The following is a 56,517-nucleotide window of genomic DNA, read 5'->3' as shown; positions in this document are numbered from 1 at the left end:
AGGTTCAGCAGCGAGGAGAAGTGGGTGGTCGCCGAGTAGCTCGCGGTCTCCCGGATCCGGGTGCCGCCGAGGCGGAAGGAGAACCGGAAGCCCAGCTTGCGGTGCATGAAGTACAGCGACGCCAGCGTGGCCACGACGTAGCCGGTCCCGGAGGCCGCCACGATGCCCATGGCACCCATGCCGACCACGGATGCCGGGACCACCAGCTTGGACAGACTCTGGATGAAGCCGTCGACCAGCGTGTTGTACTCGGCCCGGCGCGCGGCCATGAAGACCGAGTCGGTGACCAGGTTGATCGTGGCGAAGACACAGATGACGATCAGGACGACGGCGTAGAGGGGCTTGTCGCGGATGAAGGACAGATCCGGGGAGATCACCTTCACGAGCAGGACATAGCCCGTGCCGAGCACGAAGCTGGCACCCGCCACCAGCGCCAGCATCACCGACACCTGACGGTGCCGGGCCGCGCCGTCGGCCTGGTACCGGATCATCGTGGCCCCGAACCCGAACGTGCTCAGGAACGAGATGAGCGAGATCGCCGACAGCAGCGTGGTGGCCAGGCCGATCTGGGTCGAGCTGTAGAGGTGGGCGACGAGCGCCCAGAATACGAAGCCGATGCCGGCGGTGAGGCCGGCGGAGACCATGAGGAACAGCGAGTTCCGGAGCATCTTCGAGCCGGCGGCGCCTCCCGACTCCTCGGTGCTTCCTGACTCCCCGGCATCGTCTGGATCGGAGCTGTCGGCGGCGGTGTTGTCCAGGACCGTGCTGTCGAGGACGGTGCTTCTGAGGTGGGTGCTGTCGAGGTCGGCATTGGCGAGGCGGGTGCTGTCTAGGCCGGTATTGGCGAGGCGGGTGCTGGCGAGGTCGGAGACAGCGGTCGTGGAAGCGCCGACCTTCGCGACGTCGACATCTGGTTCAGCAGCCCCCCGGCGGCGACGCCCCTTAGCCACGCTGCGTCTTCCGGAGCCGGAGACCGAACAAGCAGCCGGACAACACCACGAAGCACAGCACAGCCGTCGTGCCCTCCGACGGGTGCTCGAAGAAGTGGGTCAGCCGGTATCCGGTGGTCCACGGGTGGGACAGGTTGTTGAGGCACAGGTAGACCCACACCAGGAACGCGTAGCCGCCGATCGCGGCCATGGCGGCCTCGGCCGCGTCCGGACGGCCGGTGCGGCGTGCCCAGAACGTGCCGGTCCGGGCACGCAGCGCGTACGCGCAGGCGAACGACAGCGCCAGGCTCAGTGCCCCGAAGGTGTCACGCCGCAGCGGCAGCACGGCGGCGATATGCACCGCCAGCGCGTACGGCCGCAGCACCGCGACCAGGGCCACGTAGGCCCAGCCCAGCAGCCCGGCGACCATCAGCGTCTCGGCGGCGGGCCGGTACATCGTCCTCATACGTCATCCCCGGTCGGCGGAACTTCCCCCCGGGCGGCTCGCCGAACGGTAGGTCTCGATCAGCATGGATGCGTGGTCCGGCCACGCGAAACGCTCCACAGCGTACTCCCGGGCGTACTTGCCCATCTGCCCGCGCAGCTCGGAGTCGGCGGCTATCTCTTGCAGCCGGACACGGAGCATCTCCGTGTCCCGGTCCACCAACGATACGCGATCACGATCCAGGTCGTAGGCCGCGTACCCGCTGTCGTCCGTGGTCAGCACGGCGATCCCGGAGCTCATCGCCTCCTGGACGGTGAGCGGGAACCCCTCGGAGGTCGACGGCAGGGCGAAGATGTCGCAGGCTCGGTAGGCGGCGGCCACCTCGGCGGGAGCCAGGGAGCCGAGGTAGATCGCTGAGTCCGGCGCCCCGGACAGCGCCTCGGCCGGCCCGCCCGCGAACACCAGCCGGTAACCCGGGTCCTCCGCCGCGAGCAGCAGATCGAAACCCTTCTTGGGGACGAACCGGCCGACGAACAGCACCAGTACGCCCTCCGGCGGCAGACCCAGCCGCTCGCGTTCGGCGGCCTGCTCGGCGGCATCGCGGGACGGCCGGAACAGCGCGGTGTCGACGCCGTTCGGCAGGTGGCGCACCCCTTCCGGTCGAGCGCCGAGCCCGCGGGCGAAGGCCGCGACGTCGGAGTTCATGGTGAACACGGTCTGTGCGCCGCGCATGAGCAGCCGCCCCGCCGTGGCGTAGACGGCCTTCTGGACCAGGCTCACGGCGGCCGAGTCGTGGTGCACCAGCGCTACGTGCTGCGTGGCCACCACCGGGGTGCGGGTCGCCTTCGCCGCGGTCAGCGCGGCCCATGACGTCAGATAGAAGGCATCGTGGATGTGCACGACGTCGGCCCACCGGGCCCAGCGCACCGCCCGGCGCAGCAGCTTCGGCCCCAGGATCGGGAAAGGCACGCCGGCTTTGCGCTCCAGCCCGTTCCAGGCCCGGACCCGCACCACCCGGATCCCGTCCTCGTCGGTGACGCTGCTGCGCTCCCCGCTGGTCAGCACGGTCACCTGAACCCCGGCGGCGGTCAGGTGCCGGGCCTCAGCGTGCACCACGTTCTCGATACCGCCCAGATGCGGCGGGTAATAGTGGCAGACGAGCAGGACTTTGAGTGGCCCGCGGGCGTCGTCGCTCATCGGTGGGACGGCGCTCATCGGTAAATCTCCACTCCGGGGCTGACGTAGATCTTGTCCTTCAAGTCCTCGAGCAGACCGGTCGGATACACGTACGGAACCGCCGTGCCCCGGTAGTCGATGGACGCCCGGTCCTGGTCCACCTCCGCGTGCCCGAGCATGACGTAGCTGCCCGGCTGGAGCATGAGCGGATCGACCGTGCCGTCGGTGGGGCCGACGTAGATGCTCTGGATCCGCTCGAAGACGTCCTGACTGGTCTGGAGCAACATGGTCTGCTGCGCGTCGGGCGGGATGCGGTCGTACACGCTCTGGAGCCAGGTGGCCGCGTCCATCTCCTCTTGGGTCGGGAAGTACGCGTCGTAGTACGCACCGGAGTCGGAGAGCGCGAGCTGCGGCTGGTAGCCGCCGGTGAGGCGCGGCACCACGCCGGTGAGGTCGACGACCATCACCGCGATCACCGCCGCCAGCAGCGGCGTCCGGTAGCGGCCGCACCAACGCAGGACCCAGAGCAGGCCGGCGGCCATGAACGCGCCGAAGAAGAAGATCCCTTGCTGGAGCGCGCGCAGGACGCTGTAGTCGACCGTGAGCTGCGGCACGAGCGTGAGCAGGACCAGGACGGCTATCGAGCCGATGGCGAGCGCGGCCTGGTCCCGGGTCGGGGTCACCTCGGCCCGCAGCCGCCGATAGCGCAGGCCCAGCAGGACGACGGCCGTGCCGAGCAGCAGCAGGAGCTGGATCGCGGCGGCTATGCCGAAGCGGATCAGGCCGTTCAGACTCGCCACCGGCAGCCCGAGGCTCTGCAGACCGTTGCCGACGGAAGTCAGCGGCAGGTCCGGGATGGAGGTGATCGGGGTCGGGTACCTGTCGATCACCGACTGCGGGTACAGCAGACCCGAGTCGCGGTCGTCGGTGGTCTCGGCACGGGTCTCGGCCAGGTAGGCGTCCATGCGCTGGGTGTCGGTGATGGTGGAGCCGCCGACCAGGCTGTTGGAGGTGTCGGCGGAGCCGACATCCGAGGTGTCGCCGATGATCTCGCGCCACGAGGCGGTCAGGGTACTGGTCAGCTGCCCGCTGGTGTGGGTGACGGGTCCGGCGTAGCCCACGGCCAGGACGGCGGTGAGGGCCACGACCCAGAAGGTGATGAACGCCGGGGCGCCCGCCTTCGGCGAGGCGCCGCCCCGGGCCCGGAGGGCGGCTATGCGCTCCCGGAATCCGCCCCTGCCCCGGCCGTCGGCGAGGACACCGGGTGCGAGTGTGCTGCCTGCAGCGGCCTGGCTCCCGCCGGCCGTGTTCTCGTCGGCCTTGCTCTCAGGGTCCTCGACGTAATCCCAGTCGCCGTAGTCCCAGACGTCGCCGGCCTGGTCCTCGGCGGCCGGGTTCTGTGTGGCTTGGCTCTGGGCGGCTTGGACGCCGGCGGCGGCCGGTTGGCCCATCCGGCTCCGGCGGCGCTCGCCGAACCGGTCCAGCCACCGCCAGGCAGTGGTGACCACCATGGCGGATCCCAGGACCATCACCAGTACATACGCCGTCGCATAGTGCGCGAGCACGATCCCGGCAAGCAGAGGGACCAGCAGGTAGCGCCGCTGCCGGGCGTCCTCCTGCTGCTCGGACATCACCACGACCACCGCGCCCAGGATGACGAACGCGATCTCCTGGCGTGCCATGTACGCCATGTCCGTGAAGAACGTCGGGAAGGTCAGGAACAGCGCCGAGGACAACAGCGCCACCTGTCGCGACGCCAGGTTCTCGACCGAACGGAACAAGGCGACCGGAGCCGCCGCGAACATCAGCGGGAAGACGATCTTCCAGACCCCGGCCGCCGAGATCGCGGTGAGCTTGGTGAACGCCAGCGGCAGCAGGGTGATGCTCAGGCAGGCGTTGTACGAGGTCTTGTAGTCGCCGATCACCCAGTGCCCGCCGCCGAGGTTGAGCCGGTAGACCTCGTACTCCACCTGGATGTCGTGCCCGGTGATCAGCCACCCGCGCAGCGACGTCAGCAGCAGGAGGGCGGCGGCGCCGAGGAACACCCCCAGCTCCAGCACCTCGACCGCGTACCGCTCATGCCGGATCAGCATCAGGACCAGCAGCCCGGCGATCGCCGTGTACGCGACCATGCTGGCCTGCGGGCCGAGCCCGTTGTTCAGCCGCGTCGCGCCGGCGACAGCCAGGACCAGGCACAGCACGCCGTAGCCGGCGACGGCCCTCAGCCCGGCCAGTTCCCGGACCCGGATCCAGTTCACCGGCGGGCACTTCGGGGACAGCGCCCCGATCAGCAGGTTGACGAGCGCGAACCCGGCCGCCAGCGGCACTTCCGACAGCGGTCGGCTGTAGCCGAACAGCGGGCCGCCGAAGTTCACGAGCAGCAGCACGGCGAAGTCGGTGACCACGGCGAAGCCGAAAGCGACCAGCACCGCGGCGTCGAGCCTGGACACGGCGCGCCGCGCCATGCCCGTCCACAGCACGGTCGGCGCGCCGAGGATCAGCCACAGGCCGGCCAGTGTGGCCAGCGGGCCGGGAAGGTAGTAGGCGCCGAAGCAGGCGGTCACACCGGCGAGGACGACGCTCGCCAGGATCGCGGTCCTGCCGTTCGAAGTCTCGGTGTTCAGAATCCCACCTGCTCGTAGACGTCCTCTATCGCGGCCACGACCTGGTCCCAGCGGCTGTCGGCGACCCGCGCGGCGCCGGCCGCGGCCGCGGCGGCCAATGCCGAGCGGTCCCGGGCAAGGGTGTCGATCGCGGCGGCCAGGGCCTGCGGATCCGGCTCGGCGAGCACGCCGGCACCCTCGACCGTCTCGATGTTGCCGGGCACCGCGGTGGCCAGCACCGGCAGCCCGGCGGCCATGGCCTCCAGCACCACCAGCGCCATGCCCTCCCGGTCGGAGGGCAGGACGAACAGCTCGGCGTCGGCGTACTCCTTGAGCAGGTCGTCGCCGTGCTTGCGGCCGACGAACTCCACCCGGTCGCCCAGTCCGAGCCGAGCCGCCTGGGTCAGCAGGTCTTGGCGCAGATCGCCGTCGCCGACGAGCCGCAGCCGCACCGGCTCGTCGACCTGGGCCATCGCGTCGAGCAGCCGGGCGACGTTCTTCTGGATGTCGAGCCGGCCGACGAACAGCAGCCGCAGCGGGTCGGACTCCGAACCGGCTGCCGGCTCCGCGCGCGGGGGGCGTGGCGGCAGGAAGAACTCTTCGGCCACGCCGTTGGGGACCACGTAGACCTTCGTCCGGTCCACACCGTAGCGCTCGGCCAGGAAATCGCGCTGGGACTCGGTGAGCACGATGACGCCGGCCGCCCCCCGGACGACTCGGCCGAACAGGTGCGTCTTGTAATAGGGCAGCAGTCGGCCCAGCGGGCCTGAGGCGTCGACTTCCATGTGGAAGTGCAGGATGTACTTCAGGCCGCGCATGCGGGCGCTGAGCCAGACCTGTTCCGGCACGACCGCGGTCGCGCAGTGCAGGTGGATCACCGTGCCGGGCCGGATCCGCAGCAGTGAGCCGAACATGCCGGGGGCCAGCGATGTGTGTGCGACGGTCAGCGACCGGTGCCGCAGGACCTTGACGCCGCCCGCTTCGACCGCGCGGCGCGGCGCGCCGCCGGCCCTGTTGTCGGTGGTGACCACGCTGACGTCGTGGCGGGCCGCGAGCCGCGTGGCCAGGATCTGGACCACCCGCTCCAGGCCGCCGAGCAGCGGCGGGTAGTTCGGGGTGACTTGAACGATGCGCCGTCGTTTGCCTCGCGCGGAGACGTCGGAGGGTATGTGCTCGGGGGAGCTGTGTTCGGTCATGCCACCGCGATCTTGTAATGGAGGGTTTCGGTGCTGCCGGCGAGGGAGACCCAGACTGTGACGGCCGCGGGATTGACGGGCATGCTGACGACAGTGCTCAACGCCTGGCCGTCCCACTTGAGGTCGGCGGTCCGGCTGTCGTCGATCCGGCCCTGGGCATCGACCGTCCAGACCCGGACGTTGTAGGCGTCCGTGGTGGTCTGCACGGCGTGCACGCTCACCGGCACGGTCAACACGGTGCCGTCCACCTGCGGCGGCGTGGTGAAGTACAGGGCCGTGTACGGCTGCGGCAATCTGGTGAACGAGTCCCGCAGCTGGGCGCGGACCGGCGGCAGCGCCAGCAGAACGCAGACGGCTGCCAGGCCGGCTGCGCAGATCGTGAGTGCTCGGCGGTGCCGGTCCAGGAGTGTGCGGACGGACATCGGTGATGCCGGTCCGGCACCGGAGCCGGTATCAGCGTCCGCAGCGGTGTCGGGACCAGAGCCCGGGTCGGCCGCCTGGCCGGCCGGCCGCAGCACGGCCGACCGGCTCAATTGCATCGTGTCGGCCATCGGGTCCGGATGATCCGTCTTGCGGCCCTGCCGAGCGGAGAGTTCCCATGCCGATCGGCTCAACACCATCGTCACCGCGCTGGGGTCGTCCTCCCAAGGCGGACCAGCCGGATCGGCCGGACCGCCTTGTCCGGCCGATCCGGCTGGTCCGGAAGCCGGATCCGGATCGCCGTCCCGCGCATCGCGGGGTTGTCCGGAGTCCGGGTCGGTTCCCGAAGACGCCGCGGGAACGGCGTCCAGGTGTCGGCCGGACTCGGCCGGGGACTTCTGGGACCGTGCCGCGAACAGCCCGGCGAACACGTCGCTCAGGCTGCTGTGCCGCTGCCGGTCTGGCATCCCGGTGTTGCTCCTTCTGCCTCTGACACGCTCGCCGAACGCATGGCCGGGAGCCGGACACCCTTGGCCCGGGTGTGGACGGCGGCGTCCTGGTCCTGGTGGGAGCCGTCGGACGCCGGACCGTCGTGCCGGATCCGATGGCCGATGAGGTGGGCCATGTTCCGGACGCCGTCGCGGACCGAGTTGAGCTTCACATCGCCGCCGCGTACCCGGTACTCGATGTGAGTCTCGGTCACCTTATAGCCCGCGAGCACCGCCGCGTTCTTGATCTCCTGGGAGAAGGCCATGCCCGGGGAACGGACGTCGATCCCGGCCCAGACATGCCGGTGGAAGATCCACATACCGGACTGCGAGTCGCGGATGCCGTGCCGGAAGATGAGCCGGCTGACGAAGCTCAGAGCGTGGTTGGCCCAGAAGTGGGACTGCTTCATCGCGCCGCGGTTGGCCGAGTGCAGGCGGTCGGTGGTCATGAAGTCCGCGCCGGAGCTCTCCAGCTCGGCCAGCAGCTCCGGCAGGTGGTCGAACGGGTAGGTGCGGTCGGCGTCGCCGGAGGCGATCACCTCGCCCGAGGCGGCGGCGAAGCCGGCCTTGTAGGCGTTGCCGTAGCCCTTCTCGGGCTGGAACACGACCCGGGCGCCGGCCGCCCGCGCCAGCTCCCCGGTGCCATCGCTGCAGTTGTTGTCCACCACGACGATCTCGGTCGACCAACCCAAATCAGACAACTGCGAAACCGGTATGGAGGCTATTACGTCTTCTATGTTCTCGGCCTCGTTATAAGCCGGTATCACGACCGACAGCGATCGCATTCGAGTTTCCCCCCAAGGGATGGTCTGGCGGCGGTGCCTTCAGCCCTGAGGCGCCGCCAATGGCTGGTGGCAGAAGGTATACGGCGAACTACACGTGGTGCGGGTACTCAGGGGGCACCAGATGAACAAGTGCTTCGTGCCGGATCGCGGGCGGTCGAACTTGTCTGGGGCACCGTGCCGTCGGTGGCGTGCGGCGTCGAAATCATAGGGCATGCCGCCCTGAAATCCGACGATGGAGCCGATACGTGTAGAGCATTTTAAGAATATGTTTGGATGTGTGCGCTTGCCCGACGTAGATCCTCGGCAGGGCCTGCGGTCCCAGGGACTGCCGGGAGATGATCGCGCAGGCGTGTTCGTAGCCGGCCTCGGCGACGGCCGAGCGGGCCGCGGCGTCCATGGACCCGTAGGCGTAGCAGTAGCCGCCCACCGGTTTCCCGAGAAGATCGGAGAGTCTCTCGCGGCTGTCCGCGATCTCCGCTCGCAGTACCTCGGGCCTCGCGCCTTCCAACGCCACGTGCATAGTGCCGTGCGACCCGACTTCGAACCCGGCGTCCGCCCAACGCCGGATCCCCGCCTCGTCCACCAGCGGCCACGGGGTGCCCTCGTCCCACTCGTTCGCCCCGCCGATCCGGCCGGCCAGGACATAGGACGTCGCGGAGAAACCGAAGCGCTGCAACACGGGCAGTGCGTTCTCGATGACGTCGGTGTATCCGTCGTCGAAGGTGAGGCCGACCAGGCCGCGTGCCGACCCGGCGGCCCGGGCGGCGAGGAGTTCGGCCACGGAGACGCCGCGCAGCCCGCGGCGCTTCAGCGTCGCCATCTGCTCCTCGAACCGCTCCGGGGTGACGACCAGGTTGTTCGGGTCGTGCTGATGGGTGCCCACGGAGTGGTACATCATGATCAACGGCAGGTGCGGCTGACGCCGGCCTGCCGCCTTCGAGGTGGGGGAGGGGGCTTCGGTCATTGAGTTTCCGACACCTATGCAAGTCGAGATGGCCGGGCTGCCAGTGTGCAGCATATGCCTAGGACATGCCACCTGATCCGATGGGTCCGGGTCTGGCAGGGGCCGGGCCGGTCGGCGGACCTGCGGGGCGGACCCAAGATCGTCATCGCCGGGACCGGGCTCGGAGGCGCCGTGATCGAGAGCGCTGATTTCCGCCAACGGGTTAACAATTGTCTTATCGCCACGGGCAATTGGACATGGTGACCAATGTCGCCGTCGTTTACAACGGCGGAGTATACGGCGCGCCAGGGGCACAGGGCTTTGATGCCGCCACGATTTTGCCGAAGGTTCAAAGTCTCCTTAGGTGCTGCCACCACGAAGTGGAAACTCCCTAATTATGCCGCCCTATTACGCGGGATGCGTCCCTCAAATCTCAGGACACTGAAATGGTCCGCAGGCCGGCGAACACCACGTTCAACCCGAACGCGAATCCGCGGTCGGCGTCGGCCCGCTGCTGGTCGGCCTTGTGCGCCTGTTCCTCGATCGTGTAGCCGTTGAGATAGCTGGTCAGCACGTCCGCGGCGTCCGTGGCGGTGGCCGCGTCCATTCCCGCCCCCGCCAGCAGTGCGCGCAGCCGCTCGATGTAGGCCAGCGCGTTCGGGCCGGGGGCGTCCATCTCGACGATGATCCGGGCGCCGTCCTGGTGCGCGAGCATCGCGTCTCGCAGGGCGTGGATCATCGCGGCGGCCTGCTCGGGCCAGTCGCCGTCCGGGACCGGTTTCGCCGAGGCCTCGGCGACGATCTGCTCGGCGACCGCGTCGAGCAGGGCCTGCCGGCTCGGATAGTGCCAGTACAGCGCGCCCACCCGGACGTCGAGCCGGGTGGCGAGCTTGCGGGTGGAGAAGGCGTCGAGGCCGGCCTCGTCCAGGAGCGTGATCGCGGCGTCCAACACCACCGCCGGGGTTAACCGCATGGGCCGATCATGCCACGGACCCGCTCCTGCCGCGGACTTGCGAATTGAACACTGCTCAAGTAACTTGAGCAGTGTTCAAGTGGTCTCCTCGGGAGGTGTGTGATGCGAGTTTCCGTGATCGGAGCGGGCCTGGGCGGCGTGTGCCTGGCGCAGGGTCTGCGTGGTGCCGGCATCGGCGTCGACGTGTACGAGCGGGACGCGGCGATCACCGCCCGCTTTCAGGGCTACCGGCTGGTGCTGAACCCGACCGGATTCGAAGCGCTGCACGGCTGCCTGCCAGAGCGCTGGCATCCGCTGCTGGACGCGATCGTCGACGACACGACCGTCGAGCGGCTGATCCTGGACCCGCGGCTGAACAAGATCGGCGAGCTCGGCCCGCCCCGCTCCGGCCTGGTCGTCGACCGGCACGTGCTCCGCCACCTGCTGCTGACCGGACTCGACGTGCACACCGGCGCCGGGCTCACCGGCTACGACGTGCTGAACGACGGCGCGAACGGCGAAGCCCCCAGGGTCCAGGCGCACTTCGCGCAGGGCGAGTCCGCCACCGCCGACCTGCTCGTCGGCGCGGACGGCGTCAACTCCGCCGTCCGCACAGTCCTGACGCCGCGGACGCTCCCGACCGACACCGGCGTCCGCTTCGTCATCGGCCGCACCCCGCTGACCGAGCAGTTCCAGGGCCTGTCCCGGGCCTGGGGCGCGAAGATCGCCGGCGACGGCGTCAGCCTGCTGCTCGGCGCGATGCACTTCCGCATCCCGCCGAAGCAGGCGGCCGCAGAACTGGCGCCCGAGGTGACCCTGCCCGACACCGGCGACTACGTCCGCTGGGCCATGATCCTGCCGGCGAACGGCTCCCTCGGCGAGCAGACCCCGCAGGAGGCCGTCCTGTCCCGGATCGAGGGCTGGCACCCGGACCTGCGGGCCCTCATCGAGCAGGCCGACCCCGACAACAGCACCCTGCTGTCCATCCGCGTCGTCGAACCGCGCGACCGCTGGGCCCCCGGCCCGGTCACCCTCCTGGGCGACGCCATCCACGCCACCTCCCCGACCGGAGGCAACGGCGCGAACACCGCCCTGCGCGACGCCGACGTCCTGCGCCGCAGCCTGATCCAGACCGACGGCGGCGGCCGCGGGCTGCTCGACGCGGTCGGCGACTACGAGCGGCAGATGCTGGAGTACGGCGCCGAGGCTGTGCGGCAGAGTCTTGAGGCGCTGCCGGCGTATGTCGGGAAGCCGTAGGCGGTAGTCAGTAGTTCAGTAGTCAGCCGAGCGTCGCACTGTTCACCCGCTCACCGTCAGCACCGCCTTCCCCCGGAACGCCCGAGCGGCCATCCGCTCGAATACCTCGGGGGTCCGCGTCCAGTCCAGCACCAGGCCGATGTGCGGGGTCAGGCGGCCGTCGGCGACCAGGCGGGCCAGGATTGTCAGGTCCTCGCCCTTGGTCTGCTCGGGGTGCGGGCTGATGAAGCCGACGATGTGCGCGTTCCAGCCCTGTGCGTAGAAGTCGGCGAGGCTGATCTCGGTGGTGCGTCGGCCCGGGTTGCCGTACCAGGCGACGTGGCCGCCGGGGGCGACGAGCCGGACCGCGGCGGCCAGGACGTCGCCGCCGACCCCTTCCAGCACCAGGTGGAACGGGCCGAGGGTGGCCTCGGCGTCGTCAAGGGACGTCACCACCCGGTGCGCGCCGAGGGCCTGGGCGTCCTGGATCCGCTCCGGGCTGCTGACCAGTGCCGTCACCGTCGCGCCGGCCGCCACCGCCAGCTGGACCGCGAACTGGCCGACGCCGCCGGTGGCGCCGGTGACCAGGACCTGGCGGCCCAGCACCGCGCCGCCGACGCGCAGGGCCCGCAGTGCGGTGAGGCCGGCGATGGGCAGGGCGGCGGCCTGTTCGAAGGACACCGCGTCGTCGAGTGCGGCCAGGCAGTGGGTCGGGACCGGGACCCGCTGGGCCCAGCCCTCGGCGTCCAGGTAGCAGGCCACGCGGGTGCCCTCGGCCGGGCCGCTGCCGTCGGCGGCCGCGCGGAGCACGACGCCGGCGGCGTCCTGTCCGGGGCGCCAGCCGTCGGGGCGGCGCGAGATCAGGGTGGCCTCGTCGTTGTTCACCGCGTAGGCGCGGACCTCCACCAGGGCCTCGTGCGGCTTCGGCGCGGGCTCGGGCAGGTCCTCGTTCAGGCGCAGCCCGGCGCGGCCCGCCGGGTCGGTGATGAATCCCCTCATGCGGCCTGATTCGATCACACTCCGGCGGCGGCCGACGGGCCCGCCGTCAGCCGGGGACCCGGCATTCGAAGGCGTGCAGGTACGGATTGACGGCCCGCACCTCGTCGACCCGCAGCCCGGCCTCGGTCAGCCGGGCGAACATGCTCGCCCGCGTGTGCTTCGCCCCGCCGACGTTCAGCAGCAGCAACAGGTCCATGGCGGTGGTGAACCGCATCGACGGGCTGTCGTCGACCAGGTTCTCGACCGCCACGACCCGCGCGCCCGGCCGGGCCGCCGCGACCACGTTGCGCAGCGTTCTGCGGGTGCTGTCGTCGTCCCACTCCAGCAGGTTCTTGATGATGTACAGGTCGGCCTGGACCGGAACCTCGATCCGGCAGTCGCCCGGCACCAGCCGGGCCCGGGACGCCAGCGCGCCGCCCTCGCGCAGCCGGGCATCGGCCCGCTCGATCACCTGCGGCAGGTCCAGGAGCGTCCCCTGGACTTCGGGATGCTTCCCCAACAGGTCGGCCAGGACGTGCCCCTGGCCGCCGCCGATGTCGGCGATGCTCTCGACCCCGTCCAGGACCAGGAATCCCGCGAGGTCGGCCGCCGACTGCCTGCTGGACCGGGTCATGGCCTTGTCGAACACCTTGGCCGACTCGCCCGCGTCCTCATGCAGGTAGGTGAAGAACTCCTTGCCGAACAGGTCGGGGAAGACGCTTTGCCCGCTCCGCACGGCCTCGTCCAGCCGGGGCCAGGCCTGCCACGTCCACGGCTCCGTGCACCACAGGGCGATGTAATGCAGGCTGTTCGGCGTGTCCTTGCGGAGCTGCAGGGACATGTCGGTGTGGGTGTACCGGCCGCCGTCGGCCTCGGCGAAGACGCCGTAGCTGGACAGGGCCCGCAGCAGCCGCTTCAGCGGCCCGGGCTCGACGCGGACGGCCGAGGCCAGCTCCGCGACGGTCATCGGCTCCTCGCCCAGCGCGTCGGCGACCTCCAGGGAGGCCGCCGCCCGGATCGCCGCGGCGCAGGCGGCGCCGAAGACCAGTTCTCGAAGACGCATGGCGGACTGCGGGGTGGACGGTTGTGTGGTGGTCATCGGCGGTCACCTTCGCATTGCAGACGGATCCGGTGCAGTGGCGACTCCATTCGAGCCGGTGATCTCCGATTCCGCGCCTCTGACTACCCTCTCCGGGTGGTGCGCCGCGTCAGCCGCCGCCCATTTCCGAGGAACAGACGGTGATCGGCTCCAGGTCGGCGGCGACGGCGACCCGGCCGGAGTACCCGCGCTGCGCCAGGTGCCAGCGTTCCAGCGGGTTGTCGGCGGGCACCAGGTGCGTGAGCACGAGGTTGCGGGCCCGCGCGGGTTCGGCGACCTCGGCGCCGACCTGCTCGATCGTGGTGTGGGAGCCCAGCAGGTGCGCGCGCAGCGGAGCGGCCTGCGCCGGCGGGAGCGTGCCGACGACGCGGTCGACGAATTCCGGGTCGATCACCTCGTGCACCAGATAGTCGGTGTCGCGGGCGAGGTCGATCAGGTTCTCGCTGACCGTGGTGTCGCCGGAGACGACGACGGAGCCGTCCGGGGTGTCGAAGCGGTAGGCGAGGGCGGGCGCGGTCGGGTGGTGGTCGACGAGCGTGGCGGTGACCGTCACGTCGCCGTTGCGCCACACCGGGATCGGCGTGCTCAGCCGGGGTGGGATCCCGCCGGGATCGGGCGTCCAGATCCCGGCGAGGCCGACGTCGTGGATCTGGAACAGGCCGCCGGGATCCGGCGCCGAGCCGTCCCGGGCCCTGTCGTTCAGGTCCGCCGCGAAAGACTGCCGCAGGTATGTCGTCATCCCCGTCGTGCCCGGTGTGGGATCGGCGGGATCGATGACGGGCGGCGCGGTCCGCCCTGGCGGGAACACACGGGGGAGGCTCTGGCGGGGGCCCGGCCCCCAGACCTGGATCGGGGGAGCGGTGCGGCCGATCGAGTTCGAGCCCGCGGTCCAGTAGAGGCCGGGCCAGTCGGCGACGTGGTCGCTGTGCAGATGCGTGAAGAAGATCCCGCAGACGGCGCCGAGGGTGTTGCCCGCCGGGGTCAGAGCAGGGTTGATTCCGCTTTGCACGAGCCGGTGGTAGGCACCCAGTCCCAGGTCGACCAGGTACACCTGGTCCTGGTACACGATCGCGGTGGACGTTCCGGCACGGGCCGGGTTCATGATGGTCGGGCCGCCGGCGGTGCCCAGGGGGATGATCCGGGTCCTGCCGTGTGGCCGCGGCTTGCCGGATGCCGAGGCTGTGCCGGTTGTGAGGACCGATGCCGCGGTGGTGCTGCCGAGGATCTGCAAGAACCGGCGGCGGTTTGTGCCGGCGGCTTCCGGGCCGGTCGTTTCTGTACCGGTCGTTTCCGCGCCGGTCGTGACGTCACACACCGCGGCGCGCTCCGGTGACCTTCGAGGACGGCAGGCGTCCGGCTTTGGAGGTTCCGGTGAGCGTGTCGCCGACGATCCGCACGGAGAAGGCCAGGTTCAGCCGCAAGGGCTTGGTGATGGCCTGCTTCCACCTGAGCTGGTCGCCGTCGAGGACGACGTCCTCGAGCGGAACCTCCTCGCCGGCTCCGCGGGCGACGCCCGTCAGAATCCCGTTCTCCTCCCGGAATTCCGCCATGGCCTTGATCTTGCCGACGGGGGTCGAGATGGACAGGTCCCAGGTGCCTTCTGCATACATCGCTTGCTCTCCTTCTGGCGGTCTTCTGACGGTTCGGATCGGGTCACAGGGCGGCGGGGAGCGGGCCCGCGCCGCGCCAGACGACGCCGCGGCGCTCGTGGGCGAACAGCTCCTCGACGGCATGGGCGATCCGCGGGCCGACTTCGCGCTCCAGGAGGTACAGGCCCAGGTCCAGTCCGGAGGTGACGCCGGCGCCGGTGACCAGGTCGCCGTCGTCGACCACGCGGGCGTGCACGGCCTGGACGCCGATCGCGTCGAGCATGTCCATGCCCTGATGGTGGGTGGTGGCGTGCCGGCCCTCCAGCAGCCCGGCCATGGCCAGGACCAGCGACCCGCCGCACACGGAGGCCATCAGCACCTCGGGGTTGTCCATCGCGGCCTTCAGCAGTGCGGGCAATCCGGTGTCCAGGGTGCGGCCGAGCAGCACCGGGATGAACTCGTCCGCCCGCCATTCACCCGCGGCGCCCGCCTCTTCCTCGGGGACCTCGCCGGGTTCGCCGACGCGGCCGGAGGCGCCGGGGACCAGCACCAGGCCGGCCCGGTCCGGATCGAGGGTGCCGGTCGCGCGCAGCGCCAGCCCGCCGGTGCCGCTGACCACCTCGCGCGGCCCCTCGGCGGTGACGAATTCGACGGTCACCGCGCCGCCGGAGGCCATGCCCCCGGCGTACAGGACCTCGAACGGGGCGATGGCGTCGAGCGGGTCGAACCCGTCGAACAAGACGATTTGAACGTGCATCGAGAGCGTCCTTCTGCAAGCTTGACGAAGGGGCGTATCGCCCGGATATCTCGACCGTAGCCAGGGCGGGGCGGGTCGCCCCAGTGGCATTTTCGACAAGCTTCAACGAGATTGCGACAGCACGGGATCATGGCGGCACGGGATGGTGGCCGCAGCCGGTCAGGGCCGCCGTGACCAGATGGGTGTGACTTTCACCTGAATAGGGCGGTTCACCCCATAGTGTGAGGGTAGCGGCCAGGGTGTTGACACCTGACGGAAGGAGGCGGGCTGGTGGCTGCCCTGCACGAGGTCGACCCTGGCGACTCGGACGCCATTGAGGACTGCTACAGCACCGCACTGGCCAGCCGCGACCTTCCCAAGAAGCGGATGCCGGAGCACCCGTCGCCGGCGGACTCGGTGCGCGATCTCATCCTGGACGAGCTCGCCCTGGACGGGAACGCGTCGCAGAACCTGGCGACCTTCTGTTCGACGTTCCTGGATCACGAGGCGCACGAGCTGATGGCTGTGTGCGTCGACAAGAACATGGTCGACAAGGACGAGTACCCGCAGACCGCGGAGATCGAGAACCGCTGCGTGCACATCCTGGCCGACCTGTGGAACGCGCCGCCCGGACCGACCGCCGGCACCTCCACGACCGGGTCCTCGGAGGCGGCGATGCTCGCCGGGCTGGCGCTGAAGTGGCGCTGGCGCGCGGCGCGCAAGGCCGCCGGCAAGCCCGCGGACCGGCCGAACCTGGTGTGCGGGCCGGTGCAGGTGTGCTGGGAGAAGTTCGGGCGGTACTTCGACGTCGAGCTGCGCCAGATCCCGGTCCTGCCCGACGCCACCGGGCTGCGGCCGGAGCAGCTGCGCGCGGCGGTCGACGAGAACACGATCGGCGTCGTGGGCATCCTCGGCGTGACCTACACCTGCGACTACGAGCCGATCAAGGAGCTTGCCGCCGAGCTCGACGCGATCGAGAAGGACACCGGTCTGGACATCCCGTTGCACGTGGACGCGGCCAGCGGCGGGTTCGTCGCGCCGTTCCTGCAGCCGGACCTGTGGTGGGACTTCCGGGTCCCGCGGGTGGCCTCGATCAACGCCTCGGGCCACAAGTACGGCATGGCGCCCCTGGGCGTGGGCTGGGTGGTGTGGCGCTCCCCGGAGCTGCTGCCGGAGGACCTGGTGTTCCGGGTGAGCTACCTCGGCGGCAACATGCCCACGCTCGCGCTGAACTTCTCCCGGCCCGGCGGCCAGGTCATCGCGCAGTACTTCAACTTCCTGCGCTACGGCCGGGAGGGCTACCGGAAGATCTACGAGGTCGCCTCGCAGGCCGGGCAGGCTCTGGGGCGCCGCGTCGCGCAGATGGGACCCTTCGAGCTCGTGTACGACGGCAAGAACGCCTTGCCGGCGGTGAGCTGGAAGCTCAAGGACCCCGACAACGCCGGGTTCACGCTCTACGACCTGACCGACCGGCTGCGCACGCGCGGGTGGCAGGTCCCGGCGTATCCGCTCCCGGCGGACCGTCAGGAGACGGTGATCCAGCGCGTCCTGGTCCGGCACGGCATCGGCCACGACAAGCTGGCGCTGCTCGGGGACGACATCGAGCGCGAGGTCAAGCGGCTCCAGGAGGCGGGGCGGCAGGGGACGTCGGTGGCGCCGCAGCAGACCGGGTTCCATCACTGAGACGGCGGTCCGGCCTCGGCCTCGTTCCGCTCGACCAGGAGCAGGACGGCGCCGAGGAGGAACAGCACCGCGCCGATCAGCGTCCCGAGGTTGGCGATCGGGGAGCTGAGCAGGTCGGCCGTCCCGGGCTGCACGAACGCGGCGGCCGCCGACACGCCGAAGGCGACCGAGCCGGCCAGGTTCGCCAGCGTGATCCACCACGCGACCGACCGGGGCCGCCACGCGAACCATCCGTGGCAGGCCTCGTACCAGGCCAGCGTGCTGGCCACGAGGAAGCAGACGGAGCCCACCGCGTCCGGCCGCCAGACGTGGTGCCGGTACAGGTCCGAGCCGATGGTGGCGCCGACGGCCAGCCCGGTGCTGACGTTGAACGCCAGCGTCCCGATCGACTGCCAGGCTGTCGCCTGCCAGTCGATGCGGCCCGGCAGGTAGACCAGGACGCGGCGGCCGTGGCGCAGGCCGGCCGGGACAGCGTCGACCGCTTCCCGGTACTGCAGGAACCCGGCCGAGGTGAAGAAGACCGACCCGGCGAAGAAGGTGAGCCCGTCGGCCCGCAGGCCCACCGCGTTCGCGTAGGCGGGCAGGACGCCGAGGGCGAACAGCGCGGACCCGATCGCGAACAGGACGCCGATCCACCAGCTCCGGTCGCGCGGGGCCCACCAGGTCTCACGGCCGGCCGGGGCCGGGCTCTGGTGCTTGCGGCGCCAGCGGGAGTCCCGCTTCGGGCGGCCCTTCCCCGCGTCGGTGTTCATCATCATGAATCACACCTTTTATTCGCCGCGATCGCACGCCGCCATCCGTTCAGCCGACGCTGCCTTCACCCGCTTGGAGCAGCCAGGCCCCTCGCGTGGTTTGTCCGCCGGGCGAAACGCGCAGGTGATCATCATGCTCTGGGAGGCGATCCCGTCGGCGGTGGCCGCCGCGTTCTCGCCGTCGACGCTGCTCATCGTCGCCGGTCTGCTGGGCTTGGCGCATCCCCTGCGCAACGCCGTGATCTTCCTGATCACCGCGGCCGCGGTCACCCTGGGTGTCGGCTTCGCCGTGGTGGAGGTGCTGACGAGCACCAGCGTGGACGACAGCAGCAAGCACCATACGGTGCCGCCGGCCATCGACCTGGCCATCGGACTGGTCATCCTGGCGTTCGGGCTGTACGTGGCCCGCCGCAAGCCCCGCGCGAAGAAGGACAAGAAGAAGCCCGAGGAGCGCGAGATGCGGCTTCTCGTCGTCGTCGGGCTGGGCTTGGTACTGGGATCGCCGTCCCCGCTGTATCTGGCGTCGTTGCACTCGATCGCCAAGGGCAACCCCAGCACGGCGGCTGTGGTGTTCGACGTGATCCTGCTCGCGGCGATCGTGCTCTTGATGGCCGAACTGCCGATCGCGTACTACGCGATCGCCCCGGAGCGCGCCGCCGCGGCCCTGCGGGCGGTCAACGAGTGGCTCGCCCGCCACGGCCGCGTGATCGGCTTGAGCGCGGCGGCGATCGTGGGCACGTACTTCGTCATCCACGGGATCGTCGGGCTGGCATAGCGCGGCTGCCCGCATTCGACCACTAACATGCGCTTATGACCGATTCGGCCGCCTCCGGGCCCTCGTCTGCCCCGAACCCCGCCGACCTGCTGAAGTCCCGCGCCTACGTGGCGATGCTGGTGATGGCCGCCGTGGTCGGGGTCGTGGTGTCCACCGTGGCCTACTTCTATCTCAAAGCGGTCACCTCGGCGCAGACCTCCATCTTCACGACGCTGCCCGGGGACCTGTGGTCCAAGCCGCCGGTGTGGTGGCCGCTGATCCCGCTGTTCGTCGCCGGCGTGGTGGTGGCGTGCTGCATCAGGTTCCTGCCGGGGACTTCCGGCCACAAGCCGGCCGAGGGGTTCAAGGCGTCCGGCACGGTCCGCCCGGTCGACCTCCCCGGCGTCGTCGCGGCCTCGTTCGTCACCCTCGCGTTTGGCGCCGTGCTCGGCCCGGAGGCGCCGCTGATCGCCATCGGCAGCGGGCTCGGGGCCCTGGCGGTGCGGCTGCTCAAGCGCGGCGCCCCGGACCGCGCGGTCGCCGCCATCGCCGCCGCCGGGGCCTTCGCCGCGATCGCCACGCTGCTGGGCTCGCCGGTCGTCGGCGCGTTCCTGATCATGGAGACCGCCGGGCTCGGCGGGCCGATGCTGGGCGTGGTCCTGGTGCCCGGCCTGCTCGCGGCCGGCGTCGGCGCGCTGATCTTCGTGGGACTGGACGACTGGACCGGGTACGGCACCTTCAGCCTGAGCATCCCCGGCGCCCCCGCCTTCACCACGCCGACCGGCTACGAGCTGCTGTGGGCGCTGGTCATCGGCCTGGCGGCCGCGCTGGTCGGCACGGTCATCCGCCGCGCGTCCCTGGCCCTGCAGGCGGTGGTCGAGCCGCGCATGATCATCCTCATGCCGCTGGTCGGCCTGGCCGTGGCCGGCTGCGCGATCGCCTTCGCCGAGAGCACCAGCCACGGCGCTTCCGAGGTGCTGTTCTCCGGTCAGACGGCCCTGCCCGCGCTGATCGACAAAGCGGGAACTTGGACGGCCGGCGCGCTGGTGCTGGTGGTGCTGTTCAAGTCGGCGGCCTACGCCCTGTCGCTGAGCTGCTTCCGCGGCGGCCCGATCTTCCCGAGCCTGTACATCGGTGCCGCCGGCGGGATCGCCATGTCCCATCTGCCCGGGCTGCCGATGGTCGCCGGCGCGGCCATGGGCATCGGGGCCATGGCGGTGGCGATGCTGGGGCTGCCGATGACGTCCGTGCTGCTGCCGGCCCTGCTGTTCCCCTCCGACGCCCTGGCGCTCACCCCGCTGGTGATCGTGGCCGTCGTGGTCGCGTACGTGATCAGCGCGCGCCTCGGTACGGGGGCCGTGTCCGAGCCGCAGGCCGTCAGGACGCGGGAAGAGTGAGCACCTACGCTGGTGTTGTAGGAAGGGCAAGGCAAGCCCGCACTGACCAGCTTAGGAAGAGGAATAGCGATGGCCACCGAGAAGGCGATTCTCGCCGGAGGCTGCTTCTGGGGTATGGAGGAGCTCGTCCGCCGGGAGCCCGGCGTCGTGTCCACCCGTGTCGGCTACTCCGGCGGAGACACGCCGAACGCCACCTACCGTAATCACGGTGACCACGCGGAGTCGATCGAGATCGTCTACGACCCGGAGCAGACCGACTACCGGGCCCTGCTGGAGTTCTTCTTCCAGATCCACGACCCCACGACCGTGGACCGCCAGGGCAACGACCTGGGCCGCAGCTACCGCTCGGCGATCTACTACGTGGACGACGAGCAGAAGCGCGTGGCCGAGGACACCATCGCCGACGTCGACGCCTCCGGCCTGTGGCCGGGCAAGGTCGTCACCGAGGTCGCCCCGGCCGGCGACTTCTGGGAGGCCGAGCCGGAGCACCAGGACTACCTGCAGAAGTACCCGAACGGGTACACCTGCCACTACCCGCGCCCGAACTGGAAGCTGCCTCGGCGGGCGGCTCAGTAGGGACCGCGTGATCTTGACCGCGGGCCGGGCCGCGTAAGCGGCCGGCCCGCCTGTCGGCGCCGGCCGGGAACGACGTTCCCGGCCGGCGCCGTTCGTTTCGCCGCGCCGGAACTCCCCTGGTGAGCGGTGCTCTTTCGAGCGTCGATCGCTACCCCCGACACTGCCCGGTCATGCATCTTGCCGGCCGTGCCCCGCGGCTAGCTTGGCCGATGAGACCAGGCGGGGCCAGGACCGTTCCCGGCACCCACGCCGCCTTTTCGCGGGTCTCGGGGAGGAAGCCATGACCATCACGTATCAGCCGGGCATGCCGGCGAACCCGTTCCTCTACACGGACTTCGCCGCTCCGCACCCCAACTTCTGGGTCGGCCGGCGGGGTCAGAACCCGCCGGCGTTCCACACGGAGATCGACCAGTTCTGCGGGGTCATGGCCACCCACTGGCTCACGCACGGCTGCCCGGCCGGAGGGCTCCAGTTCGCGCAGATGCCGCAGGGGGACAGGGACGCGGCCGTCGCGACCATGGTCCAGTGGGCCGGCGGCGGCGGGCTCGCGGCGCAGGTGACCTACGCGTCGGGGCGGCTCGGCGGGGGCTCGATGGACCGGGGGACCGTCATCAAGAACGTGCAGAACCGGACCTTCGCGAACCACACCCGGATCTGGTTCGGCAACGACCTGCACAGCGAGGGCGCCATCTACAACCGCGGTTCGCAGGCCTCCGACGACCGGTACCTGTGCTACGACCCGAACACCGGGGCGACGACGCAGCGCACGGGCCAGCAGTTCGAGACCTACATCGCCTCGAAGAACGCGTTCGTCGTGCGCCAGTAGCACGCGAGTCAGCGTCATGGTCCTGCCTTATCGCGCACCGGAAGTTGCCTCCTTGGCGGCCACGGTGCGCACGTGGAGCGTTTCCCGCTCCAGGAGACTGATCGTCGCCGACCCCCATTAAGCAAGGAGGGACAGTGCCTGCCTACCGATCCCCCGGAATCTACGTCGAGGAAGTCTCCTCAGGCTCCAGGCCCATCGAGGGTGTGGGCACCGCGGTGTGCGCGTTCGTCGGCTTCACCGAGCGCGGCGTCCCCGACCAGCCGACGCTCGTCACGAACTGGACGCAGTACACGAAGGCCTTCGGCGGGTTCGTCGACGGCGGGTACCTCCCGCAGGCGGTCTACGGGTACTTCCTCAACGGCGGCGGGGCGGCGTACGTGGTCCGCGTCGGCGGCGACGAGGCGTCTGCGGCGAACGGCGTGGCGTCTGACGGCACCGCGGCCGCGGCGGCGCAGCCCGAGACATCGGCCGGACCCGGCGTGCTGCCGGCGGCGGGCGACGGCAACCGGCCGGCGCTGCGCGCGCGGGCCCTGGCCGCCGAGGGCACCGGCGGTGCGGTGGCCGTCGAGGTCGCCGACGCCAGCGAGCCCGGCGAGGACCTGTTCAAACTGATCGTCCTGGTCGACGGCCGCGAGGCGGAGGTCTTCGACAACCTCTCGCCGCGGCGGGGCGCGCGCAACGCCGCCACCGTCGTCAAGGAATCCTCCAAGCTCATCGCGCTGGAGGAGGTCAAGGGCGGGGCGGCACTGGTGCCGGCCAAGGGTGTCCGGGTCGCGCTGACCCCCACGGCAGCGGCGGCTCCGGCTGTGCCCGACGGCACCGTGCCTGCCCACATCTCCCCGAGCGACTACGTCGGGAACACGGCCGACCGCACCGGCTTCGCCGGTCTGGAGGCCATCGAGAACGTGACCATGCTCTGCGTCCCCGACCTCATGTCCGCCTACCAGGCCGGCACGGTCGACCTCGAGGGCGTGAAAGCCGTCCAGCTGGCCATGATCGCGCACTGCGAGCTGATGGCCGACCGGGTGGCGATCCTCGACGCCCCGCCCGGACTCGGCGCCCAGCAGGTCCAGGACTGGCGCGTCGGCGTCGCCGGGTACGACTCCAAGTACGCGACGCTGTACTGGCCCTGGATCAAGGTGATGGACCCGGGCCGGGGCCGTCCGGTCTTCATGCCGCCCAGCGGCCACGTCGCCGGTGTGTGGGCGCGCAGCGACGAGACCCGCGGCGTGCACAAGGCCCCGGCCAACGAAGTGATGCGCGGCGTGATCGACCTGGAGACCAACATCACCCGGGGCGAGCACGACCAGCTCAACCCGGTCGCGGTCAACTGCATCCGGTCCTTCCCGGGCCAGGGCATCCGGATCTGGGGCGCGCGGACGCTCTCCAGCGACGCCGAGTGGCGCTATCTGAACGTGCGCCGGCTGTTCAACTTCGTGGAGAAGTCCATCCTGGACGGCACCAACTGGGTGGTGTTCGAACCCAACGACAGGTTCCTGTGGGGCGCGGTGCGCCGCACGATCACCATGTTCCTGCGCCGGGTCTGGCGCAGCGGGGCGCTGTTCGGCCGCACGCCGGAGGAGGCGTTCTTCGTCAAGTGCGACGAGGAGAACAACCCCCCGGAGAACCGCGACGCCGGGATCCTCACCGTCGACATCGGCATCGCGCCGGTGAAGCCCGCGGAGTTCATCGTCTTCCGGGTGTCGCAGTACTCGCAGGGCGCGGCCCTGGAGGAATGACCGGTTCGGCTGAGCCGCAGGAAGGGCGAGAGGAAACATGTCGAGTCCCAGCTACTCCACCGTCGCGTCCGCGCCGATCTTCGTGGTCTCCGGGAACATCCCGGGCAGCAGCCAGCTGCAGAAGCTTGCCTTCCAGGAGCTGGCCGGCATCGAGAGCGGCATCAACGTCGAGCAGTACATCTCGGTGGACAACGGATACGTCAACCACACCAAGCAGTTCGGGGTGACTACCCCGCCGACGGTGACGCTCAAACGCGGCCTGGACAACAGCGGGGTGCTCTGGAACTGGCACCAGATGGCGCTCCAGGGCAACCCGGCGGCGCGCGCCGACCACCTGAACCTGCAGATCTTCGGCGGCGGGCTCCCCAGCATCAACGGCCAGTCGCCGTTCGCGAGCTACACGCTCGTGCACGCCTGGTGCGCGAAGATCAGCATCTCCTCGGCCCGGGCCGGGGAGGGCATCGTCACCGAGGACGTGACGATCGCCTGCGACCTGATCACTTTGGACTCGGAGTGACGGCAGCGGACTGACTCGACGGAGAGGGGTGAGGGACCAGATGACCGTTGACGGCGGCAACCCGACGGTGCTGAGCGCGTCGACCTTCGTGATCCAGGTGGACGGGATCCAGGTCGCCACGTTCAGCGAGCTGAGCGGGATCAGCACGGAGGTGGAGTCGGTGGAGTACATCGCCACCGGCCCGGGAGGGATCATGCACACGAAGCAGTACGGGAAGACCCTCCCGCCGTCGGTGATGCTCAAACGCGGACTCGACACGTCGACCTACATGTGGTCCTGGCACCAGGCGGTGCTCCAGGGCGACCCCGGCGCGCGCAAGACCTGCTCGCTGCAGCTGTTCGCGGCGTCCACCTCGCCGAAGTCGGGGCAGCCGATCATCACGTACCTGCTGGAGAACGCGTGGCCCTCGCGGCTGGAGATCGGCGGACTGATGGCCGGCGCGAGCGAGGTCGTGTTCGAGACCGTGACGCTGAACTGCGACCAGATCCTGATGCAGCCCGGCGCATGAGCGGGGGAGAGAGCATGCTGACGCAGCTACCACCACAGCCACAGCCACAGTCACGGCCGCAGCCGCCGGCGCCGGCAGACTCGGCGGGGATGACGACGAAGTACCCGTTCGTCCTGCCCCGCGGCTACGTGGACGAGCAGGGCCGGGTGCACCGCGAGGGCGTGATGCGCCTGGCCACGGCCCGCGACGAGATCACGAGCCAGAGCGACCCGCGGGTCCGGCAGAACCCGGCCTATCTCAGTGTCCTGTTGCTGGCCCGCACGGTCGCGGGGCTCGGCGCGGCGCAGGGAGCGGACACCCTCATGATCGAGAACCTGTTCGCCTCCGACCTGGCCTTCCTCCAGGACCTCTACCGGCGCATCAACCAGGACGGCCACACGGAGGCCGAAGTCGCCTGCCCCGAATGCGGGCACGCCTTCGCGGTGGACATCGCCGGTGATGCCCCGGGGGAATCCTGACGTACACGGCCGACCGGCTCTGGGAGGAAGTCGTGTACCTCGCCTACTACTTGCACTGGCCGCTGCGGGACGTGCTCGACCTCGAACACCCGGACCGAGCCCGGGTGATCAGGGAGGTCGGCCGGATCCACAGCCGGATGGAGGCGGAGGGGGCGGCTGCCGGGCGGCGGGTGTAGGGGCGGGAAGGCGGATCGGATTGAGGGAGGGGAGGGGAGATGCTGCGGCTGTTTCGGAGGCGCAAGCGCAGGAGCGGCGATGAGCGGAGCGATCAGGGCTCTGGCAGGGCGGTCGGACGGTCTGGCGGTCTGGCGGTCAGTCGGGCGGTCGGTCGGGCGGACTGGAGGCTGCTCCCGCCGCTCGTCTTGACGGTTCGTGAGCCGGCGGTGACGGTGGCGCCGTCGATGGGGGTGATGGCGGCCGCGGTCGACCAGCCTTTGATTTTGGCGCCGAACGACAGACGTCCCGCGGCTGATAGCGGTGGGCCGACTGTCGGGACGGTGATGGGGCTGGCGACGGTTCGCGCCGAGCCGGTTCCTGGGAGTCGCCGAAAGACATTGGGGACAAGGGAAAGCACGAGCGCTGGATCAGGTGCCGGGCGGTTTGGGGCGATGCTCGGCGCGCGGTTGCCGGGAGCGGCGCGAGAGCTTGCGGCTCAAGTGCCCCCGGCGGCCAAGCCGCTTGCTGCTCAGCCTCGCGCCGATAGGCCAGGCGCCGGTCAGGTGGGCGCCGAGCAGCCAGGTGCCGGCCAGCCAGGCGCCGGCTACGTGCGCGCCGATCAGCCAGGTGCTGCCCGGCTGCGCGCATCTCAGCCGATCCTTGCTCAGCCGCCTGCCACTCGAGAGCCTGCCAACCGAGAGCCCGCCACTCGAGAGCTTGCCGCGGAAGAGCTTGCCGCTCGAGCCACTGCTCAGCCGCTGACTTCTCAGCAGCCCGCCAGCCGCCCGAATACCAGCGATCCGCACTCCGCCGGGGTCCAGGCATCCGAGCCGCCAGCCGCGCGGCTTCCCCTCATCCAGCGCCGCACTGCCAAGTCCGTCGCGTCGCCCACGCCGCATCCGAGCCTGGTCAAGGCGGCCGACGAGTACGTGGGCGAACCCTTCGCGGAGTCCACGCCCTACGCCTCCTCGTCCTGGCTGCGCATGGTCGAGAGCTACCGTCCGCCATGGATGCCCGGTGCCGCCCCCGATGCCATTCCCGATGTGATTTCCGAGGGCGTCACGTGGTCGAGCATCGCGCCGCCGCCTCCGCCGGAAGAGCGTGCGCAGCCGCCCAAGGCGACCCGTCGTGCCTCGCTCGCCGAGAGTCGGCGGCTCGGCCTCGGTAGTCCGATACGCGCACAGGACGCTCTGGACGCGGAACCGGGACCCGTCCCACCGGAACCTGTCCTCCCTGCCGAGGCCGCGCCGCCAGAGTTGGTGCTGGAGCCGGTGCCGGTGCCAGTGCCAGTGCCAGTGCCGGATCCTGAGCCAAAGCCGATGGCGGTTCCATTGCCCCAGGCCCCTGACTCTCCGCGCGCAGCCAAGCCGGTCCGCCTCGTCTACCGCTTTGCCGCAGGCGCGCGTCCCCGTTCGGTGCGCACCGTCGCGGCACTGTCGGCCAAGCCGGCGGCCGCCTCGGCGGCTGCCCGGACGCCGGCGCCCAAAGCCCTGATCCATCCGCGGACGCCGTCTCGGGAGCCGTCGTCCCGGCCGCAGGAACCGCCGCCGATCGCCGCCGTACCGGAGGTGGCACCCCCGGCGCTCGCCGAGGCGGTCCGTCGGGAGCAGGGTGTCGACGTCTCCGATGTGCCGATCCACCGCGGTCCCGAGGCGACGGCCGCCGCTCAGGCGCTCGGCGCACGTGCCCTGGCCCGGGACGGCGAGGTGCTCCTGCCCTCCGAGGCCGGGCCGCTCGACCGTCCCGTCGCGCGCGGGCTGCTCGCGCACGAGCTCACCCATGCCGCTCAGCAACGAGTTCTCGGCGCCGGGCTTCCTGCCGAGGACTCCGCAGCCGGCATGGCTCTGGAAGCCGAGGCCGTGGCCGCCGAACGCCGGGCCCGCGGGCTGGGCACGCCGCTCAGTGCGCCGCCGATCACGCCGCCGAACGCGGGCGGCTCGATGCCCGCGGCGTCCTGGACGGCTCCGTGGCAGGCCGCTGCGACGCCCCAGGTACAGCGCCAAGTAACCGATGTGACGATCGCCGCCGCGCCCTCGGTCCCGCCGAGCGGTCCGGCTTCGTTGCTCGGAGTCGGCACGGGGACGGCCGGGCCGCCGCGCCCCGACACGCCGGCGAGCCCGACCAGCCCGACCAGCCCGACCAGCCCGACCAGCCCGGCCAGTTCTGCCAGCCCGGCCGGTCCGGACCCGGCACTGGCAGCGGTGCGGGACAAGCTCGCCGAGCTCGACCGCCGGCGCTCGCTGGACCTCGACGACCCGGACGATGTCGAAGAACTCGCGGGCCAGGTGTACCGCAGGATCGAGGGCCGGCTGCGACGTGAGCTGCTCCTGGACCGGGAGCGCGCCGGCCGGCTCGGCGAGGTCGGCCCGCTGGGCTGGGCGAGATGAAGACCCCAAGACAAGGATCGAGGCGGTGGCGTGGACGGGTTCGGATCGGTGCTCGGCGGAGCCGAGAGCGCGCAGACCGCCCTGGAAGGGTTCGTCGGCATGGGCCATCGCTACGCGGTCCTGATCGACAACGTCGCCTACCACATCGGGGAATGGCAGAAGGTGTCCGGGCTCTCGGTGAGATGGAAGCCGATCGAGTACCGCGTGGGCGATCAGGGGAACAAGATCTGCGTCCTGCCCGGGGCCACCACCTACGAGACGATCGCGCTCAGCCGCGCGGCCAGTCCGTACTCGCGGGTCGTGCAGCACTGGCTGAACGAGACGTCCAAGAACCCGAAACCGCAGAGCGGGACGATCCAGCTCGTGGACTTCGCCGGGATGCCGCTCGTCCAGTGGCGGCTGAACGAGTTCTTCCCGATCAAGTGGAGCATCGACAACCTGAACGCCGAGACCGGCAAGCCCGTGATCGAGACGCTCGAGCTCGCGCACACCGGCTTCCTGGAAGACGCCATCTCGATGCTGTCCCCGATCTGACCGCGCCGGCCCGCGCGCCGTTGCCCGCCGCCGAATCTCGGGCACCGGGCGCGCGCCAGGGCCGTCCCGCCGCCGGCACCGTCCCCTGGCAGCTGAAAGGCATCCGTCCATGACCATCGATATGTTCGCCTCGGCCGCCGGGCAGGGGCCGGCCCAGCTCGCGGGGGCGGTGGCGCCGGCCGCCGGCACCGGGCTGTCGACCGGGATGTCGGCGGCGCGGGCTTTGCAGGGGGCCGACTCCGCGTTCCCGCTCTATGGCCTGTCCATGCGGTTCATCGTGACCTTCTCCACCGAGACCGGCAGCCAGCGGCTCGGCGAGTGGTCCTCGTGCACCGGGCTACACGTCGGGTTCGAGTGGGAGGAGATCGAGGTCGGCGGCGACTACGGGGGCAAGGCCGTGCTGCCGAAGGCCGTGAAGCACACGCCCGTGGTCCTGGAGCGGGCCATGGAGCACAAGCCCTCGAAGGAACTGCAGACCTGGCTCGACAAGCTCGTCAAGGACTGGGTGAACCGCGAGGCGGGGATGGAGGAGCTGCCCAAGGGGATCGTGCTCATCACCCTGCAGGACTGCCAGCAGAACCCCGTCTGCTCCTGGGCGCTGCACAACGCGGTCCCCGTCTCCTGGAACGGACCGGAGCTGAAAGCGTCCGGGGGCGAGATCGCCCTGGAGCGGCTGACCCTCGCGCACGAGGGCTTCCTGCCGCACACATCCGTCCCGCACAAGGCCAGTGCCGCCAATGCCCGGCTCAGCCTGAGCGATGAGAGCGTCCTGTTCCACTACAACCCGGCGGCGATGACGGTGGCGCACACCGCGTTGGCGGTTCCGGCCGAAACGCCGCCGGACCCGAAGACAAGCCCCCCGACCAAGGGGAACGGCCAGCGGCGGCCGGCCGAGAACAAGACGAAGATCACCCTGGACGCGGTGGTCTTCGACGGCGACGACGTGGAGGAGATCTGCGATCGCCTGATCGGCTGGACCTTCCTCAAACCCGTCCCGGCGACCGGCTCGGCGCTGAAGTGGCGGCCCCCCAGCCTGGAGTTCCGCTGGGGCAAGCAGAGGAGCCTGTCTGTCTACCTCACGGATGTGACCGCGAAGTACACCAGGTTCAGCCGTACCGGGACACCGGTGCGGGCCACGGTCACCCTCACCCTCGAGGAGGTCCCCGGCACCAGGCCCGGGACCAATCCGACCTCCGGCGGCCTGCCCGGACGCGGCACGCACGTCCTCACCGGCGCCGAGACGCTGCCCGCGCTGGCGACCAGCACCTACGGCGGGCCGGGGCGCTGGCGCGACATCGCCGCCGCGAACGGCTTCGACGATCCGCTGCGGGTCCGGCCCGGGACGGCCGTGTACCTGCCGAGCGCGCAGGAGACCGAAGGATGAGCGGGTCGGCGGAGACCGCCCCCGTCGTCTGGCCGAAGGTGCTCGTCGGCGAGGGGTCCATGGCGCTGTCCGGCCTGGCCGCGACCTGCCTGGTGCGGCTCGAGGTGGACGCGCACCTGCGCTGGCCCACCGCCTTCGCGCTCACCTTCCACGACCTCACCGGCGCCGCGCTCGGGGACGCCGGGCTCCGCATCGGCGCGCGCGTCCAGGTCGGCGCCGGTCCCACCGCCGGCGCCAAACTGGTCGTGGGCGAGGTCACCGCCGTCGAGGGCTGCTACCGGGGCAACGGCGGGCAGACCACCGTGCGCGGCTACGACCTGTGCCACCGGCTGCAACGCGCACGCCGGAGCCGCACGTTCGACGACATGACCGACTCCGACGTCGCCCGGCGGATCGCCCGCGAGGCGGACCTGGAGATCGGCGAGGTCTTCGAGACCGACACCGTCCACGACCATCTGCTCCAGTGCAACCAGACGGACTGGGAGTTCCTGGACCAGCGGGCCGGCGAGATCGGCTACGAGTTCGGGATGGCCGACGGCCGCTTCCACTTCCGTAAGGCGTCCCAGATCGCGCACGGGGACGAAGGCGTCGCGGAGCTGACCATCCCCGGCACCCTGCTGCGCTTCGAGCCCCGCGTCACCGCCGGGAACCTGACCCCGGACGTCGAGGTCCGGGTCTGGGACCCGCTGCGGGCCCGGCTGTCCGCGACCGACCCGGTGCCGACCTCCGCGGCCTCGGTCTCGGCGCCGCGCACCCAGGGCATGACCGAAGTCAAAGGCCTGTTCGGCAAGAAGGCGGCGCCCGAGGAGGCCGAACCGGCCGGCGGACGGGACCTCGGGCCCCCGCCGAGCCCGACGGCCCACGTCGTGGGCACGGTCCCGGTCGCGAACCCGCAGACGGCTGCCGCAGCGCTCGCCGCCTCCGTCGGCGCCACCTTCGCCGAGGCCGAGGGCGAGGCGTGGGGCGACCCCGCGATCCGCCCCGGCACGACGGTGAAGGTCACCGGCGTCCCCGGGCACTTCCCCGCAACCTGGCTGGTCACCCGCGCCCGGCACGTCTTCGACCCGGCGGAGGACGGCTACCGCACCGAGTTCGCCGCCGGCGGCGGGCACGACCGCACCCTGCTCGGCCTGGCCTCCGGCGGCGCCGCGGCGTCGGGGTCGACCGCCCGGATCCCCGGCCCGGTCTGCGCGATCGTCGACGACATCGGCGACGGCCACGCCCGGGTGCGCCTGACGCTGCCGTGGCTGTCCCCGGACGTCCGCACGGACTGGGCCCCGGTCGTGCAGTTCGGCGCCGGGGCGCGCAGCGGTGCGATGTTCCTGCCCGAGGTCGGCGACCAGGTGCTGGTCGGGTTCGAGTTCGGCGACCCGCGGCGCCCTTACGTGCTCGGCGGTCTGGTGACCGAGAAGAGCGCCTACAGTCTGGGCGGCGACGCTGTTCGCCAGGGGCCGGGCGGGGCGGACTCCTCGGTCGCGCGCCGCGGCTTCGTCTCGGCCTCGGGCAACCGGCTGGTGTTCCTGGACGAGATGGGCCAGGACCCGAAGCCGGAGAGCTCGCAGATCCTGCTCGGGACCGGCGACGGCGTGATCGGGCTGGTCATGGACGCGGTCAAGGGTTCGGTGGAGCTCGCCTGCGCGCCGGAGAGCCCGCCGGGGCAGCTGACCGTGAAGTGCGGCCCGGGCGGCACGGTGAACATCGTCACCGGCGAGGGCGGCACCGTGACCATCGACGGCGGGGACTCGCTGACCCTGAAGTCCGCGGCCTCGCTGACCATCCAGAGCCGGGGCACGGTCTCCGTGTCCGGCGCCTCGATCTCGCTGGGCGGGTGAGGACCGTGACCGACTTCATCGGCAGCGGCTGGGCGTTCCCCTTCTCCGTCGAGCCCACCGGCGGCATGGCCACCGTGTCCGGGACGGCCAACCTGGAGCAGGCGATGCGGCTGATCCTGACGACCTATCCCGGCGAGCGGCCGATGCGGCCCGGGTTCGGCAGCACCCTGCGGGACTACGTGTTCGACGGGGCCGGGGCGCACAAGGCCGCCGAGATCGCCGACGTGGTGCGCGAGGCGATCGAGCAGTGGGAGCCGCGGGCCGACGTCGCCGAGGTGGACGTGTACCCCGACGCCGACCGGCCCGGCCTGCTGTACATCGACATCGGCTACGTCGTGCCCGGCACGAACAGCCCGCGCAACCTCGTCTTCCCCTTCTACACGATCCCCCAGCGACAGGAGGGTGAGGACTGATGCCCCTGCCGGCCCCCGACCTCGACGACCGCCGGTTCCAGGACCTGGTGGACGAGGCCAAGCGCCTGGTGATGCGGCGCTGCCCGGAGTGGACCGACCACAACGTCTCCGATCCGGGCGTCACCCTGATCGAGACCTTCGCGCAGATGACCGACCAGCTCCTGTACCGGCTCAACCGGGTGCCGGACCGGCTGTACATCAGCTTCCTGAACATGATCGGGCTGCGGATGCTCGCGCCGACGCCGGCGCGGGCCCCGGTCACGTTCTGGCTCTCCAGCCCGGCGCACACCCGGCTGACCGTGCCCGCCGGCGCGCGGGTCGGCACGCTGCGCACGGCCACCGCCGAGTCGGTGGTGTTCAGCACGTCCAGGGAGCTGACGCTGGTTCCCGCTGTGCTGGCCAAGCTCCGCAGCCCGGTCGACGACGGGACGGCGAGCGAGGACCGCACCCGGCAACTCGCCGAGGGCAAGTCGTTCCGGGCGTTCCGGCAGCGTCCCGTCGTCGGCGACGCCCTGCTGGCGGGTTTGTCGGAGCCGGTGCCCGGATGCGTGATCAGGCTGGGCTTCCGGGGCCGGGTCGAAGGCGTCGGCGTCAACCCCGACTACCCGCCGCTGATCTGGGAGGCGCGGACCGATGACGGCTGGGTGCCCTGCGGGGTCGGGCTCGACGAGACCGGCGGTCTGAACAGGTCCGGGGCGATCGTGCTGCACGTGCCGGAAGGCCACACGGCCGGGGTGATCGACGGTGAGCGCGCCGGGTGGATCAGGGCCCGCATCATCGAGCCCGAGCCGGGCCAGCCCCCTTATACCGGATCCCCGGTGATCGAGGGGCTGAGCGTGGGGACGGTCGGCGGCACCGTCGAGGCCGTGCACGCCGAGCCGGTCGAGAGCGAGTCGCTGGGCCGCGCCGAGGGCGTGCCGGGCCAGCAGTTCCCGCTGCGGCGCAGCCCGGTCCTGGTGGGCTACGGGCCGCCGGTGGTGGAGACGAGCTCGCCGGCGGGCTGGCTGGAGTGGACGCAGGTCGAGCACTTCGCCGACAGCGGTCCCGACGACCGCCACTTCACGCTGGACGCGGTCAGCGGACTGGTCCTGTTCGGCCCCGCGGTGCGCGAGCCGGACGGGAGCCTGCGGTACTACGGAGCCGTGCCCCAGAAGGGCGACGAGGTCCGCATCCGCGGGTACGCCACCGGCGGCGGGTCGCGGGGCAACGTCGCCGCCGGGTCGCTGTGCCGGCTGAAGTCGTCGGTCCCGTCGGTCTCCGCCGTCGAGAACAGGCGGCCGGCGCAGGGCGGGGTGGACGGGGAGACCCTGGAGGAGGCGAAGGCGCGCGGGCCGCTGCTGGTCCGCACGCGCAGCCGCGCGGTGACCGCCGAGGACTACGAGGTCCTGGCGCGCGAGGCGGCGCCGGAGGTGGCACGCGTCCGGTGCGTCCCGGCCGGGCGCGACGTGGCGGACGCCGGGGGAGTACGGGTGCTGATCGTCCCGGCCGCGGCGGTGGAGGACGGCCGCATCCTGTTCGAGAACCTGATCCCGCCGGAGCCGACGCTGGCCCGGATCACCGCCGGTCTGGACAAGGCCCGGGTGGTCGGCACCCGCGTCGCGCTCGAACCGCCGCTGTACCGCGGGGTGACGGTCGTGGCGCGCCTGGTCGCCCGGCCGCGGGTGAACACCGAACGGCTGCGCGAGGACGCCCTCAGCACCCTGTACACGTATCTCAATCCTCTGCCGGGCGGCGGACCGGAGGGCGCGGGCTGGCCGTTCGGCCGGCCGGTGCAGGCCGGCGAGATCTTCGGCCGCCTGCAACAGGTGTCGGGGGTCGAACTCGTGGAGGACGTGCGGCTGTTCTCCGCCGACCCGATCACCGGCGCGCGCGGCAAGGAGAGCACGCGGATCGACCTCGACGTGAACAGCCTGGTGTTCTCTTATGAGCACCAGGTCAGGGTGGAGGCGCGCTGATGCGCCGGGCCGTGGAGGGCTTGGGCACGCCGTACCCGATCGGCACGCTGCTGCCCGGCATCATGCAGGAGGACCCGCTGCTGATGCAGTGGACGGAGGCCTTCGACGAGGTACTGGCCCCGGCCATCTCGACCCTGGACTGCCTGGCCGCCTACGTCGACCCGATGCTGGCGCCTGCGGACTTCACCCGCTGGCTGGCCGGCTGGCTGGGCGCGGTCGTGGACGAGAACTGGCCGCCGGAGCGCCAGCGCGCGGCCGTGGCGCACTCGGTCCGCCTGTACCGCCAGCGCGGCACCACCGAGGGAATCCGGGCCCTGATAGAGCTGGTCACCGGCGGCGAGGCGGAGATCACCGACAACGGCGGCATCGCCTGGTCCACCACCCCCAACGCCCCCCTCCCGGGCGAGCCCGGAGCCTGGCTGGCCGTCCGCGTCCGGGTGCCGCGCAACACCCCGATCGACATCGCGGCCCTGGAACACCTGATCGCCGCGGAGAAGCCCGCCCACGTCACGCACCGGCTGGAGGTCGTCGAGCAATGATCGTCTGTCGCAAATGCGGGTTCCGCAACCAGGAAGGCGACGCCTTCTGCGGCTCCTGCGGCGGCTTCCTGGAGTGGACCGGCGAGAAGCAGGAACCGGCGGTCGCGAAGGAGATCGTCGAGGAGGTGCACAAGCGCGAGCAGGAAACCGCCGCCGCCCCGCGCGTAGGCCTGCTGAGCAGGGTGATCCACGCGGCGAACGTGGCCATCGCCGGCCCGTCGGCGGAGGCGGGAGCGGGAGCCGGGGCCGGCGAGGGCGGCGGCGGGGAGGAGGCGAATCCGTTCGGGGCGTTCGCGTCGATGGGGTTTGGTGAGCCGGCGTCGGAACCGGCGCCAGAGCCGGAGCCGGTGTCTGAGCCAGAGTCGGTGTCTGAGTCGGCGCCGGAACCGGAGGCTGGGGCCGAGTCGGAGACTGAGGCTGAGCCGAAGGATGGCGATGAGCCGAAGGCTGAAGCTGAGGCGGCGGCCGGATCTGAGGCGAAGGCCGAGTCGGAGGCCGCGGCGAAGGACGGCGATGAGCCGAAGGTTGAGGCTGAAACCGAGCCGAAGCCTGACGCCGAGCCGGAACCGACCGCTGAAGCTACCTCGGAGGCCGAGCTGAAGGATCTCGCCGAGTCGAAGCCTGGGCTGAAGCCGAAACCCCAGCCTGAGCCTGAAGCCGCATCGAAAACCGAGCCCGCGCCTCCCGCGCCTCCCGAATCGCCCGAACCTCCCGAGCCCCCGCTCGCCATCCCGGCCCGAGCCCCCGACCGCATCCGCGAGCAGGCGCCGGGTGTCGCGAAGGCACGTCCGGTCGCGGTGACCAAGACCGCGCCGAGTCGGCGGCTGTTGCCCGGTGATCTGGTCTGCGGGAGTTGTGGTGAGGGGAATCCGAGTTCGCGGCGCTTCTGTAGTCGGTGCGGTGTGTCGTTGGTCGCGGCGGTCGCGGTCAAGGAGCCGTGGTGGCGCCGTTTCATTCCCAAGCGGGGGCCCCGGGTGGTCAAGCTTGGTCAGGGCACTGACAGTAGTGAGCAGGGCAGCTCTGATCTCGCGAAGCCGCGTTTCGACCTGAAGTTCGGGCTGCGGCAGATCTATCGCAAGGGTCGGGTGGTCGTCGGGGTGGTCATCCTGGTCGGCGGCCTGGTCTATGGCGCGTATCCGCCGTTCCGGTCGATGGTCAACGGCAGGGTGAAGGGGGCCAAGACCAGCGTCATGAATGCGATCGGCGACGGGCTTCAGCCGATTCGGCCGGCGGGTCAGAGTGCGAGTGCGGCGATGGCGGGGCATCCGGCGGCGGCCGCGGCGGATCTGAACACCAACACCTACTGGGCGGCGCCGTGGTCCATGCAGGCTGAGGCGACGCTCACGTTCGACTTCGGGCGGCGGGTGACGTTGAAGAAGATCATCGTGTACTCCGGGGCCGCCGACGCCTATACCCAGGACGGCCGGCCCAGCGAGTTGGTGCTGAAGTACTCCGACGGCGAGTCCTCCACGATCGCCATGAGCGACACGCCCAAGCAGCAGGAGTTCCCCCTGTCCCACGCGGCCGGCGTCACCTCCGTCACCATCCAGGTCGGGTCGGTCTACCCGGACGACGCCGAGACCACCGTCGCCGTCGCCGACGTCGAGTTCTTCGGCCTGCCGCTCTGATGGCCGATTCCGTGATCAAGACGGGGGACCTGCTCCAGGTCACCATCCCGGAGCCGGCCATCGTTCCGGCTCTGGAGGCCCCGGTTCCGCTGACCGGCTCGAGTACGAACGTGACCGTCGCCGGCGTGCCGGTGTGCCTGCTGGGCGACGAGCTGCCGATGGAGCTGCGCGTCCCCCTGGCCTACACGGCGCCGCCCTTCACGATCCCCGGCATGGGAACCCTGATGCTCACGCTCATGCCGGACAACCTCACCCGCAAGACCACCAACGGCGGCAAGCCGCTGCTCATTAAAGGCGGATCGTTCACCGCGATGTTCACCGTGGAGACGCCCGCCACCCAGCCGACGCCGACCGGCCCGATCCCCGATCCGGAGGTGGAGAAGCCGGGCACCGCCCGCTTCGTCACGACGAACGTGACAGTGGCCGCGGGCTGACGGGTCAGGGGAGCTCCCGGCGGCCGTCCCGGCGGCGCACCGTCTCCACGGCCTGGACCGGGTCCGGCAGCTGATGCGTCCGGAGCACGACCTCGCGGACCGGTGCCGCGAGGTCCTTCGCCACCGGCGGCACGACCGGTACCACCAGCTCCAGCACGAGGTGCGCCCGCGGCGCGATCCCCAGCCCCGGCCACGGATCCGTGACCGGGGAGGGTCCCGAATCCCCGTCCCCGCACCGTACGAACACCGGGAGCCCGGCCTCGGCCAAGGACCCTCTCAGATGGTCCTCCCCGAGCGTCTCAGTACTCACACAGGCGTTGATGAGCACACCGAGCAGTTCATGCTCCTCGAACACCGAAGCCGTCGCGGTCGCCGCGGACGCCCCACGCTCGCCGACCGCCGCCCCCGCCCACGCGGTGACCAGATAGGAGAGCCGGTGATAGCGGTGCGGCGACTGCCGGCCGACCAGCCGCCCGTCGCCGTCCCGCACGTCCGACCACCCCGAGGAGGGCTGATGCTGGCCGTCCTTGCGGATGTCGCACAGGAACACGCTCACGAACGGAGCCTCCGGCACCTGCTCCTGCCACCGGGCGCGCGGCGCGTCGAACCTGACGCCGGTACCCGGCGGCAGGCTGGACTCCAGCCAGCTCGCGAGCGACAGATCCGCGTCCCGCAGCATGCTGCTCTCCGCTCTGTGGTTCACACGGTTCCATGATTCGCAGTTCTCTGGTTCGTACGGTGCTCTGGTTCACACCGTGAGCGCGGTGACCGGCACCGCGCCGGCCGGCCCCAACGTCCCGACGACCGCCGACCGCCCGGTGAACGCGTACGCCAGCGCCGCGGCGTGCATCGCCTCGACCGGCGCGATCGTCGCGGCGGACACGGCGATGGCCGAGCTGCCCGACAGCCGGCCGACCGCCGCGATGTACGTCCGCGCCGCCCGGGTCTCCAAGTCCTGGAGCACGGCGACTATCCCGTCCGTGCTCGTGGCCGCGCCGATCGAGGCCATCAGCTGCGCGTGGCCGGACAGCGGCGATCCGGCGACGTCCGGCTTCCCGGCGCCGTGCAGAACATTGCTCCACGACGCCGCGTGCTCGCTGTGATGCGCCATGGCGGACTCCACGAACGCGGCCAGACCCGGAACGGCCGGCCCGTACTTTCCCGCGCGCAGCGCCGCATCGACGGCCTGGTACGCACTCACCGCCTGGTTCTCCACAGCCGCTGCGAGTGCAGCGGTTCGCAGGTCTCCGCTGTATGGCGACGCCGGAGTGGCGGCAGCGTGACTCTTGGCGTGGCTGCTGTGGCCGGTACCGCCACAGCCATCAACCGCGAGTCCGACACCGATCCCCGCGATACCGAGGGCGAACACTCGGCGAGAGGGCCCGCTCATCGCACCGCGCCTTCGTTGACGGCGGACGCTTCCGCCGTGGGATACACAGCCCGGGGGATCCCCGCGGTGCCCACCCCGGATCCGTCCGGCAGCGCCCGGACGATCAGAAGCTCCGAACTGTGCTGCGCCTCGACCGAGGCCGTGCCGACGAGCAGCGAGCGGGCGGCGGTGGACCCGGCCAGCGGTGCGAAGCGTGCGAAGGTCTGTGCCATCAGGTCTTCCACTTCCTCCAGCAACGTCGCCAGCGAAACAGGGTCCTTTATCGCGGCCACCCTTTGGGTCAGGTCCGTATAGCGTGGATCGGCGGCATGCTGTGCGGTCCCGCCCGCCGCGACCGAGGCGCCGTTGAAGGCGTCGGCGTGTGCGGTGTGGTGGGCCTGGTTCTGCGTTATCAGGGCACGAAGCCCCTGCTGTCCGGACGCCGTCGCCGGCAGGCCCGCCGCGATCGCGTAGAGCTTGACGGCGAGGTTCTCCAGCGCCGCGGCGGTCTGCAGCATCTGCACGTCCAGTGGCGCGACCGACGGCGGCGGGCTCGGTGTCGTACTCGGTGTCGTGCTCGGTGTCGTACTCATGGGGTCGCCGCCGGCGTCGAAGCGACCGTCGAAGTCGGCTTGGTCACCGTGCTCGACGAAGTCGGCGTCGGAGAGGAACTGGTCGGCGGAGGCGGTGGCGGCGGCGGGTTGATCGTCTCCTGGTAGGAGAAGATCACGTACACGGTGCTCGACACCGGTCCGGTCACCGTGATGCTCACCGTCACCGTGCACGGCTGGCTGAACCCGGTCGCCGCGCTCACCGTGGTCCCGCCGGCGGTCAGCGACGGGCAGGTGAACGGGGCCAGCGTGTAGCCGTAGCCGCCGCCGTAACCGCCGCTCAGCGCGGGCCCCTGGGACAGGTCCAGACTGTCGCCCGCGGCCAGGGTGGCGGAGGTGGGATAGGTCACGGTCAGCGGGTCGAAATCGGCGGTCAGGTTCACCGGGACCTTCACCACCTGGTTGAGGGTGTCCGTGATCGTCACCTGTCCGCTGTCCGTGACCGGCGGACAGGTGAACTTCGCCGATCCCGGGGAGCTGCTGGGCGGGGAGGGGAGATCGCAGGGCGTGTCGAGGTTCCAGGAGACCTGACCCGCCGCGCTCACCTGGATCGACGTCGTCGCCTTGAAGCCGGAGACAGCGTACTGATACGGGCCCAGGCCGCCGTTCACCTGGACGGAGGCGGTGTACGGCGTCGTGCTGCCAACCTTCCCCTGCCAGTTATAAGAACCCTGCGACGTCCCCTGGACGCTCAACAGCGGCGCGATCGTGATGGACAGCGGTTGCACGGCGTTCGGCACATTGTCGGCGGTGTCGCTCATCGTCACCTGGAACGAATACGGCCCGGGCGCGACGTTGGCCGACACCGTTCCGGAGATCACTCCGGAGGAGTTCACCGACAAGCCGTTCGGCAATCCGGTCGCCAGCCATTGGTATTTGCCGCTGCCGCCTGTGCCGGCCAGCGGCACCCCGGCGCCGTTGGCGCCGTAGGCGGTTCCGATGGCGGCCTCGGGCAAGGCGTTGAGGCTGCCGCCCAGGGAGAAGGCCAGCGGCGCGTCGACGCCGAAGTTGACGCCCCAGGACGCGGTCTGCGAGGTCCCGGTATCGGTCACGATGAAGGTGAGCTTCGTCGTGGCGACCGGAGCGGTCCCGACCGGCCCCGAGGTCGTGGACAGCACACCGGTGTTGGAGTCCAGGCCCAGGCCGGGCGGCAGGACGTCCCCGGAGGCCAGCTTCCAGGAGTACATACCGGTGCCGCCGCTGGCGGTGAGGGTGTGGCTGTAGGTCTGACCGGTGAGCGCGTAGGGCAACGACACCGTGGTGATCTGCAGCGCCGGCACGACCTGCATCGTCAGGTTCTTGATCGCGATCAGCGGCGGCGAACTGGCGTCGACCGCCTGCACGCTGAAGGAGAAGGTGCCGGTGAAGAACGGCGTCCCGGTGAGCAAGCCGGTCGAGGTCAGCTGCAGGCCCGGCGGCAGCGTGCCGGTCGGCTGCCACGCGTACACCGGCGTGGGGGGCGTGCCCGGCAGCGTACTGATCGGCTGACCGCCCCCCGCCTGAAGCTGGATCCCGGGCGGCGGCGCGGCCGCGGCTGTCGTGACGGTCGGCGCCACGCCGACCTGCCGCCCGACCTCGACCGGCGACAGGCTCGACGTCGTGATGGCGAAACCCGTCACCACGCGGACGGAGAACGACTGCGACACCGTCCGGGCCGGACTGCCCGCGTCGGCGACGGAGACGGAGAACGTGAAGGTGCCGTTCTTCTGCGGGGTCCCGCTGAGCAGCCCGGTCGTCGAACCCAGAGTCAGTCCGGCCGGCAGCTGCGCGGGAGGCACAGACCAGGTGTAGGGCATCGTCCCGCCGGAGGCTTCCAGCTGCTGCGAGTACTGCGTGCCGGCGACCCCGTCCGGGAGCGTCAGGGTGGTCATCATCAGCGGGTTGGCGACGGTGATGGTCAGGCGCTGGGTGGCGGTCTGGCCGTTGGCGTCCGTGGCCTGGACGGTGAAGGAGGACTTGCCGGCCGTGGTCGGGAATCCGCCGATGGTCCGCGCGGCCGGGTCCAGGGTCAGCCCGATCGGCAGGTCGCCCTGGCCCGGGACCAGCGACCACTTGTAGGGCCCGGTCCCGCCGGACGCGACGAGGTTCTGCGCCGGGTAGGTGACGTCCGCGGTCGCGTCGGGCAGCGCCGAGACGGCCACCGCCGGCACGCCGATCACGGTCAGCTTCAGCGACGTGGCCGGAGGCGACTGGCCGGGCGGGCCGGCGTCGGCGACGTGGACCACGATCGTGCTCGTCCCGGGTGCGGTCGGGGTTCCGCTGATGATCCCGGCCGCGGAGACGGTCAGGCCCGGCGGCAACGAGGTCGGAACGGCCGACCAGGTGTAGGGCGCGGTGCCGCCTGTTCCGTTGAGCGAGGCCGTATAAGCCTTGCCCTGCACCGCGTTCTGCAACGCCGTCGTGGTGACGGCGAGCTTGCCCACGACGGTCAGCGTCGTCTGGCTGCTGACCGGGGAGGACTTGCCGGTGCTCTTCACCGTGATGGTCGCCGTGCCCGGGCCGACCGCGGTCACCAGGCCGGTCGCCGGGTTGACCGTGGCCACGCTCGGGTCGGAGGAGGACCACACGAGGTCGGCCGGCGCGGTGCCGCCGCCGGACGCCTGGGCCCGGGCGGACGCCCCGGCGACCAGGGGCGAGTTCAGGACGACGCTGAACGCCGGCGCCGGCGGGGCGCTGGACGTCGCGGACGAGGCCGAAGCCGGTGCCGCGGGCGGTTTGGCCGGGGTCGAGGCGGCCTTGGACACCGCCGCCGAGGCGTTGCCCGCCGCGTTCTTCGCCTGGGCCGCGGCCGATGCCGCCGCGTTCGACGCGGTCGCCGCCGAGTGCACCACCGGCCGCAGCACGGCGAACCAGAGCGCCAGCACCACACCGGCGACCGCCAGCGAGATCCCCAGGAACGGCAGCACCCACTCCGGCAGCGTCTGCTTCTCCAGCATCACGCCTTCGGCCTTCGCCGTGTCGCCCTGCTCGGAGTGCACCTCGGCCTCGAAGGGCAGCGTGCGGTTGGTCCCCTTGAAGAAGGTCTTGCGCGGTACGGCCCGCAGCCGGACGAACGTCGCGGTGCCCGGTGCCGCGACGAACACCGCCGGCCGGATCCGGAAGCCCAGCTTCACCGCCGGGTCGACGCCCTCCACGCGCAGGCGCTCCGACCGGTTGCCGCGGTTCTCCACGACCAGTCGGAACCGCGCCTTGCGGCGGCCCGAGGCGTTGGTGGGGATCAGTCTGGCCGCCAGGTCCCCGAACCCGCCGACCTTGACGGTGCCCTCCTCGATCCGCGAGCCCTCGGGATCCTCGGTCGACATCGCGCGCACGCCGAACGCCACGTCGCCCGGCGCCAGGCCGGCCGACCGCGGCGGCCGGAAGCGCACACGGACCTGTTCGGTGGCCCCCGGCAGGAGATTGACTTGCGCCGGTTCCACCGACGCCCACTCGGCGGCCGCGCCGAGGACGTCGAGCAGGATCTGGTCGACCACCATGCCGGTGTTCTCCAGCCGCAGGACGCACACGGCTTCCTCGCCGGGCACCACTTCGACCGCGTCGGCCGCGTCGCTGCCGCCCTCGAAGACGACGGAGACTCCCATCTGTCCGGCCCCTTCCCGTTCTCCTGCGCACCCCGAACCGCGTCTGCCGTCTCCCGGCCAAGCCTCGCAGCGCCAGCGCTCCGGCGCCTGCGCGAACGCGCAGCGAAACGCGCAATCACCGGGTGCCGACTTTGCGCGCCCTGTCACACGTTCTGTCACTTTCCACGATGCTTTCTGCACGATTAGGAGGCTCCTAGGGGGTTCCCTAGGCGACAATTGCGCAACGGCGTGGTCATTTGGGAAGGGCGCAAATCGCCGTTCGGACGCTGGAGGTCACCATGGAGTCCCCGATACCGGTGTCGATCCACGCTGACGACCCCATCACCAGAGCGGGCCTTGAGACGGCATTGCGCCACCGCGCCGAGTTCGAGCTCGTCGATCAGCGTTCGCCGGTCCCGGCCCGGGTCGTCGTCTACGCGCTGGACACCGTCACCCCCAAGGCCCTGGAGCTCATCAGGGCCGTGCGATCGCGGGACGGCGCGCAGGCCGTTCTGGTCGTCAGCGCCCTGTCCGACGACGAACTGCTGACCGTCGTGGAATCGGGTGCCTGCTCCGTGCTGTGGCGCTGGGAGGCGACGTCCTCCTGGCTGGCCACCACGGTGATCCGGGCCGCCGCGGGCGACGCCGCACTGCCCTCGGACCTGCTGACCCGGCTGCTCAAGCAGGTGGGCCGGCTGCAACAGCACGTGCTGCGTCCGCAGGGCATGTCGCTGAGCGGGCTGTCCGACCGCGAGTGCCGGGTGCTGCGCCTGGCCGCCGACGGCTTCGCCACCGACGAGATCGCGGCCGAGCTCGCCTACTCGCGGCGCACCGTCACCGGCGTCCTGCACGACGTCACGACGCGGTACCACTTGAGGAACCGGACGCACGCGGTCGCGTTCGCCATCCGCGAAGGGCTCATCTAGAGCTCGGCCGGGGCTCCGCGAAAGTCCTGACAGGGTTCTTATTTGAGCTGTCGTGTAGGCATTCCGCGCACACCGTCTCCGCGATAGGTCTTGGTCGCCGGCCTGAAGAGCGGACACACGTCGCGCCCAGGCACCGGAGAGAGCGGGAAACCATGTCGATCGCATGGGCGTCGCCGTGGCAGGTGTTCGAAAGGCCGGCCCCGGCGGCCGGCCCGGACGAGACGCCGCCGACGGGACAGGCCGCGGCGCGAGCCGACGGCGAGCAGGACGCGCTCGGCCGCCTGCGCGCCGAGGCGCTGCGCCAGGCGATCGTGCGCACGGTCGCCGAACTGCCCGCCCCCAGCCGGCGCCTGCTGGCCGCGATGGCCGTGCTGGACCGGGAGGCCCCGCTGCCGATCCTGGCCGCCGTCGCGGACGTCTCCGACCCGGCCGCCGCGCTCAACGACCTGATCGAGGCCGGCTTCGTATCAGGGCTCCCCCACGGCCCCGCCGAAAGCGTCCGCATCGAACCCCAGGCCCTGCGCGACGTCGTCTACTGGAACCTGCCCACAGAACTGCGGCGCGAGATCCACCGCGCGGTCTCCGACCAGGTCGGCGGCATCAACGGCTACCGTCACCTGCTCCTGGGCGGCCGCCGCCCCGATCCGGCCCTGGCCGGCCGGCTGGAGGACGAGGCCACCTGCTGCCGCGCCGCCGGCGACTCCGAACGCGCCGGGACCCTGCTGCTGTGGTCCGCGGACCTCTCGGTGAACCGCCGGGAGCGCGAACGCAGACTGCTCACCGCGGCCTGGTGGGGCGGCGAGCACCTCGAAGCCGAATGGGCGCAGGCCCTCAGCGAACGGCTCACCCCCCTGGAACCCAGCGTCGAACGCAACCTGTTCCTCGGCCGACGCGCGGCAAGCGAGGGCAGGTACGGAACCGCGCGATTACTCCTGGGACAAGCCGGGCTGCTGGCGCACGACCGTCCGGCCGGTGTGCGCGCCGCCGTCCACCTCGCCACGGCCGCGCTGGCCGCGCAGACCGGAGATCTCGCGGGCGAGGAACGCGTCGCGCTGGCGGTGCTGGCGGTACCCGGGATCCCGGCGCCGTGCGGGGAGTGGTCGGTGTACTTCGCGGCGGACGCGTACGGCCGGATGCGCGGATCGGCCGACGCCGCGCTGCGCCGCCTGGAGGCACTCGCGCCGGGGTGCGAGTACGTTCCCGGACTCGACGGCTCGGTCCCGGAGCGTCCTGATGCGGCCCCTGATGCCGTGCCCGATTCGGCATCCGATGTGGTGCCCTTTGCGGCACCTGATGCTGCGGCACTCGATCCGGCACCCGATCCAGTGTCCGATCCGGTTTCCGATTCCGGCGGCCGTCCCGCGGACCACCGCGGCCACGGGATCCTGTGCTGGGCCCGCGGCGCCTGGCTGGGACTGAGCGGCCGTCCCGCCGAAGCGGTCGTCGAACTCCAGCGGGTCCTGCGCTCCCACGACGGCCCGGTCGAGCCGGTCCTGCCCGTGGTGTACGCCGACCTCGGCTACGCCTCGTTCCAACTCGGCGATTGGCGCGCGGCCCGCTACGCGGCCGAGGAGGGCATCCAGGCGGCCGAGGAACGCGGCGACCGGCGCTCCGCCATCCCCGCGGCCGCACTGGCCGCCGGTATCAGCGCCCTGAAAGGGGAGTGGACGACGGCCTCCGAATGGCTGGACTTCGTCACCATGACGCAGTGGGCACCGGGGCCCCCGCACTACGCGGTGTTCCCGGCCCTGGCCGCCGCGATGCTGGCCCAGGCGCGCGACAAGCCGGGCGCCATGCTCACGGCCCTCGCGCCCCTGGCCGCCGAACCCGACCTCTTCGCGCTTTACCAACTGTGGTGGCGTCCACTGCACACCGAGGCACTGATCGACACCGGCCGCCTGGACGCGGCGCGCTCCGCCCTGGACGCGCTGCGCGCCGCCTTGCCGCCGTCCCTGCCCGAATCGGCGGTGGCCGTCCGGCTCGGCGCCCGCCTCGCGGCAGCCGAGGGTGACCGGACGACGGCGGCCGAGCTGCTGGTCCGCGCCATCGAGCGGCCGGCCGGCGCGGTATCGCCCTTCACCCTGGCCCGGCTCGAACACGACCACGGCAGACTCCTGCTGGCCGTCCGACGCCGCAACGCGGCCATCAGATGGCTGATATCGGCGCAGAGCCGCTACGCCGACATCGGCGCCTGGCCGTTCGCCGACCGATGCCGCCGACAGCTGACGGCGATCGGCGTCCAGCTCCCGGGCGTCGCCGACGGCACCGGCGGCCGCGGCGGCGGTGACGGCGGTGACGGCGACGAAACCGGTGTCCGAACCCGCACCGGAGATCAGGGCACGCGGACGTCGGTCCCGGCACCCGCGGCGCTGACCCCGCAGGAGCACCGCATCGCCTGCCTCGCCGCCGACGGCATGACCAACCAGCAGATCGCGCGCACTCTGTTCGTGAGCGCGAAGACAGTCGAGTACCACCTCGGCAAGACCTTCGCCAAGCTCGGCATCACCTCACGCCACCAACTACGCGGCGAGATCGGAAGCCTCGCCGACGGTCCGGGCCCGCCGCCGCTCCTCCCGGCGCCGAATCGCCTGCGTGATCCACGGTAGGAAAGCCGGGCAGTGGGCTCCTGCCTCAGGAGGCAGAGGTTCGGGCAGCGCTTGAGGCCGGAAGAGCAGCCGGCCGACCACCGTGTGACACATGCGAACCACGCATGAAGAACAGCCCCGCCAGCCCCTATAGAAACTGGTGCGTCCCACGCCGCGTTCAGCGCCGCGCGTCCTCATGCTTCGCCGCGTTCCGTCCCGCCCACAGCGAGCTGGCCAGGGCGACCAGCGCCACCGCGAAGCCCAGCTGCAGCGCGTGCCGGATCCAGTCCACGCCCCCGGTGTGGCGGACGCCGATCCAGCCCGAGACGGCGTTGCCGAGCCAGGCGCCTCCGACGCCGGCGAGCATGGTCAGCCAGATGGGGATGTTCTGCTTGCCCGAGAGGATGAGGCGGGCGAGGGCGCCCAGGATGAGGCCCACGATCAGGATCCACAAGAGCTGGAACATCGCTGCTTCTCCCTATCTGCCAGGCTCGGTGTGCTGGGGCTTTCTGTGGCGTTCTTGGGCGTTCGCCCGAGCAGTGCACCTATGCCCCGGTAGTGCGGGACGAAGCAGGGCGACGGCCGAACGGGGGAGTCGGGCCGTCGGCGTGGGGGTGGTGGGGGTTCGCCTCAAAGCTCCTGGAAAACGTCGTCCGCCAACGCCCGCAACCGCGCCGCCTTGGCGTCAAGCCGAGCGCCTTCCGCATGCCACGCCGCGAGCGCCCTCCGCCGCCACCAGTGCGGGCGCCGGTGCTTCCAGTCCTCGGTGGCCGCCTGCCAGCACAGGTCCTCCACCGCCAGGACCACCACCGAGGGCGACTCGGTCAGGAACCGGCTGGCCACGTTGCTGCCGACCGACTCCAGGTGCAGGTTCCAGGTCGGTTTCGCGGCGTGCTGCGCGCGATGGCGCTGCTGGCCGTCCGCGGGCGGCTTCTGGGGCCGCGGTTCCGGCCCGGGTCTCGGAACCGGTTCGGGGAATCCGTTCATGACGCCGGCCTTCCGGCTTGCAGAGGCAGGCAAGGTGCGGCTGCTGCCTTTTGTCCGATGACGCCTCCTGCACACAACGGTACGGCGGCCTGGACGCGGCGGGTCAGGGGCGAAGGTCGTTTCCGCACTAGGCCGTTCGGCCCGGTCGCGGCAGCTACGCGCTCACCTCACGGCTTCGCCGTCGACGTCCCCGCCGGTGCCGGCGAGGAGGTGTTCCCGCCGGTCGGGGCCGACGTCGTTGTCGACCCCGAGGCCGGACTCGACGTCCCCGAAGAGGTGCCCGTGCCAGTGCCGGTCCCGGTCCCACTACCCGTCTCGGTCCCCGTCGTCGACGACGTGGCCGGACTCGAGGACGTCGAGCTGGTCGACGACCCGGACGGCGAACTCGACGTGGACGTCGGCGTCGACGAGCACGGCGAACTCGGCGAACCCGGCGAACCCGGCGAGCTCGGCGAACCGCTCCCGGTCCCCGTAGGACACGGCGAGCTCGGCGACGTGGACGGCGACGTGGACGGCGACGTGGCGTTCGTCGGCGGCGGCACGGTGTGGTCCCCGGGCCCCTGGCTGCCGGCCGGGCGGCCGAAGTACTGGCCGGTCTGCGGGTCGTAGAGCACGATGACGGTGATCACCACCGGCGCCGGCTGGACGACCACGACGTTCTGCGCGTGGAAGGTCGACCACTGGCTGCCGGTGAACGCCTCGGAGGACTGCACGGCCGGCGGCAGCAGCGGGTTGCCGCACGAGCAGCGCGCCCGCGGCACCCCGTGGTTGTCGACGAGCACCGCGGTGCCGGCCTGCAGGACCGACTGGAAGGTCGTGGCCTGGCCGTTGCTGAACCCGTGGTTGGTCACCCGGGTGTCGGCGCGCAGGACCACCGGCGTCAGGGAGTGCAGGTAGGCCGGGATGTCCGACTGCGCGATGCCCTCGACCCCGGCCCAGGCCCGGCCCTTGTCCGGGTTGGCCACCAGGAAGTCGCTGAGCTGGTTCACGTCGCAGCTGGACTGGTTCTCGGTCCCGCCGTACAGGCCCTCGGCGGATCCGGACACGGTCTTGGTGCCGTTGGTGCTGGTGGCCGTCGCGGTCGTGGTGGCCGACGGGCTGCTGCTCGCGGCCGACGGCGGCGGCGCCTTGGTCGGCGAGGCCGTGAAGGCGTTCGGGCCGGCCGACCCGGCGGGCTGCAGGAGCACCTGCTTGGCCGCCGCCGGCCCGCTGGACAGCGTCACGGCCAGCGCGGCGGCCAGGCCCACGATCAGCACGCCGGCGCCGAGGGTGATGGGACGGCGCCACCACGGCGTGCCGCCGGAGCCGGACCCCGATCGCCCGGGCGGCTCGGAGGGCGGCCCCGGGGGCGGCGGCACGGACGCCCCCGACCCCGAGGCGGCGGCGCCGGACGGGGCCCCGGACAGCGGGCCGGACGGCGGCCCGGACGGCGGCCCGGACGGACCGGGTCCTCCGGTCGGCGGCGGCCCGGAAGGCTGCGGCCCGGAGGCCGGGGGCTGGGACGGCGGCTGGGAAGCCGGCGGTTGCGAGGCCGGTGGCTGCGAAGCGGGTCGCTGGGAGCCCGGCGGCTGCGATGAGACTTCCGTGGGCGGGTACTGCGAAGCCTCAGTGGGCGGGTGCGGCGGGGGCTCGTTCTCCTCACCGGAGGAGGGCGGCGGCGTGGTGCTCAACGGCTTGTCCCACCTGTCTCGACCGTGCTGGACCGGCGCCGACGCCGGCGGATGTGACAGAGCCATTCTCAGTGGGGCGATTCAGGCGGCCGCAACTGCACATGCGAGCCAAGCCGGCTTCGACAAGGAGTGTTCCCACAGGTCAGAGCGACATCCAGAGACACCCGGCGCAGATTCACGGCGTACTCCGGACGGAGGTGGAGGCGGCGGTGAACACCGGCATCGCCCACGCCGGCGGCACCGGCGGCAGCGGCGCCAACTCCGGCAACTCCGGCAACGGCGCCAACTCCGCCAGCGCCTCCGCTCCCGCCACCTGCGTCAGCGGATGCCGCACCCCCGCCGCGCTCGCCCCGCGCAGGGCCGTGGCGAACCCCATACACGTGGCGTACCGCTCGTCGGGATCCTTGGCGAGTGCCTTGGCGAGCACCGCGTCCAGCGCCGGCGGAAGCCCCGGCCGGGCCCGGCTGAGTTCCGGCGGCGGGGCGTGCAGATGCGCCCACAGCAGCGCCAGGTCGTCGTCGCGCTGGTACGGGGCCGACCCGGTCAGCAGCTCGAACACCAGGCAGCCCAGGCTGTACAGGTCGCCGCGGCCGTCGACCGGCTTGCCGGAGATCTGCTCGGGCGCCACGTAGTCGACGGTGCCGACGAACTGCCCGACGGCGGTGAATCCGGTCAGCGACGAGGACTTCTTCGTCAGCCCGAAGTCGGTCAGGTACACGTGCTCGGGATGCTCGCTGTCGGTGCCCTCGGCGACCAGGACGTTGCCCGGCTTCACGTCCCGGTGGACCAGGCCGTGCGCGTGCGCGGCGTCCAGCGCGGAGGCGATCTGCGTGGCGATGCGCAGGGCCTGGGGGACCGGCAGGGTGCCGTTCCGGTCGAGGAGCGTGCGCAGATCGCGGCCCTCGACGTAGCGCATCGCGATGTACAGGACGCCGTCACTCTCCCCGGCGGCGAAGACCGGGATGATGTGCGGGTGGTCGATCGCCGCCGCGGCCCGGGACTCGGAGGCGAAGCGGAGGCGGAAGGACTTGTTGCGGGCGAGTTCCGGCGCGAGCAGTTTGACCGCCACGGTCCGCCCCAGGGCCAGGTCCTGGGCCCGGTAGACGACCGCCATGCCGCCGTGCCCGATCTCGTGCTCCAGCCGGAATCCGGCGATCTGCTGCCCGCTCAGGCCGGACGGCACGAGCGATCGCGCGGGTTCCTCCGTCATCGGGGCTCACCGGCTCGCGCGGGGCGCGCCGCGTCGTCGCGGTCGGGCTCGGCGGCAGAGGCATCGGCGACTTGGGCACCGGCGACTTGAGCACCTGCGACTTCGGCATCGGGCGCGGCCCTGTCTATGGCCCGGTCGACGGCACTGTCCGGCGGCGCCTCCACCGTGGCGAACGTCTGCACCTGCGTGTCATGGCAGTACCACCACCGGTCGTGCTCCAGATCGAGCAGCCAGGCCGACTCCCCGTCGACGACGACGCCCAACCGCAGCCGGGCGCTGCGGTCCCGGAAGGTCTGCAGGTCGATCTCGCCCGCGGCCAGGCGCTCGACCAGCTGCCGATATGTGGACAGCGCACGCTCCAGCTCGGCCAGCAGCGGCCTGGGATCCGTCGTGAACGCCGGCGGGTGCCCGGTGCCCGGCGGGGGGCCCGGCAGTGCGACCAGGAGCCGGCCGTCGACCCAGGCGGCCCAGCCGTTGGCGCACAGGACCCGCGCCCAGTCGCCCCGGGCGTCGGTGATCTGGACCGGCAGGAGCGGATCCAGCCACGCCGAGGGCTGCGAGGTGTCCGGACCGGCCCAGGTCGGCATCCCGTCCAGCGGCGTCACGTGCGTCGGCCGGAAGCCGGTGTCGTCCATGGCGTGGGCCTCCATCGGGCCTGGCAGGGGCGGCGGACGCTCAGCCGCGCATGATCGTCGGCTCGTGGCGGCGCAGGAGCCGGGCCACGATCAAGCCCAGGATCAGCGACATCAGCACCATCGCGCCCATGTCCAGCAGCCAGGTGCCCGCCTTGTGCGCGAACAACGGGTCGGTGGCCACGTTGCCCTGGACGACCTGCCGCAGGTCGATCGTGGAGGCCATGGCGGCCAGCGCCCAGCGCGAGGGGACGATCCAGGACAGCTGCTCCAGGACCGGGACGCCGTGCAGCCGCAGCAGGGCGCCGCAGAAGACGACCTGGACGATCGCCAGCAGCACCAGCAGCGGCATCGTCACCTCCTCCTTGCGCACCAGGGCGGAGACCACGAGCCCGAGCATCATCGCGGTGAAGGAGAGCATCGCCACGGCCAAAATGATCTCGATCGGCGCCGGCATCAGCACTCCGCCGCCGTGCGCCCTGATCCGCACGCCGGCCAGGCCGATCACCGTCATCACCACGGCCTGCGCGACGGTGATGGAACCGAGCACGATGATCTTCGACCACAGATAGGCGGACCGGGACAGGCCCACGGCTCGCTCGCGGCGGTAGACGGCCCGTTCCTTGACGAGTTCGCGCACGGAGTTCGCCGCGCCGATCAAAAGGCCGCCGACGCACAGGATGAGCAGCGCGTTCAGCGCCGTCGTGTCGTCCAGCCGGCTGCCGGCCAGCGCGCGGGCCATGGCGCCCATCACGAACGGCAGGATGATCATGACCGCCAGGAAGGTGCGGTCCGCGGACAGCGCGGCGACATACCGGCGTACCAGGGTGCTCAGCTGGCCGAGCCAGCTCTGGGCCTTGGGCGGCTCCGGGTACTTGATCTCGGCCGCGGCCTGCGCCGGCACGCGCTCCATGGTGGCGGCGATGTACTGCCGGTAGGGATCGGACTCCTGGTAGCGGCCGGCCCAGTCGCGCTCCTGCTCGGTCTCGAACGCCTCGAACGCCTCCGGCCACTGTTCGTAGCCGAAGAACGCCAGCGCCTTGTCCGGCGGCCCGAAGTACGCGATGTGCCCGCCCGGGGCGAGCACCAGCAGGCGGTCGCAGACGTCGAGGTTGAGGACGCTGTGGGTCACCACGATCACGGTGCGCCCGTCGTCGGCGAGGCGGCGCAGCAGGTGCATGACGGAGCGGTCCATACCGGGGTCCAGGCCCGAGGTCGGCTCGTCCAGGAAGAGCAGCGAGGGCTTGGTCAGCAGTTCCAGGGCGACGCTCACCCGCTTGCGCTGGCCCCCGGACAGGCTGGAGATGACCTGGTCGGCGCGCTGGTCCAGGCCGAGCTCGCTGATGACCTCCTGGACCCGGTCGCCCCGCTCGGACTGCTCGGTGTCGCCGGGAAAGCGCAGCTCGGCGGCGTAGGACAGGGCGCGGCGGACGGTCAGCTGGGTGTGCAGGATGTCGTCCTGCGGGACCAGGCCGATGCGCTGGCGCAGCTCGGCGTAGTCCCGGTACAGGTCGCGGCCGTCGTAGCGGACGCTGCCCCGGTCGGCGGGCCGCATCCCGGTCAGGGCGTTGAGCAGGGTCGACTTGCCGGCGCCGCTGGGCCCGACCACGGCCAGCAGGGACTTCTCGGCGACCGGGAAGGAGACGGCGTCCAGCAGCAGCCGGGCCGGGGCGCCGACCTGCACCGAGAGCCCTTCGACCTGCAGCGCGATGACGCCGGTGTCGACGAACTCCTGGAGCTCGTCGCCCACCAGGCAGAAGACCGAGTGCCCGATGCCGACCAGGTCGCCGGGCTGGACCACCGCGCTGAGCACCGGCTGGCCGTTGAGGAACGTGCCGTTGTGGCTGTCCAGGTCGACGATCTCGTAGCGGCCGTCGGGGCGGGCGCGCAGTTCGGCGTGCGACCGCGAGACGCTCAGGTCGTCGACGACCAGGTCGTTCTCCAGCGCGCGGCCGATGCGGATGGTGCGCTCCGGCAGCCGCCGCACCGTGGTCGGCCGGCGGTAGGAGCCGGTGATGGCGGTGAGCGCGGAGGGCCGCTCGACCCGCTTGCGGACCGCCGGGGCCGGGGGCTTCGGCGGCTCCGGGGCGATCAGGGCGGCCACCGGCCCGTCGGTCGGGTTGCCGAAGCGGATCTTGGCGCCGGGGCCGACGTCCAGATGCCGCACCCGGTGGCCGACGGCGTCGAACGTGCCGTTGGTGCTGCCCACGTCGTCCACGCTCCAGTGGCCTTCGCGGACGTGGATGACGGCGTGGTGCCAGGAGACCCGGGGATCGCCCAGTACGACGTCCCCGAGTGGATCCCGGCCGATCTCGTACTCGCGACTCGGGCTCAGCACCCGGCGGTCGCCGTCGGTATCGAGAATCAACTCGGCGCCTGGCTGGTCAGCCATAGGTACGAGCCTAGCCCCGGCGGCGGGGGACCGCCGCTTCAGTACTCGCCCTTGATCACGAAGAACGACCCCCGGATCACCCCGGCCAGCTTCGACTTCTGCCGGGCGAACTTGAAGCGCGGCTCGAGTTCCTCGGGGACCTCCATGCCTTCGGAGAGCTTGAACCCGACGGCGCGCTTCCCGGCGTCCGCGATGGTGTACATGACGTTGATCGACAGGCCGGACTCGTAGAACACGTAGGCCATCCGGATGCCCTCCACCTCGAAGGCGGTCACTTCCAGCGGCCGGGAGCCGATGACGATCTCGCGTTCCTCGGACAGGATCCGCTTCACCCACTCGAGCACCTCCGGCGCCTCGCCGGCCGGGCTGACGGTGAACACATGGTCGTACTTGTTCTTGAAGTAGCGCGCCTCGTTGGCGCGCAGTCCCGCGAGGGCGTCCGCGACCGGGGACGATTCCAGGCCGGTGGTGGACACGTTCTCGAAATCCACGGTGTAGGGCATGAGCGCTCCTGTTCGGCTTCGGCAGTCGGCTTCGGCAGTCGGCTTCGGCAGTCGGCGGTGTCCGCGGCGTGGCGGGCTTCGCACTGCCGGCCGTGACTCGGCGGCCCCAGCCGGCAGCGCTCCGGATCCCCGGATCCAGCTCAGGCTAACCAGGCTCAGCTCAGCAGGGCATCACCGGCTCACCCCGGAGCGTCAGCCCGCGGTCGCCGACGACATGGTGACTTCAGTCGATGAGGGCGGAACCGGAATCGGCGATCCGGCGGTCCAGGTCGTCCAACATCGACACGGTGGTGGTGGCGCCGAAGCGGGTGGCGCCCAGGCTGTGCAGCAGCAGCAAGGCGTCCAGTGTGCGCACGCCGCCGGCGGCCTTGATCCGCACCGCGGGCGAGACCGTGCGCCGCATCAAGGCGATGTCGGCGGCGGTCGCGCCGCCGCCGGCGAACCCGGTGCTGGTCTTGACGTACGCCGCGCCCGCGGCCTCGGCGGCCTGGCAGCCGGCGGTCTTCTCCTGATCGGTGAGGTAGAAGTTCTCGAAGATCACCTTGACCGGATGCCCTTCGGCGGCCTCGACGACGGCGGCGATCTCGGCGCGGGTGAAGGCGGTGTCGCCGGCCCGCAGGCGGCCGATGTCGATCACCATGTCGATCTCCTGGGCGCCCAGGGAGACCAGCTCGCGGGTTTCGAAGACCTTTGTCGCGGTGGTGCTGCTGCCGTGCGGGAAGCCGACGACGGTGCCGACGGCCACGTCGCTGCCGCGCAGCGCTTTCGCGGCCGTCGCGACGTCGCCGGGGCGCACGCACGCCGACGCCGTCCGCTGCTCCAGCGCGACGGCCAGGCCGGCCTCGACGTCGGCCGGGGTCAGCTCGGGGCGCAGCAGCGAGTGGTCGACCATCTTCGCCACGGCGGCGCGGGTGGGCAGCGGGCCGGTCCAGCGCGGGACATCGAGCGAGGTGACAGACATGGGGTCCTCCTTCGAGGATGATCGGTGTAAGCTGTCTATACAGCCTATACAGCTTCCATGAATTTTCTGGCTTCTCTGGCTTCTCGGGCTTCACCCGCTTCTCACTGGGAGGTGTGCACCGGTCATGGCGACACCGCGACCGCTGTACGAGCGCATCGAGCGGCAGCTGCGCCGCCGCCTGGACGCCGCCGCCGACGGGGAGCCGTTCCCCTCCGAGCCGCGGCTGGCCGAGGAGTTCGGCGTCTCGCGGATGACCGTGCGCGCGGCGCTGTTGGGCCTGGAGCGCGACGGCCTCCTCGAACGCGTGCCCGGCCGCGGCAGCTTCGTGCGCAAAGCCGCCGCGCAACGGCCCGTCGGCACCCTGCTCAGCTTCCACGACCAGGCCCTGGCCGCCGGCCATACCCCGCGCTCGCGCGTGCTGCGGGCCGAGCGGCGGCCGGCCTCCCCGCAGGAGGCGGCGCTCCTGTGGCCCGGTCCCGACGGCGCCCCGGACCCGGCCGAGGTGGTCGCCATCAGCCGGATCCGGCTCTTCGACGACCTGCCGATCGCGGTCGAACACGCCGTCTTCCCGGCGGTTCTGGACGCACTGCTCACCACCGACCTGGAAACCGGGTCGCTGCACAACGCCTTGCGCCGCCTTGGCGTCCTGCCGACGCTCGGCTCCTCGCTCCTCACCGCGCGCACCGCCGGCGACGACGCCGTCGACCTCGGCGTCACCCCCGGCACGCCGATGCTCGTCGAGACCCGGACCATCCACGATCAGGACGGCAACCCGGTCGAGCACACCGTCAGCTCCTACGTCGCGGACCGCTACGCGCTGAAGGTCGAGTTCGCGGTCGTCACACCGGAGCGCCCCGACACTCCCACGGTCGGATCAAAGACCGGGCAGCGGTGATCAGCCCCCGTACGTTCTCCCCGTCATCGGACGTTCCGTTCAGGAACCGACTTCAGGGAAGAACATGCGGAGAACCCTCAGCTCGTGCCTGATCGCCGGAGCCCTCGGGCTGCTCAGCAGCACTCCGGCCGTGGCCGTGGCGGTGGCCCGGTCGGCCCCGCAGGTCCCTGCCGTCCAGGTCACCGCCGTTTCGGTGGCGGCCAGCATCGAGCCGACGCAAGTGCTCGGCACCGACGGCCTGACGCACCTGGCCTACGAGTTGCTGATGGTGAACTACGGGACCGATCCGGCGACCGTCGCCTCCGTGCAGGCGCTGGACGCGGCCGACCAGTCTCGGGTGCTCGACTCGCTGTCGGGCGCGGACGTCGCGGCCCGCTTCAAGATCGCCTCGATCGGCGGAGCGCCGAGCGCCGCGGCGGTCATCGGTCCGGGGCAGGAGGGGATCGTCTTCATGGACGCCACGGTCGTCGGCGGCCGGGGCGTCCCCCGCGACATCGTCAACAAGGTGCGCATCACCTATCCCGAACCGCAGGCCGGCGGGCTGGTCCCGGCCGACGTCACGGTCACCGTGGCGCGCACCCCGGTGTCGGACGTCCCCGCGCCGGTCATCCAGCCGCCGCTGAGCGGGACGCGCTGGTTCGACGCGAACGGCTGCTGCTCGGTCCTCACCGCGCACCGCGGAGCGGTGAACCCGCTCAACGGCGGCCAGAACTTCCCCGAGCGCGCCGCGATCGACTGGATCAAGCTGGACGACCAGAACCGGCTGTTCACCGGTGACCCGACCAAGCTGTCCAGCTACGCCTACTACGGCGCCCCGGTCATGGCGGCCGTCGACGGCGAGGTGGTCGTGGCCGTCGACGGCCTGCCGAACCAGGTGCCGACGATCGAGCCGCCGCTCGGGACGCTCCCGCTGACGGACTTCGCCGGCAACCACGTCATCGAGAAGTTCACCTATGCGGGCCGCGTGTACTACGCGCTCTACGCGCACATGGTGCCCGGCAGCGTCCTGGCGCACGTCCACGTCGGCGAACACCTCCGCGCCGGCCAGACCATCGGCCAGGTCGGCAACAGCGGCAACACCACCGCGCCGCACCTGCACTTCCAGGTCATGGACCAGCCGAACGAGCTGGCCTCCCAGGGACTGCCCTTCATGCTCGACCGCCAGTACCTGCGCGGCCGCGCGGCCAGCGAGAACGTGCTCGACGACCTGTTCGCGGGCAAGCCCTTCACCTACGCCCCGGGTGTGCAGCCGAGCTGGCTGTTCTACCGGATGCCGATCTACCTCGACGTGGCCGACTTCTACCCGGAGAAGGGCCGCTGAGGCGAGTGCCGTCCGTAGGTTTTCCTCAGGAATCATTCACGGCGGCTTAAAGACCGGGTTCCACCATGCACAGGATGCGAGTGCATGAAAACGGTCTTCCGGTCGGCGGCGGTCTTGGCCTGCGGCGGCTCAACGCCACCGCGGCCACGGCCGTCGTCGCGACGGTGCCCCGACCGCGGACGGCCGCCCGGCCGTTCGCCGGTCTCGGCCTCCTTCTCGGCGAGCCGTTGCGCCGGGTGCTGCCGATCGTGCTGGTGATGCTGGCCGTCGCCGGTTCGCTGGTGGTGCTCGTGGTGGCCCGGGCGCCGCAGTTGTCGATCGTCGACGAGGCCGCGCACGCCGACTACGCCTACCAGGTCGCGCACGGGCATGTGCCGGCCAAGGGCGGGGTCGTCGACGCCGAGATCCGCTACGAGTGGTACTGCCACGATCTGGGCGCCGCGGTGTCCTCGGCGGACTGCGCCGCGGGATTCAGCGACGACTTCCAGGCCGACGCGCAGGACTACACGTTCGGTGACCCGCCGCTGTACTACCTGGTCACCGGCTATCTGAGCCGGGCGCTGAGCCCGCTGGTGCCGGGTGCGCACGACTTCATCACCGCCGGCCGGGTCGTCGGGGCGCTGTGGCTGTTCGCCGGGATGCTCGTGCTGTATCTCGCGCTGCGGGCCTTCGAGGTGGAGCGGCGGTACGCCTGCTTGGGCGCGGTGCTGCTGCCGCTGTGCCCCGGCGTGCTGGCCGCCGCCAGTTCCCTGACCAGCGACGCGCCGTCCGCGCTGTGCGGGGCGGCAGCGCTGTACGTGCTGGCCCGGATGATCGTGCAGGGCCGGACCGGCTGGGTTCTGCCGTTC

The 56,517-nt window shown here is 71.3% G+C and carries 52 protein-coding genes (2 of these 52 only partly in view); 25 read left to right on the top strand and 27 right to left on the bottom strand.

All coding sequences use genetic code 11. The features are described 5' to 3' along the window. The 9 genes from ABIA35_RS21900 to ABIA35_RS21860 all read right to left on the bottom strand — a co-directional run. Window positions 1-950, bottom strand: the start of a protein-coding gene (locus tag ABIA35_RS21900) for an oligosaccharide flippase family protein (protein WP_370359111.1). It extends 1,147 nt beyond the left edge of the window; the window shows 950 of its 2,097 coding nt (coding positions 1-950); it begins with the start codon at window positions 948-950; its stop codon lies beyond the left edge, outside the window. Further along, entirely contained in the window at window positions 943-1,395 is a 453-nt protein-coding gene (locus ABIA35_RS21895) for a hypothetical protein (RefSeq protein WP_370344109.1), read from the bottom strand. The genes ABIA35_RS21900 and ABIA35_RS21895 overlap by 8 nt, the downstream gene beginning before the upstream one ends. Window positions 1,396-1,398: 3 nt before the next feature. Then, window positions 1,399-2,589, bottom strand: a complete 1,191-nt coding sequence (locus ABIA35_RS21890) for a glycosyltransferase family 4 protein (protein WP_370344108.1) — start codon at window positions 2,587-2,589, stop codon at window positions 1,399-1,401. Next, the gene (locus ABIA35_RS21885; RefSeq protein WP_370359110.1) at window positions 2,586-5,114 is read right to left on the bottom strand and encodes a hypothetical protein; all 2,529 of its coding nucleotides are present in this window, start codon (window positions 5,112-5,114) and stop codon (window positions 2,586-2,588) included. The genes ABIA35_RS21890 and ABIA35_RS21885 overlap by 4 nt, the downstream gene beginning before the upstream one ends. A gap of 56 nt (window positions 5,115-5,170) precedes the next feature. After that, window positions 5,171-6,349 carry a glycosyltransferase family 4 protein gene (locus tag ABIA35_RS21880; protein ID WP_370344106.1) on the bottom strand — a complete coding sequence of 393 codons (1,179 nt, stop codon included), beginning with the start codon at window positions 6,347-6,349 and terminating at the stop codon, window positions 5,171-5,173. Beyond that, window positions 6,346-7,236 carry a hypothetical protein gene (locus ABIA35_RS21875; RefSeq protein ID WP_370359109.1) on the bottom strand — a complete coding sequence of 297 codons (891 nt, stop codon included), beginning with the start codon at window positions 7,234-7,236 and terminating at the stop codon, window positions 6,346-6,348. The genes ABIA35_RS21880 and ABIA35_RS21875 overlap by 4 nt, the downstream gene beginning before the upstream one ends. Continuing rightward, on the bottom strand, window positions 7,206-8,042 hold the full coding sequence (locus tag ABIA35_RS21870) for a glycosyltransferase family 2 protein (RefSeq protein WP_370344104.1): 837 nt from the start codon (window positions 8,040-8,042) through the stop codon (window positions 7,206-7,208). The genes ABIA35_RS21875 and ABIA35_RS21870 overlap by 31 nt, the downstream gene beginning before the upstream one ends. A 202-nt stretch (window positions 8,043-8,244) precedes the next feature. Then, window positions 8,245-9,006, bottom strand: a complete 762-nt coding sequence (locus tag ABIA35_RS21865) for a polysaccharide deacetylase family protein (RefSeq protein WP_370359108.1) — start codon at window positions 9,004-9,006, stop codon at window positions 8,245-8,247. 412 nt (window positions 9,007-9,418) lie between these two features. Further along, window positions 9,419-9,958: a TetR/AcrR family transcriptional regulator C-terminal domain-containing protein gene (locus tag ABIA35_RS21860; protein ID WP_370344102.1), complete on the bottom strand. Its 540-nt coding sequence runs from the start codon at window positions 9,956-9,958 to the stop codon at window positions 9,419-9,421. 102 nt (window positions 9,959-10,060) lie between these two features. Here ABIA35_RS21860 and ABIA35_RS21855 point away from each other — a divergent pair, with 102 nt between their 5' ends. Beyond that, window positions 10,061-11,194 carry an FAD-dependent oxidoreductase gene (locus tag ABIA35_RS21855; protein ID WP_370359107.1) on the top strand — a complete coding sequence of 378 codons (1,134 nt, stop codon included), beginning with the start codon at window positions 10,061-10,063 and terminating at the stop codon, window positions 11,192-11,194. Between the two features lie 42 nt (window positions 11,195-11,236). Here the strand turns inward: ABIA35_RS21855 and ABIA35_RS21850 are convergent, their stop codons facing one another. The 5 genes from ABIA35_RS21850 to ABIA35_RS21830 form a co-directional block, all read right to left on the bottom strand. Next, window positions 11,237-12,172 (bottom strand): zinc-binding dehydrogenase, encoded by a 936-nt coding sequence (locus ABIA35_RS21850; RefSeq protein ID WP_370359106.1) that lies wholly within the window; start codon window positions 12,170-12,172, stop codon window positions 11,237-11,239. A 46-nt stretch (window positions 12,173-12,218) separates the two neighbouring features. Further along, window positions 12,219-13,250: a methyltransferase gene (locus tag ABIA35_RS21845; RefSeq protein WP_370359105.1), complete on the bottom strand. Its 1,032-nt coding sequence runs from the start codon at window positions 13,248-13,250 to the stop codon at window positions 12,219-12,221. Window positions 13,251-13,359: 109 nt separating this feature from the next. Then, window positions 13,360-14,565, bottom strand: a complete 1,206-nt coding sequence (locus ABIA35_RS21840; RefSeq protein ID WP_370359104.1) for an MBL fold metallo-hydrolase — start codon at window positions 14,563-14,565, stop codon at window positions 13,360-13,362. Further along, entirely contained in the window at window positions 14,558-14,860 is a 303-nt protein-coding gene (locus ABIA35_RS21835; RefSeq protein WP_370359103.1) for a hypothetical protein, read from the bottom strand. Before ABIA35_RS21835 ends, ABIA35_RS21840 begins: the two co-directional genes overlap by 8 nt. A 43-nt stretch (window positions 14,861-14,903) precedes the next feature. Beyond that, window positions 14,904-15,596 (bottom strand): DJ-1/PfpI family protein, encoded by a 693-nt coding sequence (locus tag ABIA35_RS21830; protein ID WP_370359101.1) that lies wholly within the window; start codon window positions 15,594-15,596, stop codon window positions 14,904-14,906. Window positions 15,597-15,866: 270 nt separating this feature from the next. Between ABIA35_RS21830 and ABIA35_RS21825 the strand changes: the two genes are divergently transcribed. Next, the gene (locus ABIA35_RS21825) at window positions 15,867-17,258 is read left to right on the top strand and encodes a glutamate decarboxylase (protein ID WP_370359100.1); all 1,392 of its coding nucleotides are present in this window, start codon (window positions 15,867-15,869) and stop codon (window positions 17,256-17,258) included. Here the strand turns inward: ABIA35_RS21825 and ABIA35_RS21820 are convergent. After that, complete coding sequence (locus ABIA35_RS21820) at window positions 17,252-18,016, bottom strand: hypothetical protein (protein WP_370359099.1); 765 nt, start codon at window positions 18,014-18,016, stop codon at window positions 17,252-17,254. The genes ABIA35_RS21825 and ABIA35_RS21820 overlap by 7 nt on opposite strands. Window positions 18,017-18,143: 127 nt before the next feature. Between ABIA35_RS21820 and ABIA35_RS21815 the strand changes: the two genes are divergently transcribed. From ABIA35_RS21815 to ABIA35_RS21730, 18 genes are all read left to right on the top strand, one after another. Beyond that, the gene (locus ABIA35_RS21815; RefSeq protein WP_370344092.1) at window positions 18,144-18,785 is read left to right on the top strand and encodes a GAP family protein; all 642 of its coding nucleotides are present in this window, start codon (window positions 18,144-18,146) and stop codon (window positions 18,783-18,785) included. Window positions 18,786-18,820: 35 nt separating this feature from the next. Further along, window positions 18,821-20,161 carry a chloride channel protein gene (locus ABIA35_RS21810; RefSeq protein WP_370344091.1) on the top strand — a complete coding sequence of 447 codons (1,341 nt, stop codon included), beginning with the start codon at window positions 18,821-18,823 and terminating at the stop codon, window positions 20,159-20,161. Between the two features lie 69 nt (window positions 20,162-20,230). Continuing rightward, window positions 20,231-20,737 carry a peptide-methionine (S)-S-oxide reductase MsrA gene (gene msrA / locus ABIA35_RS21805; protein WP_370344090.1) on the top strand — a complete coding sequence of 169 codons (507 nt, stop codon included), beginning with the start codon at window positions 20,231-20,233 and terminating at the stop codon, window positions 20,735-20,737. Between the two features lie 280 nt (window positions 20,738-21,017). Beyond that, a complete protein-coding gene (locus tag ABIA35_RS21800) occupies window positions 21,018-21,563 on the top strand; it encodes a hypothetical protein (protein WP_370359098.1) in 546 nt (181 codons plus the stop codon). A gap of 134 nt (window positions 21,564-21,697) precedes the next feature. Further along, window positions 21,698-23,302: a phage tail sheath family protein gene (locus ABIA35_RS21795; RefSeq protein ID WP_370359097.1), complete on the top strand. Its 1,605-nt coding sequence runs from the start codon at window positions 21,698-21,700 to the stop codon at window positions 23,300-23,302. A 37-nt stretch (window positions 23,303-23,339) separates the two neighbouring features. Next, window positions 23,340-23,819 carry a phage tail protein gene (locus ABIA35_RS21790; RefSeq protein ID WP_370344087.1) on the top strand — a complete coding sequence of 160 codons (480 nt, stop codon included), beginning with the start codon at window positions 23,340-23,342 and terminating at the stop codon, window positions 23,817-23,819. 40 nt (window positions 23,820-23,859) lie between these two features. Beyond that, entirely contained in the window at window positions 23,860-24,327 is a 468-nt protein-coding gene (locus tag ABIA35_RS21785; RefSeq protein ID WP_370344086.1) for a phage tail protein, read from the top strand. A 14-nt stretch (window positions 24,328-24,341) separates the two neighbouring features. Beyond that, complete coding sequence (locus ABIA35_RS21780) at window positions 24,342-24,785, top strand: phage tail assembly protein (RefSeq protein ID WP_370359096.1); 444 nt, start codon at window positions 24,342-24,344, stop codon at window positions 24,783-24,785. Then, window positions 24,779-24,961 (top strand): DUF6760 family protein, encoded by a 183-nt coding sequence (locus ABIA35_RS21775; protein WP_370344153.1) that lies wholly within the window; start codon window positions 24,779-24,781, stop codon window positions 24,959-24,961. The genes ABIA35_RS21780 and ABIA35_RS21775 overlap by 7 nt, the downstream gene beginning before the upstream one ends. A 1,395-nt stretch (window positions 24,962-26,356) precedes the next feature. Continuing rightward, window positions 26,357-27,328, top strand: coding sequence for a DUF4157 domain-containing protein (locus ABIA35_RS21770; protein ID WP_370359095.1), 972 nt, complete (start codon window positions 26,357-26,359; stop codon window positions 27,326-27,328). A gap of 30 nt (window positions 27,329-27,358) precedes the next feature. After that, complete coding sequence (locus ABIA35_RS21765; RefSeq protein WP_370344082.1) at window positions 27,359-27,862, top strand: phage tail protein; 504 nt, start codon at window positions 27,359-27,361, stop codon at window positions 27,860-27,862. Between the two features lie 109 nt (window positions 27,863-27,971). Beyond that, complete coding sequence (locus tag ABIA35_RS21760; protein WP_370359094.1) at window positions 27,972-29,246, top strand: phage tail protein; 1,275 nt, start codon at window positions 27,972-27,974, stop codon at window positions 29,244-29,246. Then, window positions 29,243-31,078 (top strand): VgrG-related protein, encoded by a 1,836-nt coding sequence (locus ABIA35_RS21755; protein ID WP_370359093.1) that lies wholly within the window; start codon window positions 29,243-29,245, stop codon window positions 31,076-31,078. The genes ABIA35_RS21760 and ABIA35_RS21755 overlap by 4 nt, the downstream gene beginning before the upstream one ends. A 65-nt stretch (window positions 31,079-31,143) precedes the next feature. Further along, entirely contained in the window at window positions 31,144-31,491 is a 348-nt protein-coding gene (locus ABIA35_RS21750) for a GPW/gp25 family protein (protein ID WP_370344152.1), read from the top strand. Beyond that, window positions 31,491-33,446 carry a putative baseplate assembly protein gene (locus ABIA35_RS21745; RefSeq protein ID WP_370359091.1) on the top strand — a complete coding sequence of 652 codons (1,956 nt, stop codon included), beginning with the start codon at window positions 31,491-31,493 and terminating at the stop codon, window positions 33,444-33,446. The genes ABIA35_RS21750 and ABIA35_RS21745 overlap by 1 nt, the downstream gene beginning before the upstream one ends. Next, window positions 33,446-33,985, top strand: a complete 540-nt coding sequence (locus tag ABIA35_RS21740) for a phage tail protein (RefSeq protein WP_370344078.1) — start codon at window positions 33,446-33,448, stop codon at window positions 33,983-33,985. Before ABIA35_RS21745 ends, ABIA35_RS21740 begins: the two co-directional genes overlap by 1 nt. After that, on the top strand, window positions 33,982-35,613 hold the full coding sequence (locus ABIA35_RS21735) for a discoidin domain-containing protein (RefSeq protein ID WP_370359090.1): 1,632 nt from the start codon (window positions 33,982-33,984) through the stop codon (window positions 35,611-35,613). The genes ABIA35_RS21740 and ABIA35_RS21735 overlap by 4 nt, the downstream gene beginning before the upstream one ends. Continuing rightward, window positions 35,613-36,047: a hypothetical protein gene (locus tag ABIA35_RS21730; protein WP_370359089.1), complete on the top strand. Its 435-nt coding sequence runs from the start codon at window positions 35,613-35,615 to the stop codon at window positions 36,045-36,047. The genes ABIA35_RS21735 and ABIA35_RS21730 overlap by 1 nt, the downstream gene beginning before the upstream one ends. 4 nt (window positions 36,048-36,051) lie before the next feature. Here the strand turns inward: ABIA35_RS21730 and ABIA35_RS21725 are convergent, their stop codons facing one another. From ABIA35_RS21725 to ABIA35_RS21710, 4 genes are all read right to left on the bottom strand, one after another. Then, window positions 36,052-36,750, bottom strand: a complete 699-nt coding sequence (locus tag ABIA35_RS21725; protein WP_370344075.1) for a Pvc16 family protein — start codon at window positions 36,748-36,750, stop codon at window positions 36,052-36,054. A gap of 45 nt (window positions 36,751-36,795) precedes the next feature. Further along, complete coding sequence (locus tag ABIA35_RS21720; RefSeq protein WP_370359088.1) at window positions 36,796-37,248, bottom strand: ferritin-like domain-containing protein; 453 nt, start codon at window positions 37,246-37,248, stop codon at window positions 36,796-36,798. Between the two features lie 185 nt (window positions 37,249-37,433). Then, on the bottom strand, window positions 37,434-38,009 hold the full coding sequence (locus ABIA35_RS21715) for a ferritin-like domain-containing protein (RefSeq protein WP_370344073.1): 576 nt from the start codon (window positions 38,007-38,009) through the stop codon (window positions 37,434-37,436). Beyond that, complete coding sequence (locus ABIA35_RS21710) at window positions 38,006-41,608, bottom strand: putative Ig domain-containing protein (protein WP_370359087.1); 3,603 nt, start codon at window positions 41,606-41,608, stop codon at window positions 38,006-38,008. The genes ABIA35_RS21715 and ABIA35_RS21710 overlap by 4 nt, the downstream gene beginning before the upstream one ends. Window positions 41,609-41,886: 278 nt before the next feature. On the opposite strand from ABIA35_RS21710, the gene ABIA35_RS21705 reads away from it, so the two are divergent. Next, entirely contained in the window at window positions 41,887-42,513 is a 627-nt protein-coding gene (locus ABIA35_RS21705; protein ID WP_370344071.1) for a DNA-binding response regulator, read from the top strand. Between the two features lie 152 nt (window positions 42,514-42,665). Then, window positions 42,666-45,119, top strand: a complete 2,454-nt coding sequence (locus tag ABIA35_RS21700; RefSeq protein ID WP_370359086.1) for a LuxR C-terminal-related transcriptional regulator — start codon at window positions 42,666-42,668, stop codon at window positions 45,117-45,119. 157 nt (window positions 45,120-45,276) lie between these two features. Here the strand turns inward: ABIA35_RS21700 and ABIA35_RS21695 are convergent, their stop codons facing one another. The 8 genes from ABIA35_RS21695 to deoC form a co-directional block, all read right to left on the bottom strand. Beyond that, window positions 45,277-45,564, bottom strand: coding sequence for a GlsB/YeaQ/YmgE family stress response membrane protein (locus ABIA35_RS21695; protein ID WP_370359085.1), 288 nt, complete (start codon window positions 45,562-45,564; stop codon window positions 45,277-45,279). A gap of 164 nt (window positions 45,565-45,728) precedes the next feature. Continuing rightward, a complete protein-coding gene (locus ABIA35_RS21690) occupies window positions 45,729-46,085 on the bottom strand; it encodes a hypothetical protein (protein WP_370344068.1) in 357 nt (118 codons plus the stop codon). A gap of 167 nt (window positions 46,086-46,252) precedes the next feature. Continuing rightward, entirely contained in the window at window positions 46,253-47,755 is a 1,503-nt protein-coding gene (locus ABIA35_RS21685) for a DUF6777 domain-containing protein (protein ID WP_370359084.1), read from the bottom strand. A 175-nt stretch (window positions 47,756-47,930) separates the two neighbouring features. Next, on the bottom strand, window positions 47,931-48,965 hold the full coding sequence (locus tag ABIA35_RS21680) for a serine/threonine-protein kinase (RefSeq protein ID WP_370359083.1): 1,035 nt from the start codon (window positions 48,963-48,965) through the stop codon (window positions 47,931-47,933). Next, a complete protein-coding gene (locus ABIA35_RS21675) occupies window positions 48,962-49,600 on the bottom strand; it encodes a hypothetical protein (RefSeq protein WP_370359082.1) in 639 nt (212 codons plus the stop codon). The genes ABIA35_RS21680 and ABIA35_RS21675 overlap by 4 nt, the downstream gene beginning before the upstream one ends. A 40-nt stretch (window positions 49,601-49,640) precedes the next feature. After that, window positions 49,641-51,989: an ATP-binding cassette domain-containing protein gene (locus ABIA35_RS21670; RefSeq protein ID WP_370359081.1), complete on the bottom strand. Its 2,349-nt coding sequence runs from the start codon at window positions 51,987-51,989 to the stop codon at window positions 49,641-49,643. Between the two features lie 38 nt (window positions 51,990-52,027). Continuing rightward, window positions 52,028-52,492 carry a phage tail protein gene (locus ABIA35_RS21665; protein WP_370359080.1) on the bottom strand — a complete coding sequence of 155 codons (465 nt, stop codon included), beginning with the start codon at window positions 52,490-52,492 and terminating at the stop codon, window positions 52,028-52,030. Between the two features lie 223 nt (window positions 52,493-52,715). Next, a complete protein-coding gene (deoC, locus tag ABIA35_RS21660; protein ID WP_370344062.1) occupies window positions 52,716-53,453 on the bottom strand; it encodes a deoxyribose-phosphate aldolase in 738 nt (245 codons plus the stop codon). A 124-nt stretch (window positions 53,454-53,577) separates the two neighbouring features. On the opposite strand from deoC, the gene ABIA35_RS21655 reads away from it, so the two are divergent. The 3 genes from ABIA35_RS21655 to ABIA35_RS21645 all read left to right on the top strand — a co-directional run. Next, window positions 53,578-54,348: a GntR family transcriptional regulator gene (locus tag ABIA35_RS21655; RefSeq protein WP_370344060.1), complete on the top strand. Its 771-nt coding sequence runs from the start codon at window positions 53,578-53,580 to the stop codon at window positions 54,346-54,348. Between the two features lie 64 nt (window positions 54,349-54,412). After that, entirely contained in the window at window positions 54,413-55,669 is a 1,257-nt protein-coding gene (locus ABIA35_RS21650; protein ID WP_370359078.1) for a M23 family metallopeptidase, read from the top strand. 74 nt (window positions 55,670-55,743) lie between these two features. Next, window positions 55,744-56,517, top strand: the 5' portion of a protein-coding gene (locus tag ABIA35_RS21645) for an ArnT family glycosyltransferase (RefSeq protein ID WP_370359077.1). 729 nt of this gene lie beyond the right edge of the window; 774 of the gene's 1,503 nt are visible here — the first part of the coding sequence; its start codon is at window positions 55,744-55,746; its stop codon lies beyond the right edge, outside the window.

Origin of the sequence: Catenulispora sp. MAP12-49, from assembly GCF_041262705.1 — a bacterium.
In the GTDB taxonomy this organism is placed as follows: Bacteria; Actinomycetota; Actinomycetes; order Streptomycetales; family Catenulisporaceae; genus Catenulispora.
Note: the sequence above shows the minus strand (reverse complement) of the source record. Positions and strands in the feature narration are given on the sequence as shown.

Bases quoted from the DNA above. Each gene is read 5' to 3' on its own strand.
- ABIA35_RS21745 (WP_370359091.1), top strand. From the start codon at position 31,491: ATGCCCCTGCCGGCCCCCGACCTCGACGACCGCCGGTTCCAGGACCTG.
- ABIA35_RS21850 (WP_370359106.1), bottom strand. From the start codon at position 12,172: ATGAGGGGATTCATCACCGACCCGGCGGGCCGCGCCGGGCTGCGCCTG.
- ABIA35_RS21835 (WP_370359103.1), bottom strand. From the start codon at position 14,860: ATGTATGCAGAAGGCACCTGGGACCTGTCCATCTCGACCCCCGTCGGC.
- ABIA35_RS21810 (WP_370344091.1), top strand. From the start codon at position 18,821: ATGACCGATTCGGCCGCCTCCGGGCCCTCGTCTGCCCCGAACCCCGCC.
- ABIA35_RS21735 (WP_370359090.1), top strand. From the start codon at position 33,982: ATGATCGTCTGTCGCAAATGCGGGTTCCGCAACCAGGAAGGCGACGCC.
- ABIA35_RS21675 (WP_370359082.1), bottom strand. From the start codon at position 49,600: ATGGACGACACCGGCTTCCGGCCGACGCACGTGACGCCGCTGGACGGG.
- ABIA35_RS21785 (WP_370344086.1), top strand. From the start codon at position 23,860: ATGACCGTTGACGGCGGCAACCCGACGGTGCTGAGCGCGTCGACCTTC.
- ABIA35_RS21755 (WP_370359093.1), top strand. From the start codon at position 29,243: ATGAGCGGGTCGGCGGAGACCGCCCCCGTCGTCTGGCCGAAGGTGCTC.
- ABIA35_RS21695 (WP_370359085.1), bottom strand. From the start codon at position 45,564: ATGTTCCAGCTCTTGTGGATCCTGATCGTGGGCCTCATCCTGGGCGCC.
- ABIA35_RS21760 (WP_370359094.1), top strand. From the start codon at position 27,972: ATGACCATCGATATGTTCGCCTCGGCCGCCGGGCAGGGGCCGGCCCAG.
- ABIA35_RS21790 (WP_370344087.1), top strand. From the start codon at position 23,340: ATGTCGAGTCCCAGCTACTCCACCGTCGCGTCCGCGCCGATCTTCGTG.
- ABIA35_RS21715 (WP_370344073.1), bottom strand. From the start codon at position 38,009: ATGAGTACGACACCGAGCACGACACCGAGTACGACACCGAGCCCGCCG.
- ABIA35_RS21670 (WP_370359081.1), bottom strand. From the start codon at position 51,989: ATGGCTGACCAGCCAGGCGCCGAGTTGATTCTCGATACCGACGGCGAC.
- ABIA35_RS21650 (WP_370359078.1), top strand. From the start codon at position 54,413: ATGCGGAGAACCCTCAGCTCGTGCCTGATCGCCGGAGCCCTCGGGCTG.
- ABIA35_RS21800 (WP_370359098.1), top strand. From the start codon at position 21,018: ATGACCATCACGTATCAGCCGGGCATGCCGGCGAACCCGTTCCTCTAC.
- ABIA35_RS21705 (WP_370344071.1), top strand. From the start codon at position 41,887: ATGGAGTCCCCGATACCGGTGTCGATCCACGCTGACGACCCCATCACC.
- ABIA35_RS21880 (WP_370344106.1), bottom strand. From the start codon at position 6,349: ATGACCGAACACAGCTCCCCCGAGCACATACCCTCCGACGTCTCCGCG.
- ABIA35_RS21750 (WP_370344152.1), top strand. From the start codon at position 31,144: ATGGCCACCGTGTCCGGGACGGCCAACCTGGAGCAGGCGATGCGGCTG.
- ABIA35_RS21665 (WP_370359080.1), bottom strand. From the start codon at position 52,492: ATGCCCTACACCGTGGATTTCGAGAACGTGTCCACCACCGGCCTGGAA.
- ABIA35_RS21710 (WP_370359087.1), bottom strand. From the start codon at position 41,608: ATGGGAGTCTCCGTCGTCTTCGAGGGCGGCAGCGACGCGGCCGACGCG.
- ABIA35_RS21780 (WP_370359096.1), top strand. From the start codon at position 24,342: ATGCTGACGCAGCTACCACCACAGCCACAGCCACAGTCACGGCCGCAG.
- ABIA35_RS21860 (WP_370344102.1), bottom strand. From the start codon at position 9,958: ATGCGGTTAACCCCGGCGGTGGTGTTGGACGCCGCGATCACGCTCCTG.
- deoC (WP_370344062.1), bottom strand. From the start codon at position 53,453: ATGTCTGTCACCTCGCTCGATGTCCCGCGCTGGACCGGCCCGCTGCCC.
- ABIA35_RS21890 (WP_370344108.1), bottom strand. From the start codon at position 2,589: ATGAGCGCCGTCCCACCGATGAGCGACGACGCCCGCGGGCCACTCAAA.
- ABIA35_RS21655 (WP_370344060.1), top strand. From the start codon at position 53,578: ATGGCGACACCGCGACCGCTGTACGAGCGCATCGAGCGGCAGCTGCGC.
- ABIA35_RS21815 (WP_370344092.1), top strand. From the start codon at position 18,144: ATGCTCTGGGAGGCGATCCCGTCGGCGGTGGCCGCCGCGTTCTCGCCG.
- ABIA35_RS21740 (WP_370344078.1), top strand. From the start codon at position 33,446: ATGCGCCGGGCCGTGGAGGGCTTGGGCACGCCGTACCCGATCGGCACG.
- ABIA35_RS21875 (WP_370359109.1), bottom strand. From the start codon at position 7,236: ATGCCAGACCGGCAGCGGCACAGCAGCCTGAGCGACGTGTTCGCCGGG.
- ABIA35_RS21855 (WP_370359107.1), top strand. From the start codon at position 10,061: ATGCGAGTTTCCGTGATCGGAGCGGGCCTGGGCGGCGTGTGCCTGGCG.
- ABIA35_RS21700 (WP_370359086.1), top strand. From the start codon at position 42,666: ATGTCGATCGCATGGGCGTCGCCGTGGCAGGTGTTCGAAAGGCCGGCC.
- ABIA35_RS21895 (WP_370344109.1), bottom strand. From the start codon at position 1,395: ATGAGGACGATGTACCGGCCCGCCGCCGAGACGCTGATGGTCGCCGGG.
- ABIA35_RS21690 (WP_370344068.1), bottom strand. From the start codon at position 46,085: ATGAACGGATTCCCCGAACCGGTTCCGAGACCCGGGCCGGAACCGCGG.
- ABIA35_RS21845 (WP_370359105.1), bottom strand. From the start codon at position 13,250: ATGACCACCACACAACCGTCCACCCCGCAGTCCGCCATGCGTCTTCGA.
- ABIA35_RS21730 (WP_370359089.1), top strand. From the start codon at position 35,613: ATGGCCGATTCCGTGATCAAGACGGGGGACCTGCTCCAGGTCACCATC.
- ABIA35_RS21870 (WP_370344104.1), bottom strand. From the start codon at position 8,042: ATGCGATCGCTGTCGGTCGTGATACCGGCTTATAACGAGGCCGAGAAC.
- ABIA35_RS21820 (WP_370359099.1), bottom strand. From the start codon at position 18,016: ATGATGATGAACACCGACGCGGGGAAGGGCCGCCCGAAGCGGGACTCC.
- msrA (WP_370344090.1), top strand. From the start codon at position 20,231: ATGGCCACCGAGAAGGCGATTCTCGCCGGAGGCTGCTTCTGGGGTATG.
- ABIA35_RS21680 (WP_370359083.1), bottom strand. From the start codon at position 48,965: ATGACGGAGGAACCCGCGCGATCGCTCGTGCCGTCCGGCCTGAGCGGG.
- ABIA35_RS21830 (WP_370359101.1), bottom strand. From the start codon at position 15,596: ATGCACGTTCAAATCGTCTTGTTCGACGGGTTCGACCCGCTCGACGCC.
- ABIA35_RS21865 (WP_370359108.1), bottom strand. From the start codon at position 9,006: ATGACCGAAGCCCCCTCCCCCACCTCGAAGGCGGCAGGCCGGCGTCAG.